Annotated in this window: 54 protein-coding genes and 1 pseudogene (2 of these 55 only partly in view); 33 read left to right on the forward strand and 22 right to left on the reverse strand. The window is 50.4% G+C overall.

Features of this window, described 5'->3' with window-relative positions:
- From htpX to B0D95_RS16995, 3 genes are all read right to left on the reverse strand, one after another.
- Positions 1 to 587, reverse strand: the 5' portion of a protein-coding gene (gene htpX / locus B0D95_RS16985) for a protease HtpX (RefSeq protein WP_078045013.1). Its footprint begins 289 nt before the window's first position; only the first 587 of its 876 coding nucleotides appear in the window; the start codon lies at positions 585 to 587; its stop codon lies off the left edge, out of view.
- A 398-nt stretch (positions 588 to 985) separates the two neighbouring features.
- Positions 986 to 1,780, reverse strand: a complete 795-nt coding sequence (locus B0D95_RS16990) for a Crp/Fnr family transcriptional regulator (RefSeq protein ID WP_078045014.1) — start codon at positions 1,778 to 1,780, stop codon at positions 986 to 988.
- Positions 1,781 to 1,889: 109 nt separating this feature from the next.
- Positions 1,890 to 2,177 carry a TfoX/Sxy family protein gene (locus B0D95_RS16995; RefSeq protein ID WP_078045015.1) on the reverse strand — a complete coding sequence of 96 codons (288 nt, stop codon included), beginning with the start codon at positions 2,175 to 2,177 and terminating at the stop codon, positions 1,890 to 1,892.
- 219 nt (positions 2,178 to 2,396) lie between these two features.
- On the opposite strand from B0D95_RS16995, the gene B0D95_RS17000 reads away from it, so the two are divergent.
- From B0D95_RS17000 to cysE, 4 genes are read left to right on the forward strand one after another with little or no spacing between them, the layout of a single operon-like run.
- Positions 2,397 to 3,104, forward strand: coding sequence for a M15 family metallopeptidase (locus tag B0D95_RS17000; protein WP_078045806.1), 708 nt, complete (start codon positions 2,397 to 2,399; stop codon positions 3,102 to 3,104).
- Positions 3,073 to 4,497, forward strand: a complete 1,425-nt coding sequence (locus B0D95_RS17005) for an MFS transporter (RefSeq protein WP_246841637.1) — start codon at positions 3,073 to 3,075, stop codon at positions 4,495 to 4,497. The genes B0D95_RS17000 and B0D95_RS17005 overlap by 32 nt, the downstream gene beginning before the upstream one ends.
- 46 nt (positions 4,498 to 4,543) lie before the next feature.
- The gene (locus B0D95_RS17010) at positions 4,544 to 5,248 is read left to right on the forward strand and encodes an HAD family phosphatase (RefSeq protein ID WP_078045016.1); all 705 of its coding nucleotides are present in this window, start codon (positions 4,544 to 4,546) and stop codon (positions 5,246 to 5,248) included.
- 2 nt (positions 5,249 to 5,250) lie between these two features.
- Positions 5,251 to 6,069 carry a serine O-acetyltransferase gene (gene cysE / locus B0D95_RS17015; RefSeq protein ID WP_078045017.1) on the forward strand — a complete coding sequence of 273 codons (819 nt, stop codon included), beginning with the start codon at positions 5,251 to 5,253 and terminating at the stop codon, positions 6,067 to 6,069.
- Positions 6,070 to 6,093: 24 nt separating this feature from the next.
- On the opposite strand, the gene B0D95_RS17020 is transcribed toward cysE, so the two are convergent.
- The gene (locus B0D95_RS17020; RefSeq protein WP_078045018.1) at positions 6,094 to 6,363 is read right to left on the reverse strand and encodes a hypothetical protein; all 270 of its coding nucleotides are present in this window, start codon (positions 6,361 to 6,363) and stop codon (positions 6,094 to 6,096) included.
- A gap of 37 nt (positions 6,364 to 6,400) precedes the next feature.
- On the opposite strand from B0D95_RS17020, the gene B0D95_RS17025 reads away from it, so the two are divergent.
- Both B0D95_RS17025 and B0D95_RS17030 read left to right on the forward strand, forming a co-directional pair.
- Complete coding sequence (locus B0D95_RS17025; protein WP_246841638.1) at positions 6,401 to 7,345, forward strand: hypothetical protein; 945 nt, start codon at positions 6,401 to 6,403, stop codon at positions 7,343 to 7,345.
- Between the two features lie 124 nt (positions 7,346 to 7,469).
- Positions 7,470 to 9,575, forward strand: a complete 2,106-nt coding sequence (locus B0D95_RS17030; RefSeq protein ID WP_078045019.1) for an AsmA family protein — start codon at positions 7,470 to 7,472, stop codon at positions 9,573 to 9,575.
- A gap of 77 nt (positions 9,576 to 9,652) precedes the next feature.
- Here the strand turns inward: B0D95_RS17030 and ntrB are convergent, their stop codons facing one another.
- Both ntrB and B0D95_RS17040 read right to left on the reverse strand, forming a co-directional pair.
- Entirely contained in the window at positions 9,653 to 10,501 is an 849-nt protein-coding gene (ntrB, locus tag B0D95_RS17035) for a nitrate ABC transporter permease (RefSeq protein WP_078045020.1), read from the reverse strand.
- A 15-nt stretch (positions 10,502 to 10,516) separates the two neighbouring features.
- Positions 10,517 to 11,845 carry a CmpA/NrtA family ABC transporter substrate-binding protein gene (locus B0D95_RS17040; protein WP_078045021.1) on the reverse strand — a complete coding sequence of 443 codons (1,329 nt, stop codon included), beginning with the start codon at positions 11,843 to 11,845 and terminating at the stop codon, positions 10,517 to 10,519.
- Between the two features lie 354 nt (positions 11,846 to 12,199).
- Between B0D95_RS17040 and mutY the strand changes: the two genes are divergently transcribed.
- The 4 genes from mutY to B0D95_RS17060 all read left to right on the forward strand — a co-directional run bounded on the left by mutY (position 12,200) and on the right by B0D95_RS17060 (position 14,462).
- The gene (gene mutY, locus B0D95_RS17045) at positions 12,200 to 13,324 is read left to right on the forward strand and encodes an A/G-specific adenine glycosylase (protein WP_078045809.1); all 1,125 of its coding nucleotides are present in this window, start codon (positions 12,200 to 12,202) and stop codon (positions 13,322 to 13,324) included.
- Positions 13,325 to 13,332: 8 nt separating this feature from the next.
- Positions 13,333 to 13,611 (forward strand): oxidative damage protection protein, encoded by a 279-nt coding sequence (locus B0D95_RS17050; RefSeq protein ID WP_078045022.1) that lies wholly within the window; start codon positions 13,333 to 13,335, stop codon positions 13,609 to 13,611.
- Between the two features lie 89 nt (positions 13,612 to 13,700).
- Positions 13,701 to 14,000: a hypothetical protein gene (locus B0D95_RS17055; RefSeq protein WP_078045023.1), complete on the forward strand. Its 300-nt coding sequence runs from the start codon at positions 13,701 to 13,703 to the stop codon at positions 13,998 to 14,000.
- 24 nt (positions 14,001 to 14,024) lie between these two features.
- On the forward strand, positions 14,025 to 14,462 hold the full coding sequence (locus B0D95_RS17060) for a hypothetical protein (protein ID WP_078045024.1): 438 nt from the start codon (positions 14,025 to 14,027) through the stop codon (positions 14,460 to 14,462).
- Between the two features lie 76 nt (positions 14,463 to 14,538).
- On the opposite strand, the gene B0D95_RS17065 is transcribed toward B0D95_RS17060, so the two are convergent.
- Positions 14,539 to 17,004 (reverse strand): cellulose-binding domain-containing protein, encoded by a 2,466-nt coding sequence (locus B0D95_RS17065; RefSeq protein WP_246841639.1) that lies wholly within the window; start codon positions 17,002 to 17,004, stop codon positions 14,539 to 14,541.
- Positions 17,005 to 17,350: 346 nt separating this feature from the next.
- On the opposite strand from B0D95_RS17065, the gene B0D95_RS17070 reads away from it, so the two are divergent.
- Together B0D95_RS17070 and B0D95_RS17075 are read left to right on the forward strand one after the other, a co-directional pair.
- A complete protein-coding gene (locus tag B0D95_RS17070; protein ID WP_078045026.1) occupies positions 17,351 to 18,196 on the forward strand; it encodes a penicillin-binding transpeptidase domain-containing protein in 846 nt (281 codons plus the stop codon).
- A 76-nt stretch (positions 18,197 to 18,272) separates the two neighbouring features.
- Positions 18,273 to 18,908 (forward strand): glutathione S-transferase family protein, encoded by a 636-nt coding sequence (locus B0D95_RS17075; protein WP_078045027.1) that lies wholly within the window; start codon positions 18,273 to 18,275, stop codon positions 18,906 to 18,908.
- Positions 18,909 to 18,939: 31 nt separating this feature from the next.
- On the opposite strand, the gene B0D95_RS17080 is transcribed toward B0D95_RS17075, so the two are convergent.
- From B0D95_RS17080 to B0D95_RS17100, 5 genes are all read right to left on the reverse strand, one after another.
- On the reverse strand, positions 18,940 to 19,359 hold the full coding sequence (locus B0D95_RS17080; protein ID WP_078045028.1) for a group II truncated hemoglobin: 420 nt from the start codon (positions 19,357 to 19,359) through the stop codon (positions 18,940 to 18,942).
- A 118-nt stretch (positions 19,360 to 19,477) separates the two neighbouring features.
- Positions 19,478 to 20,146, reverse strand: coding sequence for a cupin domain-containing protein (locus B0D95_RS17085; protein ID WP_078045029.1), 669 nt, complete (start codon positions 20,144 to 20,146; stop codon positions 19,478 to 19,480).
- A 51-nt stretch (positions 20,147 to 20,197) separates the two neighbouring features.
- A complete protein-coding gene (locus tag B0D95_RS17090; RefSeq protein ID WP_078045030.1) occupies positions 20,198 to 20,515 on the reverse strand; it encodes a CcdB family protein in 318 nt (105 codons plus the stop codon).
- Positions 20,515 to 20,760, reverse strand: a complete 246-nt coding sequence (locus tag B0D95_RS17095) for a type II toxin-antitoxin system CcdA family antitoxin (protein WP_078045031.1) — start codon at positions 20,758 to 20,760, stop codon at positions 20,515 to 20,517. The genes B0D95_RS17090 and B0D95_RS17095 overlap by 1 nt, the downstream gene beginning before the upstream one ends.
- A gap of 68 nt (positions 20,761 to 20,828) precedes the next feature.
- A complete protein-coding gene (locus tag B0D95_RS17100) occupies positions 20,829 to 21,482 on the reverse strand; it encodes a DsbA family protein (RefSeq protein ID WP_078045032.1) in 654 nt (217 codons plus the stop codon).
- 441 nt (positions 21,483 to 21,923) lie between these two features.
- Between B0D95_RS17100 and B0D95_RS17105 the strand changes: the two genes are divergently transcribed.
- Positions 21,924 to 22,634, forward strand: coding sequence for a hypothetical protein (locus B0D95_RS17105; protein ID WP_078045033.1), 711 nt, complete (start codon positions 21,924 to 21,926; stop codon positions 22,632 to 22,634).
- Between the two features lie 134 nt (positions 22,635 to 22,768).
- Positions 22,769 to 23,668: a hypothetical protein gene (locus B0D95_RS17110; RefSeq protein ID WP_078045034.1), complete on the forward strand. Its 900-nt coding sequence runs from the start codon at positions 22,769 to 22,771 to the stop codon at positions 23,666 to 23,668.
- A gap of 256 nt (positions 23,669 to 23,924) precedes the next feature.
- On the opposite strand, the gene B0D95_RS17115 is transcribed toward B0D95_RS17110, so the two are convergent.
- The 6 genes and pseudogenes from B0D95_RS17115 to B0D95_RS17140 all read right to left on the reverse strand — a co-directional run bounded on the left by B0D95_RS17115 (position 23,925) and on the right by B0D95_RS17140 (position 30,951).
- Positions 23,925 to 25,298, reverse strand: a complete 1,374-nt coding sequence (locus tag B0D95_RS17115; protein ID WP_246841640.1) for an 8-oxoguanine deaminase — start codon at positions 25,296 to 25,298, stop codon at positions 23,925 to 23,927.
- A 9-nt stretch (positions 25,299 to 25,307) separates the two neighbouring features.
- Positions 25,308 to 26,096: a TetR/AcrR family transcriptional regulator gene (locus B0D95_RS17120; protein ID WP_246841641.1), complete on the reverse strand. Its 789-nt coding sequence runs from the start codon at positions 26,094 to 26,096 to the stop codon at positions 25,308 to 25,310.
- A 95-nt stretch (positions 26,097 to 26,191) separates the two neighbouring features.
- Complete coding sequence (locus B0D95_RS17125; RefSeq protein ID WP_078045036.1) at positions 26,192 to 27,277, reverse strand: BMP family ABC transporter substrate-binding protein; 1,086 nt, start codon at positions 27,275 to 27,277, stop codon at positions 26,192 to 26,194.
- 66 nt (positions 27,278 to 27,343) lie between these two features.
- A complete protein-coding gene (locus tag B0D95_RS17130; RefSeq protein ID WP_078045037.1) occupies positions 27,344 to 28,270 on the reverse strand; it encodes an ABC transporter permease in 927 nt (308 codons plus the stop codon).
- A 47-nt stretch (positions 28,271 to 28,317) separates the two neighbouring features.
- Positions 28,318 to 29,402: pseudogene (locus tag B0D95_RS21160) on the reverse strand (ABC transporter permease).
- A complete protein-coding gene (locus B0D95_RS17140) occupies positions 29,392 to 30,951 on the reverse strand; it encodes an ABC transporter ATP-binding protein (protein WP_078045038.1) in 1,560 nt (519 codons plus the stop codon). Before B0D95_RS17140 ends, B0D95_RS21160 begins: the two are co-directional and overlap by 11 nt.
- Positions 30,952 to 31,169: 218 nt before the next feature.
- Between B0D95_RS17140 and xdhA the strand changes: the two genes are divergently transcribed.
- From xdhA to B0D95_RS17185, 9 genes are all read left to right on the forward strand, one after another.
- A complete protein-coding gene (gene xdhA, locus B0D95_RS17145; protein WP_078045039.1) occupies positions 31,170 to 32,672 on the forward strand; it encodes a xanthine dehydrogenase small subunit in 1,503 nt (500 codons plus the stop codon).
- Positions 32,665 to 35,049 (forward strand): xanthine dehydrogenase molybdopterin binding subunit, encoded by a 2,385-nt coding sequence (xdhB, locus tag B0D95_RS17150; RefSeq protein WP_078045040.1) that lies wholly within the window; start codon positions 32,665 to 32,667, stop codon positions 35,047 to 35,049. Before xdhA ends, xdhB begins: the two co-directional genes overlap by 8 nt.
- Complete coding sequence (xdhC, locus tag B0D95_RS17155; protein WP_078045041.1) at positions 35,036 to 35,896, forward strand: xanthine dehydrogenase accessory protein XdhC; 861 nt, start codon at positions 35,036 to 35,038, stop codon at positions 35,894 to 35,896. The genes xdhB and xdhC overlap by 14 nt, the downstream gene beginning before the upstream one ends.
- A 30-nt stretch (positions 35,897 to 35,926) precedes the next feature.
- Positions 35,927 to 36,430 carry a 2-oxo-4-hydroxy-4-carboxy-5-ureidoimidazoline decarboxylase gene (uraD, locus tag B0D95_RS17160; protein ID WP_078045042.1) on the forward strand — a complete coding sequence of 168 codons (504 nt, stop codon included), beginning with the start codon at positions 35,927 to 35,929 and terminating at the stop codon, positions 36,428 to 36,430.
- Between the two features lie 82 nt (positions 36,431 to 36,512).
- Positions 36,513 to 36,851 (forward strand): hydroxyisourate hydrolase, encoded by a 339-nt coding sequence (uraH, locus tag B0D95_RS17165; protein WP_078045043.1) that lies wholly within the window; start codon positions 36,513 to 36,515, stop codon positions 36,849 to 36,851.
- A 64-nt stretch (positions 36,852 to 36,915) separates the two neighbouring features.
- Positions 36,916 to 38,271, forward strand: a complete 1,356-nt coding sequence (gene guaD / locus B0D95_RS17170) for a guanine deaminase (RefSeq protein ID WP_078045044.1) — start codon at positions 36,916 to 36,918, stop codon at positions 38,269 to 38,271.
- Positions 38,259 to 39,509: a urate hydroxylase PuuD gene (locus tag B0D95_RS17175; RefSeq protein ID WP_246841643.1), complete on the forward strand. Its 1,251-nt coding sequence runs from the start codon at positions 38,259 to 38,261 to the stop codon at positions 39,507 to 39,509. Before guaD ends, B0D95_RS17175 begins: the two co-directional genes overlap by 13 nt.
- 21 nt (positions 39,510 to 39,530) lie before the next feature.
- Positions 39,531 to 39,833, forward strand: coding sequence for a DUF1330 domain-containing protein (locus B0D95_RS17180; protein WP_078045045.1), 303 nt, complete (start codon positions 39,531 to 39,533; stop codon positions 39,831 to 39,833).
- A gap of 44 nt (positions 39,834 to 39,877) precedes the next feature.
- The gene (locus B0D95_RS17185) at positions 39,878 to 40,801 is read left to right on the forward strand and encodes a S9 family peptidase (protein ID WP_078045046.1); all 924 of its coding nucleotides are present in this window, start codon (positions 39,878 to 39,880) and stop codon (positions 40,799 to 40,801) included.
- Positions 40,802 to 41,160: 359 nt separating this feature from the next.
- Here B0D95_RS17185 and B0D95_RS17195 read toward each other — a convergent pair whose 3' ends face one another.
- From B0D95_RS17195 to puuE, 4 genes are all read right to left on the reverse strand, one after another.
- Positions 41,161 to 43,053 (reverse strand): methyl-accepting chemotaxis protein, encoded by a 1,893-nt coding sequence (locus B0D95_RS17195; RefSeq protein ID WP_078045048.1) that lies wholly within the window; start codon positions 43,051 to 43,053, stop codon positions 41,161 to 41,163.
- A 180-nt stretch (positions 43,054 to 43,233) separates the two neighbouring features.
- Positions 43,234 to 43,902 (reverse strand): cupin domain-containing protein, encoded by a 669-nt coding sequence (locus B0D95_RS17200; protein WP_246841644.1) that lies wholly within the window; start codon positions 43,900 to 43,902, stop codon positions 43,234 to 43,236.
- Between the two features lie 26 nt (positions 43,903 to 43,928).
- Positions 43,929 to 44,705, reverse strand: a complete 777-nt coding sequence (locus B0D95_RS17205; protein ID WP_168172474.1) for a ribonuclease — start codon at positions 44,703 to 44,705, stop codon at positions 43,929 to 43,931.
- Between the two features lies 1 nt (position 44,706).
- Positions 44,707 to 45,651 (reverse strand): allantoinase PuuE, encoded by a 945-nt coding sequence (gene puuE / locus B0D95_RS17210; protein WP_078045050.1) that lies wholly within the window; start codon positions 45,649 to 45,651, stop codon positions 44,707 to 44,709.
- Between the two features lie 349 nt (positions 45,652 to 46,000).
- On the opposite strand from puuE, the gene B0D95_RS17215 reads away from it, so the two are divergent.
- The 10 genes from B0D95_RS17215 to B0D95_RS17260 all read left to right on the forward strand — a co-directional run.
- Positions 46,001 to 47,500: an adenosine deaminase gene (locus tag B0D95_RS17215; RefSeq protein ID WP_246841645.1), complete on the forward strand. Its 1,500-nt coding sequence runs from the start codon at positions 46,001 to 46,003 to the stop codon at positions 47,498 to 47,500.
- Positions 47,501 to 47,779: 279 nt separating this feature from the next.
- A complete protein-coding gene (locus tag B0D95_RS17220) occupies positions 47,780 to 50,218 on the forward strand; it encodes a TonB-dependent siderophore receptor (RefSeq protein WP_078045052.1) in 2,439 nt (812 codons plus the stop codon).
- 51 nt (positions 50,219 to 50,269) lie between these two features.
- The gene (locus B0D95_RS17225) at positions 50,270 to 51,025 is read left to right on the forward strand and encodes a DUF3450 domain-containing protein (protein ID WP_078045053.1); all 756 of its coding nucleotides are present in this window, start codon (positions 50,270 to 50,272) and stop codon (positions 51,023 to 51,025) included.
- Between the two features lie 12 nt (positions 51,026 to 51,037).
- Positions 51,038 to 52,447 (forward strand): MotA/TolQ/ExbB proton channel family protein, encoded by a 1,410-nt coding sequence (locus B0D95_RS17230; protein WP_078045054.1) that lies wholly within the window; start codon positions 51,038 to 51,040, stop codon positions 52,445 to 52,447.
- Positions 52,448 to 52,464: 17 nt separating this feature from the next.
- Positions 52,465 to 52,980 (forward strand): MotA/TolQ/ExbB proton channel family protein, encoded by a 516-nt coding sequence (locus B0D95_RS17235; RefSeq protein ID WP_078045055.1) that lies wholly within the window; start codon positions 52,465 to 52,467, stop codon positions 52,978 to 52,980.
- Between the two features lie 28 nt (positions 52,981 to 53,008).
- Positions 53,009 to 53,416, forward strand: a complete 408-nt coding sequence (locus B0D95_RS17240) for a biopolymer transporter ExbD (RefSeq protein ID WP_007639985.1) — start codon at positions 53,009 to 53,011, stop codon at positions 53,414 to 53,416.
- On the forward strand, positions 53,416 to 54,048 hold the full coding sequence (locus tag B0D95_RS17245) for an energy transducer TonB (protein ID WP_078045056.1): 633 nt from the start codon (positions 53,416 to 53,418) through the stop codon (positions 54,046 to 54,048). The genes B0D95_RS17240 and B0D95_RS17245 overlap by 1 nt, the downstream gene beginning before the upstream one ends.
- Positions 54,049 to 54,115: 67 nt before the next feature.
- On the forward strand, positions 54,116 to 55,384 hold the full coding sequence (locus B0D95_RS17250) for a hypothetical protein (protein ID WP_244904893.1): 1,269 nt from the start codon (positions 54,116 to 54,118) through the stop codon (positions 55,382 to 55,384).
- Positions 55,385 to 55,429: 45 nt separating this feature from the next.
- Positions 55,430 to 56,545 carry a purine nucleoside permease gene (locus tag B0D95_RS17255; RefSeq protein WP_078045057.1) on the forward strand — a complete coding sequence of 372 codons (1,116 nt, stop codon included), beginning with the start codon at positions 55,430 to 55,432 and terminating at the stop codon, positions 56,543 to 56,545.
- Between the two features lie 209 nt (positions 56,546 to 56,754).
- Positions 56,755 to 57,671, forward strand: the 5' portion of a protein-coding gene (locus tag B0D95_RS17260; protein WP_078045058.1) for an amidase. The gene runs 265 nt beyond the window's last position; 917 of the gene's 1,182 nt are visible here — the first part of the coding sequence; its start codon is at positions 56,755 to 56,757; its stop codon lies beyond the right edge, outside the window.

Raw genomic sequence — 57,671 nt, forward strand, 5'->3', positions numbered from 1 at the left:
ATAAAACCGAAACCACGGCCATTTTCATTCTTGAGCAATACGCGGTCGACAAAGTCACCGATGATGCGCGCAAAGAACATCACAAAAGTGTTCACCACGCCTTGGATCAGGCTCAGGGTGATCATGTCGCCATTGGCCACATGGCCGATTTCGTGCGCCAGTACCGCTTTCACTTCATCGCGCTCAAAACGTTGCAGCAGGCCAAGGCTTACCGCTACCAACGCCGCATTGCGGTTCCAGCCGGTGGCAAAGGCATTGGATTCCTGCGCGGGGAACACACCGATTTCAGGGGTTTTTATGCCAGCTTTTTGCGACAGTTCCACCACTGTATCCACCAGCCACTGTTCATCGGCATTGCGAGGTTGATCGATCAGCTGTACGCCCATGGTTCGCTTGGCCATCCACTTGGAAATAAACAGTGAAATGAACGAGCCAACAAAGCCAAAGACCGCACAGAATACCAGCAGGTTCTGTAAATCCAGTCCGCCAGCTGTACGATAGCTACCCACACCCAATAGGCTGAGAACTATGCCAGCAACGACCAGAACCGCGAGGTTGGTTAACAGAAACAGGCCAATACGTAACACGATAGGATCTCCCATAAGTAATGAATGCGCTGGTTTATACGCAGCGTCACGGGAGTATATGTGTACAGAGGGGGATTATTTCAATCGTGTCAGGTTAAGAATCGCAAAAATACACGCGAGCAGGAGAAAAATGGCCGCCACCAGGGCGGCCCAAGCAACCGTGTTAGCCAAGAGACTTGCGCAGAAAGGTGCGCAGAGAAAGTCCCAAGGGGTGAGAGGCTTTAACAATCGACTTGCAGGGCGATTATCAATTCCGCTCAGCTGCTGAGGGGAGAAATCCGCAGCAACGAATTAACGATAATGGTTCTCATTTGATTGGTCAAGCTTTTTTGAGAAATATTCTCATTTTGTTGCGTCTGAAATCACATTCGGGCTTGCAGGTCGCTCTGATTGAAGGCTTAGGTGCCACCGGATTTGAGCTGGAGCAACTGTCCATTGAGCTGGTTGATTTTAGCGGCCATTTCCTCGATCAGCCCAAGGCAGATATGGGGTTGGTGTTCAATCAGGGCGATAAACTCCTCTTTGCGCACGGCCAGTAAGGTGCAGTCGCTCCTTGCTATCACTGACGCCATGCGCGGCTGGCGGGTAAAAACGGCCAGTGCGCCAAAAATCTCATTGGGGTGGATTTGTCCTACAGTCACACCGTCGCACACGGCATCGGCAGCACCTTCCAGCAGGGTATAGACCCGGTCTGCGGTATCGCCTTGTTGGATAATGGTTTCGCCCGCGCGAAAGTGCAGGAAACCGGCGGCGGGCTGGAATTCACCGCGCAGTTCCTGGGTGAGTGCCTGCTCAAAGTAGCTGATAGAGCAAACCAAAAAGTAAGTCCAGTTGCGTTGGTATTTCAAATCATGGCTGGCGTATTCGACCAGGCTATCGCGCTCGTAGGCGACCAGACTTGTCGGGCCGCTGCAGCTGAATTGCCCTTGTGGCAGGTTGAGTGAGCGCGGCAGGCCAAGCAGGTCGCCTGCTTCAAAGTGCATGACCAATTTGCCGTGCAGCGAATAATCAACTTGCCCTTCAACAATGCGCAGCAAGCGGGTCGGGGGAATATCGGCGAAAATATCGTCGCTGGCGGCGACCTGAAACGTCTCTTCGGCAGGTGCTACCGGCGCGCAGATAAGCTCGGTCAGGGCGCTAAGCTTGGCGGCCAGCTCGGACATTAATTCGGATTGTTTGGTTGAAAGATACATAAGTTCCCCGGCAACAAAAAACACTAACGACAGAAAGTTTTAGTGTAGCCTGTGACAGAGAAAAAACTGCGCGTAAAACCACATCTGCAAACAGATGTGGTTTTTATTGTCAGGCAGTGGCTGAAATCAAGTCGTCGGGTTGCTCGGCTTGTTGTACTAAACGGGCTTTTAAGTCGGGTGGGATATCGTTCCAGTGAATATCCATCAGTGCGCCTTCAAGGGCATAGAGCATGACTTTGGATACGTTGATGTTGCGAGCGCGAATGCGGCGGTAGGCTTCAACGGCGCCCAGACGTTTGAGATCGGCGTGGGTATTAATCCCTATTGCACGCAGGATATTTACTGAAGCCATTCCCAGATTTTTTAACTGTAATAACTCACTCTGACAGGCTGTCATACAGTGCGACTCTCCCTTATTGTTGTCGGGTGTTGTGTTCAAATTTTCCGTTTATAGCGCGACTTATCTTACAGGCTTGATTCGCGGGCGCAATAGCTTTTATCTGGCCTGCATCAAAAAAACGCGCGCAAGTTTTTGCGTGTTTTACGCGGTCAGTGGCGTGTTTTTATCGATAAAATAGCTGCAGTTGATGCGTTGGGTATTGTTGGGTTTCTATTTATGCCAAGTTCGATGACACAATTATTACTGGGGTTGGATGAGCGCAACTTGGTTGAGTTGCCAGCGCTGCAATGCCGTGTCGATCGCGCATTGGTAGCGCCGTTATCTGCGTTGCAGCAGCGAGCCGCAGCGGCTGGATTTGAGTTGCGTGTTGCCAGCAGCTATCGCAGTTTTGAGCGGCAGCGATTGATCTGGAATAACAAGGCGCTGGGGCTGCGCCCGGTGCTGGACAGTGACGGTGTACCGCTGGATCTGACACAGATGAGCGAACATGCCGTTGTCATGGCGATTCTGCGCTGGTCAGCCTTGCCCGGTGCATCGCGCCACCATTGGGGCACGGATATCGATGTGTACGATGCATCGCGCATGGCGCCGGATTATCAATTGCAATTGACCGTGGCAGAGACACAAGGTGATGGCCCCTTTGCGGAATTCCATCGCTGGTTAAATGATGAATTGCAGGCGCCGGGCTGCGAATTTTTTCGTCCCTATGCGGAGGATCGCGGTGGTATCGCTCCCGAGCCTTGGCATTTAAGCTATGCGCCGCGCGCCGATGAGCTGTCGCAGCACTATTCTGAAACGCTGTTGCGTGAGCAATTACAGGTGACAGATTTGCAATTAAAAAATACGGTGCTGGAAAACCTGGGCGATATCTATTCCCGGTTCGTGAGTATCGATGCGCACACCACCCGCCAACCCAACTGCTAACGGGACTATTCTGTTGACTGATTTACCTGCTAATTCACCAGTTTCCAAACGTGCCATTCGCTCCTGGATGTTATTTGACTGGGCGGCACAACCCTTTTTTACCGTTGTTATCACGTTTATTTTTGGCCCCTATTTTGTCTCACGTCTGGCAGATGATGCCGTGCAAGGGCAGGCCGCCTGGGGTTATACCGTGACCATCGCCGGCGTCATTATTGCGCTGTTTGCGCCCATCCTCGGCGCGGTGGCGGATGCAACCGGCGCGCGCAAACACTGGATCGCCTTTTTTGCCCTGATCAAAATTCTGGCCTTGGTATTGTTGTGGTTTGCCGCCCCCGGTTCTGCGTTGTGGTTGCCGATGCTGTGTGTGATTTGTGCGATGGTCGCCGCTGAATTTTCAATTTTATTTAACGATTCCATGATGCCGCGCCTGATTCCCACTGAGGAGATTGGTCGTGTGTCCAACCTCGCCTGGGGCCTGGGTTATGCCGGTGGGCTGGTGGTGTTGTTCAGTGTGCTGCTGTTGCTGGCGGGCAATCCCGACACGGGTAAAACCCTGCTCGGCATAGACCCCTTGTTCGGGTTGGATGCGCGCCAAGGCGAGGATGCACGCATCACCGGCCCCTATGCGGCGCTCTGGTATTTGCTGTTTATTGTGCCGATGTTTTTATTCACCCCGGATGGACAGCGCGGCGTTTCCTTGGTGCATGCCATTCGCGGCACGCTGGGTGAATTAACGTCCACAGTTAAGGAGGCCATGCAGCGTAAACCCCTGTTGCGGTTTTTGTTGGCGCGCATGGTGTATCAGGATGGCGTAAATGGCTTGTTAGCCCTAGGTGGCACCTTTGCCGCGAGCATGTTTGGCTGGCAGACCATTGAAATGGGTATTTACGGCATTTTGCTGTTGGTTGTGGCGATTGGGGGTTGTGCTTACGCCGGTCGCCTGGATGCGCAGCTCGGTTCAAAGAGTGTGGTGCTGATTAGCCTGCTGCTATTGGTGGTGGCAACCCTTGGCATAGTGTCTACCGGGCCGGGTTATTCGCTGTTTGGTTGGGTTTCATTATCCACCGCAGACAATGGTGGCTTATTTGCGACAGCCGCCGAAAAAGTTTATATCGGGTTTGGGCTGTTAATCGGTATTGCCTTTGGGCCGGTGCAAGCATCGTCGCGTGCCTATCTGGCGCGTAGCGTGGGAGCAGATGAAGCTGGGCGCTATTTTGGTCTCTATGCGCTGTCGGGGCGTGCGACGGCGTTTTTAGCGCCCATGGCGGTGGCGAGCCTGACGCTCTACGCCGATTCAGCGCGCATCGGCATGTCGGCGCTGTTGGTGTTTTTAGTCCTGGGTTTGGTGTTACTGTTAAAAACACCCTATCCGGCGATGCGTGCGTCGCAATAGTCATGCGGCGCTTTGATTTTTTTCAGACGGCATTTTAGAGGTATTCATGCTGGTTATTTTTGATTGTGATGGTGTGTTGGTAGACAGCGAAATTATTTCGGCACAAGTGTCGGTGGATTGTTTAAAAGCCGTGGGTGTCGAGCGCAGCCTTGACTATATTTTGGAAACCTATCGCGGCAAATCCGTGGCGGATTGTATTCGCATGATCACGGATGAATTGTCATCGGCAGCGGATTGGCAACAATTGTCCTCCGAGGAAAAAGCTGAACGCGGCGCGCAATTTTGGCGGCAGGTGCAATTGCAAACGCTGGTGGTGTGCGAGCAGCAACTCGAACCCGTAGCGGGTGTGATGGCGGTGCTGGATTATTTGCGCGAACAACAGATTCCATTCTGTGTGGCCTCCAACGGCAAGCATGAAAAAATGCGCATGACCCTCAACAAAACCGGCATCATGCCTTATGTGCAAGGGCGGGTATTCAGTTTTGAGGATGTCACGCGCGGCAAACCGGCACCGGATTTATTTTTACACGCGGCCAGTACACTGAAGGTGCCGGCTAGCGAAGCGATTGTGGTAGAGGATTCACTCACCGGTATTCAAGCGGCAGTGGCGGCGGGTATGCGCCCCTTGGGCTACTGCCCACCCAATCACGATGGCAGCGACAATTGTTTATTGGGCGAGATGCGCCGCTTGGGCGCCGAAGTATTTTTTTCCATGGATGAGTTAATTCCGTTAATTTCTAAACAGGCGTAAGCATGGTAATGCAATCGGCGGGTGCGATTTTTTCGCCCGATGTGGATGTGTGGCAGGAAATTCGCGCCGAGGCAAAACAGGCGAGTAAAGATGAGCCCGTGCTGGCGAGTTTTTATCACGCCACGATTTTAAATCACGGCTCCTTTGCAGCGGCGATCAGTTTTCATCTCGCCAATAAATTGGACAGTCAGGCGCTGCCCGCGATGATGTTGCGCGATGTGTTTGCCGAAGCGATGCGTATGGATGCAGGCATCGAACAGGCGATGCGCGCCGACATTCGCGCGCACCGCGAACGAGATCCGGCGTGCAATAAATTTTCCATGCCGTTTTTGTTTTTCAAAGGCTATCACGCCCTGCAATCCTGGCGCATTGCGCACTGGTTGTGGCAGCAGGGGCGCACCGCGCTGGCGCTGTATTTCCAGAATCAAATCTCGGAAGCCTTTGATGTGGATATCCACCCCGGTGCGCGCATTGGTCAGGGCATTATGGTTGACCACGCGACCGGTGTAGTGATTGGTGAAACCACCGTGATTGAAGACGATGTGTCCATGTTGCACAGCGTCACCCTCGGCGGCAGTGGCTGCGCCAAAACTGATCGCCACCCCAAAATCCGGCGCGGCGTACTGATCGGTGTAGGGGCAAAAATCCTGGGTAATATCGAGATTGGCGAAGGGGCAAAAATCGGTGCGGGCAGTGTGGTGCTGGAAGCGGTGGCGCCGCATACTACCGTCGCGGGTGTGCCTGCCAAGCTGATTGGTCGACCCAAAGGGGAGTCACCTGCGCTGGATATGGATCATCACCTGAGCGATGATCCCTCATAACCCCGAGCGCCTGTCGGGTAGGTGCTAGCCGGCGCTGCGTTGATCGGGCAGGCAACTGGTTTCGTCGTCGCACCCATCCATCAACCACTTCAACACCGACTCACGGCTTTTGAGCATGGATTGGTAGTGCTCAATCAGCATGGCATTAGGGCGCGGCTGGCTTTTCATGGCAGCGATGCGGTCGGTGAGAAAGGCAATATCTTGTTCGACCTTGATGCGCGCATTGCCGTGCGGACTGGTGCTATCACTGGTGATGCGGTTGTCCTGCAGTTTTTTATCAATAAAGGGCAGCATGGCGTTTTAACTCCCTGAGGTTGTTCAAGCGTTGAGTATGGTTCCACTCTGCGCAGGGCGCCAGTCGGGATTAAGACGAATTGGTTACATTCTGTGCACTGGTTATCGCACTTGTTATTTTTTTGGCGAGGGAGTGGCCGCTACTGCCGCTATGCCCGCAGCCAAAGGCAGGAGTGCTATTATCCCTTCATCTGGTTTTCTTATGATGAGTCATACAGCGATGAGCACGCCTGAATTCGATATCATTTTTCGCGGCGATATAGTGTTTGGCCACCAATTGGCAGAGGTCAAACTCCGGCTGCAACAATTGTTCAAAGTGGATGCGGCCAAGGTCGACGCCCTGTTTACCGGTCGCCCGGTACCGCTGAAGCGCAAGCTGGATGAGGCTACCGCCAATAAATACCGCGAGGTATTGCTCAAGGCCGGCGCTCAGGTTGAGATCTGCGCCAGTGATATCAGCCCTGCCAACAGTGCCCCCAGAGTCGCACCGGTGCGCGCCCCGGCAGCGGCTTCTGCACCCGTTGTACCGGCTGGTGCGGCCGCTTGGACACTAGCCCCGGCGGGCGCCGATTTACTGCCCGCCGACCAACGCCCGGCACCGGTTGCGCCCGTGGTGGTGGATGTCACCGGCCTGAGCTTGCGCGCCCAGGACGGCAATCTGCTGGACAGCAGCGAGAGGCCATCGGCGCCGGTGGCGGAAGTGGTTATCCCTAATCTGGATCTGGCCGAGGTAGGGGCAAGCCTGAGCGATGACGACCACTTGCCATTGCCGCTGTTGGAGATTGAGCTGGAGGATTGGGATATCGCCGAAGCGGGGGCCGATTTACTGCAGCCGGAAGAGCGCCCGGTTGTGGTGCCCGTAGTCGTGGGGCCCGTCGATTTTGGCTTGGCGCCCGCTGGCAGCGACCTGGGCCAGCTCAAGCCACAGGTAAAACCACTTACGCCCGATATCAGTGGCCTGCGCCTGACTGATCCCTCTTGATGCCGCTTGCTCCCGGTGCTGGCAGACCGATTGCGGGGAACCCTGCTGGCACCAACGGGTCAACTTTCTTGATACCCCCTATTTTATTCACGCAATTTTTTACGATGATCAACAAGGAGTCCCTATGAAGACGGTGGGAAAATTATTACTCGCCCTGATTGCCCTGCCACTCTTGGCCCTGCTTGCGCTGGTGCTGTTGGTGGATGTCAATCGGTTCAAGCCGCACATTGAAGATATCGCCAAGGAGCAAGGCATAGCCCTGTCCATCAAGGGGGATTTGGGCTGGAGCCTCTGGCCCGGCATAGGGGTGGATATCAATGATGTCAGCTTGGCGGCGCTGGCCACCCCCGAGCAGCCACTGGCAGAATTGACCCGCGCCAGTCTGCTGCTGAAACTCATGCCGCTGTTTTCCGGTGACTTTCAAGTGGATCACCTGCTGGTCGATGGTGCACGCATTCACCTCGCCGTGGATAAGGCCGGCAAAGGTAACTGGGAGGCGCTGACCCAATCCGATAAGGCGCCCGCACCCGCCGAAGCCGCATCCACCGATCCGGCCAGCGCTAACCTGACCCTGGATATACAGGACATCAGCCTCACCAATTCGCAGGTGAGTTATCGCGATGCCAAGAGTGGGCAAACGCTCGCGCTGCGCGATATCAACCTGCACCTGACCGAGGTAAACACCCGTGCAGAACCTTTCCCGCTGACCCTCGCGCTGGCGGTGGAAATGGAGCAAGCAGGCGCCGCGCCGCTGCTGTTGACCCTCGCGTTGAAAAATCGCCTCAGTGTGGACAGCTCGCTCAACCACATCACCCTCAATGAGGGCGACCTGCAAGTAGCGGTGGGCAAGTCCGCGCCCTTGGCCTTGACCTACGAACTGGCGCTCAGCGATGTGCAAAACAAACCCGCCTACAAAGGTCAGTTTGCGCTGAAAGAAACCAATGTGCGTCCATTGTTGGCGGCACTCGGCACCGAGTTGGATACCGCCAATAGCGATGCGCTGAAACGCGTCGCGCTGTCAGCCGCTGTTGAGGGCAATGACCAGCGGGTGCAATTATCGAATCTGGCCATCACCCTGGATAAAACCCGTTTCGATGGCAGCCTGGCTATCACCGATCTGGCAACAACCGCTATCACCCTGGATCTCAAGGGCGACAGTATTAATGTCGATGATTATTTGCCGCCGCCTAGCGACACCGAAGCAACAGCTACTGCCGCCGCACAGGAAGATACGCCCCTGCCACTGGATGCTATTCGCGGCTTGAACCTGAACGCCGCATTTGCCTTGCAGCGCATGACCCTCAAACAAATGGCCCTGGAAAATATCGCCTTGACGGTCAACGCCAAAAACGGAGTGGTTAACCAAAAACTCAACGCCAAGGCCTACCAAGGCACCATCGCCTTCAACAGTAAAACCGATGCGCGCAGTGACAAGGCCGCCCTCAGTTTTGATGGCGCGGTGCAGGGGTTTGAGTTGGCACCGCTGCTCAAAGACATGGAAATGGATGAAAAGCTGGCGCTGTCCGGCGCTATCCAGGCCAATACCCAAGGCACGGCACAAGGTGCCAGCGTGAATCAACTCATGGCGTCCATGAACAGCACTGCCACTTTCTCCGGCGCCCAAGTGCGTTTAGCGCCGCTCAATATTGAAGAACAATTTTGTAAACTGGTGAATCTGGTTACCCAAAATAGCACCGAGGTAAGTTGGGATGCCTACACCGAAATGCGGCAGTTGGACGGCAATATTGTCTGGCGCGATCAGGTGATCACACTCAACAGTTTCAATGCGGGCGTATCGCAATTACTGCTGGCAAGTACCGGGAAAATTAATTTGGCGAGCGACAGCTACGAATTTAAATTGCCGATCAAAATTGCCTCCGCCAGCGATGCCGCCACCCTCAAAGGGTGCAGTTTGGGCACCACCAATTACTGGGTGGATCGCGGTCTCTCCCTGTTGCGCTGCAAAGGGTCGTTTGGTGCCATAGACCCGCTCAAGGATTGCGGTTTTGACAAGAGCGCACTGGGCGATTTAACCAAGGATTTTGCCGAGTACAAACTGCGTGAAAAACACGGCGCTAAAATTGAAGCCGCTGAACAAAAAGTGGAAGAGAAAAAGCAGGAAGTGAAGCAGCAAGTCGAGGAGAAAAAACAGGAGTTAATTAACAAGCTGCAAAACAAATTATTTAAAACACCAAAATCGGCCGCTGAATCCAGCGCAGCAGCAGAGTAATCGATTCGTCGTGTCATAAAAGAATGCCGCGCTCACAGGAGTGCGGCATTTTTTATGCGATGCATTACAGCCGCTAGTTATTGCCCGGTACCGCGCGTCACAAAATAACCGGCCAGTGATACCAAGCGATCCAGGGCATAACCCACCAAGCCAACGTAAATCAGCGCGAGAATAATGTCGCTGATGCGCGATGAATTCCAGGCATCCCAAATAAAGAAACCAATCCCCACACCGCCCACCAACATTTCGGCAGCGATAATGGCCAACCACGACAAACCAATACCAATACGCAAGCCGGAGAAAATATAAGGCGCAGCAGCCGGCAGCATAATTTTGTAAAAATATTGCCAGCCATTTAAGCGCACCACGCGCGCCACATTGCGATAGTCCGCCGGAATATTGCGTACACCCACCGAGGTGTTAATGATGATGGGCCAAATCGACGTAATAAAAATCACAAACAGGGCAGAGGGTTGGCTGTCCTGAAAACCGGCGAGCGACAGCGGCAGCCAAGCCAGCGGCGGCACCGTACGCAGGACTTGAAACAGCGGGTCAAGTCCGCGCATCGCCCATACGGATTGCCCCACTAAAATACCCAGTGCTACGCCTGCAATCACCGCCAGGGTATAACCGATGGCCACACGCTTGAGGCTTGCCAATAATTGCCAGCCCATACCAACGTCAGTGCCGCCGTTGTCATAAAACGGGTTCTCAATTAAATAGCGCGTCTCTTCAAACACGGTGGTGGCGGAAGGCAAATTGGAATCGGGGCGCGAGCAGGTAATTTGCCAAATCGCGACCAGAATCCCAATCACCACCAGCGCGGGAACAACCCGCACTGTCAGGTAATTGCCCAGATTTTTGAGGCGCAGTGACAAGCTGCGCGAGTCTTCGGTAATACCGCTGGTGATGCTTGCTTCAGACATAATCGTCGCTCCGAGTTACGCCATTTTTTTAATGGCGAGGCTATCGAGATAGGCTTTGGGATTCGCGGGGTCAAATACTTTTCCGTCAAAGAATTTTTCAATGCCGCGCGACGTGCTGGTTGGGATCTCGGCAGCGGGCACGCTAATGGCGGCGGCCGCTGCGCGCCATAATTCTTCGCGGTTTACCTTATCCACCAGTGCGTTAATGTCAGTGCTGGCGGGCAAATAACCCCAGCGAATATCTTCGGTAATAAACCAGGCGTCGTGGCTCTTGAAAGGGTAGGAGGCAAAATCTTTCCAATAGCGCATTTGTTCCGGGCTGTTTTCCACCACACGGCCGGTACCGTAATCAAAATTGCCTTTCATGCGTTCAACCACATCTTTAAAGGGGGCGCCAATCCATTTGCGGTCTGAACAGATTTTTGCCACTTCTTCGCGATTTTCCGGCTTCTCGCAATACATCTGCGCTTCCATTACCGCCATCAACAAGGCTTGCGTCGCATTGGGATTTTTTTCAATCCAATCGCTGCGCATGGCAAAGGCTTTTTCCGGATGGTTGTGCCACAACTCGCCGGTAGTTAAAGCGGTGTAACCAATTTTTTGATTGATTAATTGTTCATTCCAGGGCTCGCATACGCAGAAGGTATCCATATTGCCCACTTTCATATTGGCCACCATTTGTGCCGGTGGCACCACGATGGTGGAAATATCTTTGTTGGGGTCAATGCCCGCGGCGGACAGCCAATAGCGCATCCATAAATCGTGTGTGCCGCCGGGAAATGTCACTGCCGCGTTGACGGTTTTGCCCGATGCTTTTTTGGCGGCCAGTGCTTCTTTAAAACCTTTGGCATTCACATCCAATTTTAAATCAGCATATTCTTTACCGACAGAAATGCACTGACCGCTTAAATTCAAACGTGCCAGAATGGACATGGGCACGGGTTGGTTGTTCGCGGTCATGGCGCCGGTGGAAATTAAATAAGGCATGGGCGATAAAATATGCGCGCCATCAATACCATTATTCTGCGAACCTAATACCAGGTTATCGCGCGTGGTGCCCCAGGACGATTGCTTTAATACTTCCACGCCAGTCATGCCGTACTTGGCAAAAAACCCTTTTTCTTGCGCGACAAACAGCGGCGCCGCATCAGTGAGAGCAATAAAACCCAATTTGGCTTTGGTGGTTTCCAGCGCGGCAGGCGCGGCATAAGCGATACTACTTAAGCTGGGCAATAAACCCATCGCGGCTGCGCCACCCACAGCGCCTAATCCGGTTTTTAATAAACGGCGACGATTTAATTGCAATGTTTGATCGGTAGAGTCGGGCGTATTGTTGTTGTCCATGAGCTAACCTCGCGCAATAAAAGAATCAGTGGGAATGGGATCAACGAATATTTACTGTGAACACAGACTGACCAAGGCATAATTAATGCCAATTTCCTGCGCGGATTTTTTTCAGCGGATATTCAGGTGTAAATGAAGCCGTACAGAGGTATTTTGAGAGTTGTTGGTGCGCCGTTTTCAGTGCGCGACTAAATCGTGAAATATTGTGGTTCGTTTTTGTTCTGTATTTTTCACGATAATGGTGCGTTTTTAGGATTTAATCCGGCGATATTTTTTGAGCCTCGCCCTAAACGCTTGTTACAATTGCCCTCTTTCTGCGCCAAAGCAGAACCTATCCAGAGTTATTGCACAATCATGAGTCAAGCGCTTTCTGTGAACACCGCGTTTTCCCGTCGCGTCCTCGCCTGGTTTGATAAGCACGGCCGTAAGCATTTGCCCTGGCAGCAGGACATCAACGCCTACCGCGTGTGGTTGTCTGAAATTATGTTGCAGCAAACCCAGGTCACCACGGTGATTCCCTATTTCGAGCGCTTTACCGCGCAATTCCCCACGGTTCAATCCCTCGCTGCCGCCCCGATTGATCAGGTGCTGCATTTATGGACGGGCTTGGGTTACTACGCCCGTGCGCGCAACCTGCACAAATGTGCACAGCGGGTAGTGAGTGAATACGGCGGGGAATTTCCCGCCAGCGTTGACGCGCTGGCCGAATTGCCCGGTATTGGCCGCTCCACCGCCGGTGCGATTGTGAGTATCGCCTTTCAAAAACGCGCCGCCATTCTGGATGGCAACGTCAAGCGCGTGCTGGCTCGCTACCACGCCGTGGAAGGCTGGCCGGGGCAGAGCGATGTGGTGAGCCAGTTATGGGACATTGCCGAAACCTACACGCCGAAAACGCGCGCCAATCACTACACCCAGGCGATGATGGACATGGGCGCCACCCTCTGCACACGCAGCAAACCCAAGTGCGACCAGTGCCCGCTGCGCGACGGCTGCATTGCCTACGCCCAAGGCAACCCGCAGGATTATCCCGGCAAAAAACCGAAAAAAGCCCTGCCGGAAAAAACCGTGCAACTATTAATGCTGCGCAACCCCGCCGGGGATTTGCTGCTGCAACAGCGCCCCGCCCAAGGTATTTGGGGCGGCCTGTGGAGCTTTCCGGAATTGGCATTAGAGGCCGATGCAAAGCAATACGCTGAGGATCACTACGGTAAAGTGATTGAGATAGAAACCTGGAACAGCTATCGCCACACCTTCAGCCACTACCACCTGGATATCACACCGGTGTTAATCCAGCTTGCCAAATCGCCGCGTGCTATCGGTGAAGCCGCCACGCACTGGTACAATCCCCATCAACCTGATGCCTTAGGCTTGGCGGCACCGGTAAAAAAACTGCTGGAAAAACTCGCCCAGTTGGACCCGCGCAACAACGCGGTTCTGCCAACCCCAAAACGCACGTCATCTGTCAAAAAAACACAGTGAGAAAATGTATGGCCAGAATGGTTTTTTGTCGCAAATACAAAACAGACATGGAAGGGCTGGACATGCCCCCCTACCCAGGCGCCAAAGGCATGGATTTGTTTAACAACATCTCCAAAAAAGCCTGGCAAGAATGGATGGCCCACCAAACCTTGCTCATCAACGAAAAACGTTTAAACGTAATGGACATGGGCACCAAAGTGTATTTAACCGAACAAATGGAAAAGTTTTTATCCGGCGATAAAGTGGATGAAGCAGAAGGCTATGTGCCACCGGCGAAAGCGGAGTAACTAACTGCCTAAGTCTACTGAGAATCAGGGGATAGATGAATGAGCCGCGCTATTACCCACAGTAGCGGCTGAAAACACAGGAGGGTTTTGTGACGAATAAAGAGCTTAAGTTTGTGGCTTCGCTCAAAAGAAGCCTGAAAATAAACGTATATGTATATGCTGTAGTCGCAATAACGGCACTCTGTAATTCTTACTTTCAGTTTATGCCCGAACTCAATACTGTATATTCACTTGCGCTGGGTATTGTCTTTTGTTTTGTTAGTCTCAGTAATTATCTGGGTGATACTCAGCTTCACAAATGCAGTGAAATTATTGATGGGCTAATAAACAAAGATCCGGAACTTATAAAGCGCTTAAATGAAATCAAAGAAGGAAAGGTAAAAATTTAAACTGCAAACGAAATGGAGGTCTTCATGAATATAAAAGTTAAAAGCGTTCTCGCTGGCGCGGTGTTAGGCGCAATTGTTTTTTATGTTGCAGCCTATTTTATCCTCGGTTATACAGCGGCAATTGTATTGCCGGGTTCTATTGCCGATTGGGCAAAAGAAAACTCAATGCGTTTCCCTGTGTTGTTTTTATGGGATTTGCTCGTCGTTCAATTGCTTGGCATTGGGGTCCTGTCGGCTATTGCTGTCTATCTGTTGTTAAGAATGACCTCATTGCACTGGCTGTATGTGGCAATTGGGTTTGTTGTTGCTGACATGATCCCTTTGTATACCTACCTGCTGTCACCTCCTGTATTGGAGAATCTTTCTGCTGCCAACTTCATTTGGTTTGCACCGCATTTTATTGTGATTTTTCTCTGTGTTTTTATTGCAGCAAGGCTAGCCGTTAAACATCGAAATATTTAACGGTATTGCAAAAAAAACGGCGCAAGCGTTCACTTGCGCCATTTTTTTATCAACAACAAAATAATAAATTTATCGATTACTGATAATGCTTGTCGTACAGCGGTGCTGTGCCGGTGACGCCTTCGAGTAATTGCAAACGGTAATCGTGTTTACGGGTGCGTGTTTCTTCGCCGTTGTAGAGATGGTCCACATTACTCACCACGGCGACGACGACACCATTTTTCGGTGCTTTGGTGAGATCCAAACAGGCTTCGCCGTTAGTGACGGGTTTACTGTAAACCGCCGTGCCGTCTGCTGCGCGATAGGCCAGTTGTACACGCATATTTTGGCCGATAGGTTGGAAGTTCACGCGCACTTTATTGCCTGTCACTTTGAGTGGGATCTGGTTCGCGCCAGACCAACCCGGTAAGGTCGTCGTGCTTGGAATCAGCGTTGTACCTTCTTGTGTTGTGGCTGAGTAGAAGGTCAAACGATGCGCACCCGGATCTTGCAAAATACCGCCCGCAATTCGCTCGGCATTAATGGTTCTGCCCCAGTTATTGTTGATGGGTACTTTAAAGGCATTAGACCAAGGGCCGAAATCCACCATCGCTTGGCGGGCGCGGAATTCCATAATCATGCGCTGGACTTGCTCTTCGCCAACACCCGCAGAGAGTGAGCGCAAAATATGATTATGTGGCCCCTTGGCCCAAATCCATGCGTTTGCACCTTTGGAAACATGCACACCGAGGAAGTGCGGAAACGCTGCGTTGTATTGATTGCCGCCCAGGTATTCACGCCAGGTGGAAATTTGTTGGCCATTCACACGGCGATCCACACCTTCTGCATTGGGGCCCCCAAAGGAGCCATCTTGCAGCCAGCCGCTGTAATTTTCGATCGGCATGTGCGGTGCGAGAAATGATGTCGCATCCAAAAAGCCCACACCGTAATTACCCGTGCGCGAGGCTTCCAGATTCATCTGCAACCAGGTGTTGCCACCCTCGTTAAACCAGGCCGCTTTGTTGCCGCGTGTTGCCATAATGGTGTGAATAAATTCGTGGGTAATACCGCCGCGTTCGCTTGGTGTGATCACCGGGTAGTAAGACAACAACACCATCGGATAGCCATTAATACCGCTTTGCCAACCACCGCGTTCGGTGTTAGCGGCGCTGTCGGTGCACAGGCCTGAACCATAAAGGTAGATGTTGCTGAAATAACCTTCGGCTTGCAGTTTATCCACCGGCCAACCCATCACATTGTGGATGTAATCCGCATCTTCATTCAGGTTGGTGAGTACCCGGTCAATGTCAGCGTCAGTAATGGCGGGATTGCGGTTGTGTCCCCAAATAAATGCAAAGCGCCCTTTGGTTTTTACCCCAGCGATGGTGTTTGCAGGGCAGCCGTTATAAACCTTGAATTTACTGGTATCCACTTGGCCAAAGTCGGTGCGGAAATCGTAATTTAAATCCGGTTCGTATTTCGGCCATTCGTATGCACTGCACTGCGCAACACTGGGCGTGCTACTGCTGGAACTACTGCTCACGGCAGGGACGCTGCTGCCTATGGATGAGCTAGCCAAGCTGCTACTGCGCACGGCGCTTGAACTGCTGCGCGGAATGGAGCTTGTTGCCAATGAGCTTGCACTGGATGTTGCACTGTTGGTGGATGATGCAATCGCTCCCGCAGGGCTGCCCAAAACGCGCCATTCCAAAATACCGGTAGATTGCGTGGTATTGAGCATGGACACGCGCACGCGATTCGTCACCAGATTATTTAATGCCAATGTATTAAATGCATTTTTTGTGAGTGGAACATTGCCCGCATTGACCCAGGCGTTGCCGTTCCAATATTCGAGGTAAGCGCGTGTGGGTGTTAACACGCCGCCGTTATCATCAAACCAATAAATTTGTGTTGAACTTAAGGTGTAATCTTGTGGCCAATCGTACTGCACCCATTGAATCGAATTGGGGTTATTCCAGTTGCCATAAGCACCGGCGGATTTATCATTCGAGTTGGCGGGGTTGCTGTTGTCGTTGACGGCGCGCAGTGTTTCCCAAGGCGAAACATAAGATGTAGTTGCCGTCGCCAATCCAGCGATATTCACGCTGTTGGTCACCGCAGCAACGGATGAACTTACCACACTCGCCGCCCTGCTGGATGCAATACTGGAACTGACAGGCGATGTTGCATCACATGCGGCACCAGTTACGCGCGGTGTTTCAATTGCCCCGCCATTGGTGACACCCTGAATGCCAAACTCGGCCGATTGGCCCGGGCGTAAACTGCCATTCCAGCCCATATTGGTCGCGGTGTAATTGCCGCTGAGTTGTGCATTCCACACATTGCGCACTGTGTTTTTGCTGTAGGCCCAATTCACTTGCCAACCATTAATGGTTGCGTTGCTGTCATTAGTGACACGGATTGTCGCGGTAAAGCCACTGCCCCAGGAATTGGAGACAGTGTAATTGCAGCCCGCGGTAGCAATAGTGCTCAGGGTAGCGGTCATTAACCCCAGCCCGAGCATTGTCGCCCAGCGGTAAGCTTTAATGGGATGGTGCAGCATAAGCAGTTCCTCCATGCAGAATAAATGCAGTGTGTTGCGAGAGTGATAGCACCTGTGATCAATAAGGCTATCGATAAGTATCAAGGAGGGTAATTGACCGCATAACATTGCTTGTCGATTGGCACTGTCGGGCAAGTAGTTTTTATGTGTTGAATACCCGACGGGGTGAATATTAGTGTTGGCCTAAAGTTTCACACAAGTGACTGACGCGACAGTGGTTGAGAAAATTAATTAAATAAGCGTTAATGCCGCGCAAGGGGTGATCTACTTGTCACTTTGTGTTTGTGGTATCGCAATAATGGCGAGCTGTTATTGAATGGCAACAGAATGAAAGGAGAAATAACGAGTGAAACATAAATGTATAGTGGCGTTGCTGTTATTAGTACCGGCGATTTGTTTTGCAGGCAGTTGTAAAACCAGTGAGTCTATTAATCTTGAACCTTATGCGGCTGACATAGGTGCCAGCCAGATAACATTTCTGGTATGGAGTGCTAGCAATAACCATTGTCATTTTATCAATAAGCCGGGCTTAACCCAGCGCCATGCGCCTTATTCCAGCTTTAAAATTCCGCACTCCTTAATCGCACTGGAAACGGGCGCAGTGAAATCCATGGATGAGCGGATCGAATGGGATGCTGTGAAATATCCGGCAAAAAGTTTCTGGCCAGAGACTTGGAAACAATCACACACCTTGGTGAGTGCATTCAAGCATTCTGCTGTGTGGTATTACAAAGCATTGGTGCCGGGTATAAAACCCGCAGAATATAAAAAATGGCTATCTGCATTCCATTATGGTAACCAGACTTTTACGCCTGGTAGTGATGAATTTTGGCTAAACAATGAATTGCAAATTTCCCCGCAAGAGCAAGTCGAGTTTATCGCGTGCCTGCTAAAAAATCGCTGCGGCATAACAGCCCGCCACTTGGCTGCCTTCGAATCGGCGGCATTACAAGAAACCAAACATGGCCTTTCACTCTACGCCAAAACCGGTGCTGGCCCCATCGATCCCAATAATTTTGATGGCGCATTTGAAGGTTGGTATGTGGGTTATATTAAAAGCGACGGTGGAAAATCGATCGCAGCATTTGCGCTGTATATGGAAGCTAAAAATTTTTCCGCGCTGAAAGATGCCCGTAAGGCGTTGTCATTAAGATTGCTAGAAGATGTGGGGTTGTGGGATAACAAACAATAAAGGAATAGTTGTCATTGAAGGGTTACTTGATCTCACCTATGACCATTGTTAAAGCATGAAACCAAAGGAGTGAGCTGTGTATAAACTATTTTATTATCCGAGAAATGCAAGTTGGGCGCCGCATCTGGTATTGGCTGAAATGGGTGTTGAGTTTGAGCTGATATTAGTGGATAGAAAGACCAACCAGCAAAAGTCCGCAGAATATCTTGCATTAAATCCTACCGGTCGTATTCCTACCTTGGCACATCACGATCTGGTTATTTTTGAAAGTGCTGCTATCTGTTTGTACCTTTGTGATAAACATCCTGAATCTGGCTTGATTCCGGGCGCAACGAGCCCGTTGCGCGCAACATTTTATCAATGGTTATTTTATTTAAACTCCACAATTCAGCCCGAACTGATGGTGTATTTTTACCCGCAGAAGCACACTGCGGGAGAAAGCACTAAAGAAATCTCTCTGGCACAAGAATTACGCGTGACGGAAATGTTTTCCTTAGTTGACAAAGCATTGGAAGGTAAGGATTTTTTAGTGGGCGATAGTATTACGGTGTGCGACTATTTTTTATTTATGTTGTGCCATTGGGCAAGTGATTTTTCTCATCCTCCTTTGGATTTTAAAAACTTGGGGGCGTATTTACGCAAGTTGGCCATGCGTGATGTGGTTAAGTCAGTGTGTAAGCGTGAGGGAACTGACTTGGCGATTTATACGTAGTAGATATGTTCTTAATCGCAAATATGTGTGGCTACACAGACGGCTTTCTACTGGTCGCAAATATCCGCTCAGCGGGAATGCGCAGTTGGGCTAAGAGATAGGTTGAAAACTCTGGTGAATAATTTTGTTTGGCAATTGCGCGCTCCATACATAACAACCACGCATCGCGCTCCGCTTCACCAATTGGTAAGTGTGCGTGATCGCGGGGAATATTAATGCTTCCGTATTTCTCATGATAAAGCCCCGGCCCGCCCATCCAGCCGCACAAAAATAACGTTAGTTTATCGCGCGATTCGGTGAGATCGGTTTTGTGCATTTTGCGGATAACCACCGCTTCCGGCAGCGTATCCATTTCCTGATAAAAATTGTCAACCAGCTTGCGGATACCATCGACGCTGCCAGCGGCTTGGAAGGAAGTGTCGGAGAAACCGTAGAGGGGGGTAGTGGTCACTTTGTTAGCCTATGTGGGTGATGGTTGTAGTGCATCGATATACGCGAAACTCGCAGAGCCATAACTTTTTTATCCAACAATTGTAAGTTTTTTTGGTTCTTTTCATCTAAAAGATATCTTATAAAAGCAAATGCCCCGTCTTTACATAAATCAATGCGCCATCCTCTTTGGTGAAGGGTTGGTGCTGGCTTAGGTGAGGGCTGCGAATCCATGAGCCTTTGGGGTATTGGCCGTATTCGTCGTGAAATGTACCTTCTAATACGAAAATTTCTTCTCCGCCCCAATGGCGGTGGCTGCTGAACTGTGTATTCGGTGCCCATTTTACCAAGGCGACGTGTTCACCTTCGAAATCATGCAGGGGCATTACGCTTAAGCCATCTACTAACCCTTGGCGCCATGCGGTGGCTTGTGTGTCGACGACAGTTTGTGTTGTATCGGCTGCGTTGAATTGTTGCAGTTTGACAAAAATAATCGCGCCTTCTTTGCCAATCTTGGGTGTGTGCGATGTCCCTATAGGGTTTCTGACATAACTGCCTTCTGGGTAGCTGCCATTCTCATCAGAAAAAACACCATCGAGCACAAAAAATTCTTCTCCGCCTGAATGCGTGTGCACCGAGAATTCACTAAAAGGCGCATAGCGAACAATCGATGTCGCACGCGCAACTTCATCGCCGATCCGGTCGAGCATCATGCGCTCAACACCAGCCATGGGCGAGTCAACCCAGCGATAATCTTCAGGTCGAATTACGATGCGCTGTGAAAAATCGGCATTGAGTCTATGGGTCATTGTTTATTTAGTCTCTTGCTACATCGAACACTATGTCTATGCAGAGCTTGGTTAAATACCTGTAATAAGAAAATCCACTGCATTGAGTATGTCAGTTCTTGCGTACTCAACATCAGCAATGGCTTTGCCTAGCTCTTTGCGTTGAATGCCTGCCAGTTGAGGTGTCAGTATTAAATAATCAGTGCCTTCGATATTTATGGTGGGCGTTAAGTGAGTTAACGCCTTGTCTTTATTGCTGCCCAGTTTTTTGAGAGGGGCTACAACTGTTGTTTGTAGCGAATCGAGCAGATTTGTTTGAATATCCAGGAGCAGAGGAAATGCTTTATTGCTCTGCGGGTTTTTGTTTTGGTAAACCGTAAATTGCGCCATCAAAAACTCCGCAGTCCATCGCTGAATACGCCATTGTCATCAACAGATTTATTGTAGGCTGCGATAGCCGTTTTATTCTGCTCCAGCCATTGCTGCGCTTGCTTTGCCTTTAGCTGGTCTGTCAGTGCCTGTTCTAACGCAGCGGAAAGGTTAATGTCCAAATCCCTGGCTTTTTTTAGTAAGTCACTGTTTACACTAAGGTTTGTGGCTTTCTTTGGGGCGTTTTGATCGTATAGCGTAAGCATAATTGCCTCCTTTAAGTGATGCGCATATGGTATGCGCATCATTCCTGTGGGTCAAATGCGCTCACTGTTTAATTAGCTTCCTCTGCAAGCTGCTGCAAAATCTGTTTGTAATTCTCAGTGCCTTGCGCACCGGTCACTAAATGGCGTTGGTTAAATATGACTGCCGGTACACCACGAATGCCTGCATCGATCCAAAATTTTTCGGCAGCGCGCACGTCATTTGCAAAACGTTGATCTTTCAATACAGCTACAGCCTCGTCTCGCGCCAAGCCAATTTCGGCGGCTACATCGGTCAGCACTTTGTCGTCCGACAAATTTCGTCCATGGGTAAAATGCGCTGCAAAAAACGCTTGTTTCAAATCCTGCTTGCGCCCCTGTTGATCGGCCCAATGCAGTAGTTGATGTACATTAAATGTATTATGCATGCGCATATCATCGGTAAAGTGAAACTCAAAACCCAGCTCGGCGCCTATCGCCGTTATATGGTTTCGGTTAGCGTCCGATTGCTCTTTAGTTGAGCCATATTTCTCTGCCAAATGTTCACGCAAATTTTGGCCTTCTGCGGGCATATCCGGGTTCAGCTCGAAGGGATGCCAGTGAAGCTCATAGGGCGTTGCGGTTTCCGCTAGAGCTTGTTCCAGCTGTCGGTAGCCGATAATGCACCAGGGGCAGACAACATCGGACACTATGTCTATGCGAAGTTTGTTTGGGGTGGTGGTCATGGGGGGAGGCCTGTGTGTGGTGAGAGTTGTTATTGTTACAGGGTTTTTATGTTGAATACAGCAGAAATATAGAGTGCTCTTTTTATTCAGTTGGCTATTATTAAACACTGTGATTGCTCAATTGATCTGTTTCTGTAGTTGACGGGTGAAGTGCTGTAATTACACGTAATTGTAGGTCATAGATTTATTTGATATTTGTGTTGGTAGGTTGTTGGTGAGTTTACGAACCGCAACAGCTTGTAATGAAGATGAAGCGCCCGAAGTGGCTGCTGAGGTAATATAAAGATAAATTTGGCAGAGCTAGGCATCGCTTATTGATAGGCAATAAAAAGTAGTTTGAAAAATACTTAACTTTTATGGAACTGATGTTTTGCATTGATAATTTCAATGGTCACGGCTTTGTGCAATGAATGCTTTATTAGGTGAGAAAGGTGTTTCTAAATGAAATTGAATAATAAAAAATTGTATGAATTCTTGAAAGGAAAAAAAGTATTAAAGCTCTTTCATGCAAACACTGTTGCTACTTCAATGACTTATATTGAGGAGGGCGGATTACTATCAAGAAAAGCTGTTGAGGATAGAGAGTTGTATCAGACGCCGCAGACTTCAGATGAAATTGATAAACTATTTGATGTTTTTGGTGATGTATTCTTAGATACAAAAGATTTGCATAGTTATTTTTCAAGGCAAAATCATTATGGTCCAGTTTTGTTTCAATTTGGCCTTGAGTTGGTGCGTGATGAACGGTTCGAGGTTTGGGTAACAAAAGACAACCCTATTTATTGGAAAAGTAATTCAATTCCCTCTGATAATTATTTTAGAAGCGTGGAGGAGCTGGCTGAAAATTGGGATAGATATGATGTCCAGAAAAAAATGTTTACCATCAGAAAGCCTAGTCAAGCAATACTTTTTGACTATCTGGAAAGTATAACGCTTGATAATCCTAAGGTACGAATAGATGATGTTAGTTTGCGCAAAGAATCGAGAAAGGCTTTAGAGGAGGCGACAAAGGGAGATTTTGATATCAGAAAAAAACTGATTTGGAGAGAATGTGGGTATTGTTTTTGTAGTAAAAATTATCTAAATCAAGTACCCGTACCAGAGCTTACTCAAAAATTTTTGCCTGTTTACCACGCGGAATTTGAAGAGTAATCACCTAACAAGTTATCAAGCGAATGGCTTTTAAATAGTCCTTTTTCCATTTGCTTCGTGAATTATGTGGCAAAAGAACTTCTTAAATACCACCGCTTAACCGGCGTTAAGTCGCTAAGCTAACGAGGAAAAATATGCCAGAAAACGGAGTGCGAAGCACATACTCTCAGAGCCCTGTTCAAATATTGATGTATGACAATCATGGGCTTATCTCTACAGGGACTGCATTTTTCTATTCATTAAATGGTGAATGGTTCCTTATTACTAATTGGCACAATATTTCTGGTAAACACTTTCTCACTAAGAACCCAATTTCAGGCTCACGATTTCCTACGTATATAAAAGCAAAAATATCAGCTTACATTTCTGGGGAAAATGAGTTTGTTCCTCTTGCTCAAAGGGTGGATATATATGAAGACTATCAACCAATTTGGTATCAACACCCTCGCTTGGGTTCAGAATGTGATGTTATTGCGATTCCGATGAATAGACCTACTAGTTGCCCAGAATTTATGCATAACGCGGTAAATTTGATTAGCTCAATGAGAATTCCAGTAAAGCCTGGAAACTCTACGTTCATCATTGGTTTTCCTAAATCTCTAAGTATCGGTTTTGGCCTTCCTTTGTGGAAGTCTGGATATATAGCCTCTGAACCACATTATCCAGTAAAAATTGGGGGCGAAGTTTCTGAAATCGGAGGGTTGAAAAATGGAAAAGAATTGCCGGCTTTTTATATTGATTCCCTAACAAGAGAGGGAATGTCAGGTTCGCCGGTTTTTGCATCTTATACAGGTAATTGGGATTTGACTGATCCATATAAATCGATTGATCCTGATGATCCTAATTTCTTTAACCGTGATGATATTGCGTTAGGTGAAAATCGAATGGAGTTTGTCGGTTGTTATAGTGGGCGTATTGGGTCAGTGGAGGATGGAGCGGCTCTTGGGCTTTGTTGGACGGTGGGCACTATTAACGAGATATGCACCTCCAAAATTATTGGCGATCATCCTCATGTATCGTCAGCACAACCTTAACAAACAAGCGGTTGTGATAAAAACCAAATTATCAAGTCTGTTAGTTGTCTTCTAGATCATCAACTTCCGCTAATTCAATTTGAGTGCTTCGCCAGTTTGCTTTTCGAGTCGCGAGCTTCAATTAAAAATCCCGCTCACGTTGTTGTGAGTGGGATTTTTTTTAGATTTTCTGTAAAAAATTAGGGTGGTTAATTGGAAAATTTTCTAGGGCGGAAACATGGCCATGTTGGGGTTCGTTCCTCACCGCCAACCTACGTTAGATCATGCTTTGTAAACGCTTCGCCGCAATCCCATGCCTTGCCATAACATCATTAATATCTACATCCACCATCTCACCGTTTTTCACTTTCCATTCGCCTGCAACCATCACGTAATCTGCTTTGTGTGCACCGCATAGAATTAATGCGGCGAGTGGGGCGCCGTGGCCGGAGAAGCGGGGTTCGTTTAGGGAAAATAATGCGAGGTCGGCTTTTTTGCCGACGGCGAGTTCGCCGAGTTCGGGGCGGTGTAATAATTTTGCGCTGCCAGAAGTCGCGATTTTTAGTGCATCGATATGTGTGAAGTTTGCGGAGCCGTAGCGCAGTTTTTGTAGCAGCATAGCTTGGCGGACTTCCTGGATCATATTGGAGCCGTCGTTGGATGCGGAGCCATCTACACCTAAACCGACAGGTGCGCCGGCGCGTTGTAAATCGCGGGTGTGGCACATGCCGGAGGCGAGTAGCATATTGGAGCTGGGGCAGTGGCAGACGCCGACGCAGGCGTGGCCTAGGCGTGCAATTTCTTCATCGTTAAAGTGAATGCCGTGGGCGAGCCAGACGCGGTTGTTTAACCAACCCACATCGTCCAGATAATCCACCGGGCGCATACCAAATTGTTTCAGGCAGAAATTATTTTCATCTTCGGTTTCACCGAGATGGGTGTGCAGCAATACATTTTTTTGTTGCGCGAGCACGGCGGTAGCGCGCATTAAATCCGGCGTGACGGAAAAAGGTGAGCAGGGGGCGAGGGCGATTTGGCAAAAGGAATCTTCGCTGGTGTCGTGATAACTATTAATTAACCGCTCGCTTTCGCTCAGGATTTTTTCATCGCTTTCCACTACGGAATCTGGCGGTAATCCCCCTTTGGATTGACCGAGGCTCATGGAGCCGCGTGTGAGTGTGACGCGATTGCCAATGGTTTTTGCAGCGGCGACCTGTGCGTCTATCGCGTGCGGCATAATGCTGCTGAAAACGTAATGGTGATCCGCGGCGGTGGTGCAACCCGAGAGCAATAATTCGCTCAGTGCTAATTGCGTGGAGGCAAAAATGGCCTCGTCATTTAAACTCGCCCACACGGGGTAGAGCGCTTGTAGCCAGGGAAATAATTCTTTGTTGAGTGCACCCGGCAGTGCGCGGGTGAGGGTTTGGTAAAAGTGGTGATGGCAATTAATCAGGCCGGGCAGAATGACATGGTCGGAGGCATCAAAACTGTAATCGTAGGTGCTGGCCGGTGTAGCACCTGCGGCGACCAATTCGATAATGGTGTTGCCTTGAATCACCAGCCCATTGCTGGCGTCTTGTGTATTGCCTGTCCAGCAGGCGCGCGGGTTTTTAAGCCAAATAGTGTTGCTGTTTGATGGAGTCATTGTCATGGGTGTTGATTACTTAACCGGTGGTTTCAGGCCGCAGCCTTTTAAAATCATCTGGCTTAAAAAATCGGAAATGTCGTTGATCATGTCCGGTTCGTATTCTGCGCGATTCATGACGGTAAGGATTTTTACATCAAAATCCGCGTAGTGTTGGGTGGAGGCCCAAATTAAAAAGATCAAATGCATAGGGTCAACTTTGTCCATGCGACCCTGCTCGATCCATTGCTCGATAATCTGCGCTTTGCGCCGGACAAATTGGCGCATTTCGGTGCGGATGTAGCCTTTTAAGTGCGGCGCGCCCTGAATCATTTCCATGGCATACAATTTTGATGCCCGTGGATTGGTATAGGAAAGCTCCACTTTTTTGCGGATAAAACGATCCAACACTTCAGCGGGATCGTCGTCCACGGTGATTTCACCGAGCAGGTCGTTCCACAAATTAATAATGTTATCCAGTACCGCCACGTATAAATTGGTTTTACTTTTGAAGTAATAGTGCACGTTGGCTTTGGGTATGCCTGCGCGGTCGGCGATGTTTTGAATACTCGCGCCGCGAAAACCGTTTTGCACAAATTCTTCTTCGGCGGCGTTAATAATATTGTTCAGGTTGCGGTCGCGAATTTTGCCCGGTTTGTATTTGCCGGTGGGAGTTTCCGTTGGGTTGAACTCCTGCGTGTCGTCCTTTTTTTTGGCGACGGTGGCTTTTGCGACAACACCGGTTACGCCACTGCTTGCCGGGCTAGTTGCCGAGGTGTTTTTCGGCGCGATGGTTTTTTTTACCGCGGTGGTCTTGGTGGCCATTGTTATTGTTTCTCGCTTGTCGTCAGCGACGGCATTGATCCGTTAATGACGGATTCAATCAGTGATTCCTTCGGCATGCCGTCGCTGTGTGATTGTTATTGAGGAATTTTTCCTTCTATCCCTTTTACGTACCAGTTTTGTTGGTGCAATTCTTCATCGCTCAGGGTTTTGCCTTCGGCAACTTTCAGTGCACCGGCCTGATCGTAAATGGGCCCTTGGTAAACAGCGCGTGTACCCGCGACGATTTCCATTTTATACGCCTCCATTTTCTCCACAACCTCTTTTGGCACTGCCGGGTTCATGGGCGATAAGGCAACAACACCTTCGCGCAGGCCGTGCCAAATGGCTTCCGGTTTCCAGGTGCCATCCAATACCGCCTGGATTTTCGCGCGGTAGATCGATTCCCAGTGTTGCGTGGACGAGGTCAAATGGGTTTTGGGGCCGTAGGCGCTCATGTCGGAATTAAAACCGACTGAGTACACGCCTTTGGCTTCCGCCGCTTGAATGGTGGCGGCGGAGTCGGTGTGCATGGTGATGACATCGGCACCTTGCAGAATCAAACTCTCGGCGGCTTCACGTTCTTTGGCCGGGTCGTGCCAGGTATTGACCCACACCACTTTCATTTTGATGTCCGGGTTCATCACCTGGGCGCCGAGCATAAAGGAGTTGATGCCGCGAATCACCTCGGGAATGGGGAATGCGCCCACATAACCGATCACATTTTTTTTGCTCATGGCACCGGCAATCATGCCCGCGAGGAAGCGACCTTCGTAATCGCGCGCTTGATAATTGCCCACATTGGCAGCGGTTTTATAACCGGTGGCGTGTTCAAATTTTACCTTGGGAAACATCTTGCCCACTTTGATGGTGGGGTTCATGTAACCGAAGGAGGTGGTGAAAATTAAATCGTAACCGCGTGACGCCATGTTACGAATCACGCGCTCGGCATCGGCACCTTCGGCCACACTTTCGACAAAGGTGGTTTCGATTTTATCGCCAAATTCTTGCTGCACAATTTTGCGCGCTTCATCGTGTTGATAAGTCCAGCCAGCATCGCCAATGGGGCTTACATACACAAAGCCGACTTTCAGCGGCGCGGCGAATACATTGGCGCTGAGTGTGAGCAGTGCCGCCGTGGCGCCCAGCACACGGAGAAATGTTTTGCGGGTTAACAGCGTCATGGTGGTTCCTCTTATCGCGTTAATGGAATGTGAGTTTTTGCCTAAAAATTTTGGTGGTGTGCGTGTTTATTTCGGTGCGTGCCAGGGTTGCCCCAGCGAGCGCGGTGCAAAGAGCCCCTGGTTTTGTTGGCGATACATCATGAGTACCAGCACCACAATGGTGACCACATAGGGCAGCATGGCGAGCAGGTTGGGTGAGATTTCGTAGCCATAACCTTGCAGCAGCAAATGCAAAATACTGGCGAAGCCAAACAACCAGGCACCAAGCAAAATGCGTTCGGTGCGCCAACTGGCAAATACCACCAGCGCGAGGGCGATCCAACCGCGTCCGGCGGCGATACCTTCCGACCACATGGGTGTGTAGGCGAGGGATAAATAAGCGCCGGCCAAACCGGCCATGGCGCCGCCAAACATCACCGCGCCGTAGCGCACACGCATCACTTTGTAACCCAGGGCGTGGGCGACATCGGGGTTTTCGCCCACGGCGCGAATAATCAATCCCAGCCGCGTATAACGCATCACCACAAACACGGCGGCAAAAAGCGCAAAGGCGAGGTAAACCAGCAAGTCCTGATCGAACAGGGCTTTGCCAATGAGCGGGATATCGCCCAGCAGCGGAAGCTTGACCGTGTTAAACCCGGTGATGGTTTGGCCCACATAGGCCGCACCCAGAAACGCACTCAGGCCGGTGCCAAAAATAGTGAGTGCAAGGCCGGTGGCGACCTGATTGGAAATGAGTGTGAGCGCGATAAACGCAAACAGCAGCGATACCACTACCCCGGCGATGACTGCCGCCAGTACGCCCATGCCGAGGCTGTTGCTGGCGTAGGCGGCGATAAACCCGCAGGCCGCGCCCACCAAAATCATGCCTTCCTGCCCCAGGTTTAATACCCCGGCGCGCTCCGACATCATCGCCCCCAAGGCCACCAGCAGCAGCGGCGTACCGGTGCGCACCATGGCGAAGAGAATGTTTTCAATCATGCTGATATCCATAAATCTGTACCTTGTGTTCTTGATCCGTATTCTTGACCTTGGGCTCGCTAGCGCGCGGCTGGCGTGGCGGAATGGGGATGCGTGCGGCTGGGCACCAGGCGATAGCTGATCAGCAGGTCGCAGGCCAGCAAATAAAACAGCAGCATGCCCTGGAATAATCCGGTGATGGATTTAGGCAGGCCCTGATCGATTTGCGCCATCTCGCCTCCCAGGTAAGTAAGCCCTAACAGACAACTGGCAAGTAGGATGCCGAGCGGGTGCATGCGTCCCATAAACACCACAATAATGGCGGCGTAACCGTAGCCGAGTGACAGGGTGGGAATGAGTTGACCCACGGGGCCATTGGTTTCGGAAATGGCGGCGATACCGGCCATTGCGCCGCTGAGTAACAGCAGCAGCCAGATGAGCTTTTTGCCGTTAAACCCGGCGAAGCGCGCGGCGTTGTGGTTCTCGCCCATCACCCGCAGCTGGAAGCCGAGCAGGGTGCGGGTGAGCACCACCCAGATCACCACCAACATAAACAGGGCGATAAAAATCGCGATGCTTACGCGGTAATCCTCAAACAACACCGGCAGCAGGGTGTGGCTGGCAAAGAGTGCGGATTCGGGAAGTTGAGCCCTTCCGGGTCTTTGAGTGGGCCGTGTACGCCCCAGAGCAAGAGGTTCACGGCGATATAGTTGAGCATGATGGTGGTGAGGATTTCATTGGCGTTAAAGCGCGTGAGCAAGAGCGCGGCAATGCCCGCCCAGACCAAGCCCGCCAGGGCGCCGCTGGCGATAATCACTGGCAGCACCCAAATGCCCTGGCTATCGGCCAGCTGCAAGCTCACTGCACCGCCAATCAGCGCGCCAAACACAAACTGGCCCTCGGCGCCGATATTCCAGATTTTGGCTTTGAAGCACAGGGTTAAGCCAATCGCGCAGAGCAGCAGTGGAGTGACTTTAACAGCGAGTTCCGACAGGCCGTACAGATCGCTAATCGGGGCGATAAAAAAGGTGTAAAGGCTGCCCAGCGGCGGGCGCCCGAGCAGCGCAAACAACAGCGCACCGGAGACGAGCGTGAGCAGCAGGGCGAGCAGGGGCGACAGGTACATCATCGCGCGGGAGTCTTGTAGGCGTTTCTCAATGCGCATGGGCAACCTCCACGGCGGTGTTGTCAGCGAGGTGGCTGCCAAAGTTGCCGGTCATCCACTGCCCGAGTTGCCCCAGCGGCACCTCCGCTTTAGTTGCCAACGGTGACAGGCGCCCACCGCACAGGGCGCCGAGGCGATCGGCCAATAGATACAGCTCGTCCAAATCTTCGCTGATCACCAAAATCGCCGCGCCCTTGTCGCGCAGGGCAATGAGCGCCTGATGAATCAAATTCGCCGCGCCCACATCCACGCCCCAGGTGGGGTGAAAGCACACCAGCACTTTCGGGTTTTGCAGAATTTCACGGCCAATAATAAATTTTTGCAGGTTACCGCCAGAGAGGCTCTTGGCGCTGGCCTCCGGCCCGGTGGCTTTCACTTTGAAGCGTTCAATAATGGTGGCCGCTCGCGCTTTAATGCTGGGCCAGTGCAGCCAGCCGAGGCGACCGGTTTGGGTGATGTAACTGGTCAGCAGATTATTTTCCGTGAGGCTCATATTGCCCAAGGCGCCGCGTCCGATCCGGTCGGCAGGCACCACGGCCAGCCCCAATTCGCGGCGCTGTTGAACGGCGGTACGACCAATATCCTTGCCGCTGAACAGCAGGCTGCCGCTGTCGCTGCGCAATTCGCCGTTAATCAAATCCACCAACTCATCCTGCCCGTTGCCCGCCACCCCGGCCAGGCCGAGTATCTCGCCAGCGTGCAAGCGCAAGTGAATGTCTTGCAAGTGAATGGCAAAGGCATCGCGCGGTTTGACGGCGATCTTGTCCAGTGCGAGCAGGCAATCGCCCGCGTGACCGGAGGGCATGGAATCCTGCAATTCCAATTCATCGCCCAGCATCAAGCGCGCCATTTGGCTCGGGCTGGTATCGCGGGGAATACAGGTGCCGGTGACCTTGCCGCCGCGCAAAATAGTGGCTTTGTCACACAGTGCATTCACTTCGTGCAATTTGTGCGAGATAAACAAAATGCTGCACCCTTTGCGCGCAAGTTTTTTCAGTACCTCAATCAGTTGTGCCACTTCCGGCGGCGTGAGTACGGCAGTGGGTTCGTCGAGGATGAGGAGTTGGATGTCCTGCAGCAGGCAGCGAATAATTTCCACCCGCTGCTGTTCACCCACCGACAAGCTGTGCACCAGTCGGTCGGGGTTAATCGCCAGACCATATTCATCGCCCACGGCGATAATGCGTGCGCGCAGCTGCTCCAGGTTGCAGTATTCGGCGGGCGTTAAATAGAGCGCGATGTTCTCGGTCACGGTCAGGGTTTCAAACAGCGAAAAGTGTTGGAACACCATGCCCATACCCAGTTGGCGCGCGTGGGCGGGGCCGCTGATGCTGACTTCTTTATCGTTCCACAGCATTTGTCCGGCATCGGGTTTTACCACGCCGTAAATCATTTTCATCAAGGTGCTTTTACCGGCGCCGTTTTCGCCCAGCAGTGCGTGGATCTCGCCGGGCTCCACCTGCAGGCTGACGCTGTCGTTGGCGATACAACCGGGGTAAGCCTTGGTGAGCGCTAACAGCTCAAGGCGCATGGCCTTTTTTTCAGACATAAATCAACTCGCTCATAAACCTGACTATCTGGACAAAAAGATAAGTCGGGTTCAGCAAATTGCATGCCATTCACTGCCATAAATCGCGCTTTGTAAAAAACCTGTGAAAAATTGTCTGTTTGGCCAGACTTTTGCTTTGGCGATATCAGGTTCGATTTTTTTAGCCGTGCCATCGGGGCAAAAATACCCGGTCAGGGCACGTGAGTGGAGGATGTATTGTGCGGTTTGCGGTAAACAATAAGCCGATTGACGAGCGGGATGCAGCAGCGGATATGACCCTGCTGCGCTACCTGCGCAACGGTCAACAATTGATGGGCACTAAAGAGGGCTGTGCCTCGGGTGACTGTGGTGCCTGCACCGTGATGGTCGGGCGCCCAAGCGCGCAGGGCCTGGTGTACAGCACGATAAATGCCTGCATTTGCCCGCTCGGCAGCCTGCAGGATTGCCATGTGATCACCGTGGAAGCGCTGGCCGCCAGCGCCGATTCCCTGCACCCGGTGCAGGCCGCGATGGTGGAATGTCACGGCTCCCAGTGCGGCTTTTGCACCCCCGGTTTTGTGATGTCGCTGGCCAACCTACAGCTCAACCAAGGCGCCGTTCTGGCACAGGCCGATGAAGCCGTACAGCGCGCCGCTGTGATTGATGCTATCTCGGGAAATTTATGTCGCTGCACTGGTTATCGCCCGATTGTGGCGGCGGGAATGGCTTCCCTTAAAAAACCTGCCCAAGTGGCCAGTTTTGTGCAAAAGTGGGTGCCGGATGCACCGTTAGCGAGCATAACGCCTGAGTCAGCAGCGCCTATTCCTGCGCCGTTGTTGCAAGGCGAAGGGAGTGGTTATTGGCAGCCGCACACTGAAGCGGAATTGCAGCAGTTGTTGGATGCCCATCCCCAGGCGCGTTTGTTAGCCGGCGGGACTGACCTTATGTTGGAGGTCACCCAGCAATACAAAATCCTGCCGCAGGTGATTGATTTGAATCGCGTGGCAAGTTTGCAGCAGGTTGACGTGAATGAGCAGGAGGTGATTCTGGGCGCGGCGGTGTGTTACAGCCAGTTGGAAAAATCCCTGCGCGATCTCTCGCCGGAATTCGTTGCCTTGCTCGGGCGTTTGGGCTCGCGGCAAATTCGCAATCGCGGCACCCTGGGCGGCAATATTGGCAATGCCTCGCCCATCGCTGATAGCCCGCCTTATTTATTAGTGTTGGATGCCGAAGTAGAAATTATTAATGGCCGTGGCGATTCCCGCCGCGAAAAGTTGACACACTTTTATCGCGACTACAAAAAAACCAGTTTGATGACCGGCGAGTACATTGCGCGTATTTATATTGCACGCGCGACACTGGCGGCGCCGTTAAAACTCTTCAAACTCAGCAAGCGTTATGAAGATGATATTTCTGCGGTGATGGGGGCTTTTTATTGGAACCCGGCGGCGGGCGATTATCGCATTGCGTTTGGCGGTATGGCGGCAATTCCAAAACGCGCCAGTGCCACGGAACAATTTTTATCGACTGTGAATTGGTGCGTGAATGGCGTAGTAGATGAACAGATTCTTGAGCAAGCCTGCGATCTGTTGCGCAGTGAATTTTCGCCCTTGAGCGATGTGCGCGCCAGCGCGGCTTATCGCTTGGCCATGGCCTGCAACCTGCTCAAAAAAGCCTGTTACGAATTAGCTGCTGATGCCGCAGGCCTCGCGATTGAAACGAGGTTGTTTGCCCATGCGTAGATTAATCACCAACGCGGAATTATCACCGGCAACTCTGGAGCCGCAATCCAACGGCGGTGTTGGTCATTCCACCAACCATGAATCCGCACACAAACACGTGCGCGGCGCCGCGGAATATGTCGATGACTTGCCACTGCTGCCCGGCACCTTATTTGTCGCCACTGGCCAGTCCACCAAACCCCACGCGCGTATTGTCGCACTGGATTTAACGGCGGTAAAAAATGCGCCGGGTGTAGTTGATGTCATTGTACAAAGTGATATTCCCGGTAAGGTCGATGTCGCGCCGGTCTATTCGGGCGATCCATTATTGGCGGGCGACCTGGTGGAATTTATCGGTCAACCTATTTTTGCAGTAGCGGCCACCAGTTTTGAAGCGGCGCAGCGCGCGGTATTGTTAGCGCGCATTGAGTACGACGAATTACCTGCACAATTAACAGTGGAAGATTCCCTCGCAGCGCACAGTTTTGTACTGCCCGAGCACCAATTATTACTCGGCGATCCGGACACGAGTATCAGCACGGCGCCGCATCAATTGAGCAGCGAAATTTATGTGCGTGGGCAAGAACATTTTTATCTGGAAGGACAAATCAGTGAAGCGCGGCTAACGGAAGATGGCGGTATTCATGTCATCAGTTCCTCACAACATCCCACTGAATTGCAAAAATTAGTGGCAGAAGTGCTCGCCATTCCCTTTCATCTCGTCGTGGCGGAAGTGCGGCGCATGGGCGGTGGTTTTGGTGGCAAAGAAAGCCAGGCGGCACCGCTTGCCTGCATTGCGGCTCTATTTGCACAGCGCACTCGTCGCCCGGTACGCTACCGCATGCCGCGCCGCGATGACATGGTGCAAACCGGCAAGCGCCACGACTTTTTAAATCGCTGGCGCGTTGGGTTTGATGATGAAGGAAAATTACTCGGTGTGGATATGTTGCTCGCCGGTAAGTGCGGTTTTTCGGCCGATTTATCCGAAGGTATTGTCGACCGCGCCATGTTCCATGCGGACAACGCCTATTTTTTAAATAACGCGCGCATTCTGGGTGTGCGCTGCAAAACCCATACGGTGTCCAATACCGCCTTTCGCGGTTTCGGTGGCCCTAAAGGCATGATGGCGATTGAAACCATTGTGGAAGATATTGCGCGCTATTTAGGTAAAGACCCGCTGGATATTCGCAAAGCCAATCTCTACCAGCCCGGTGCAGATGAAACGCCCTACGGGCAAAAAATTGAGCAGCATGTACTGCCCGCGTTAATCGAACGTTTGGAGCAAGGTTCGAACTATCGTGCACGCCGCGTTGCTATCACCGAGTTTAATAAAAGCCATCGCACCCTGAAAAAAGGGCTGGCATTAACACCGGTAAAATTCGGGATTTCATTTACCGCCAAGCACCTCAACCAAGCCGGTGCACTCTTGCAAATTTATACCGATGGCAGCCTGCTGATTAATCACGGCGGTACGGAAATGGGGCAGGGGCTTTACACCAAAATCCAACAAATTGTCGCCAGCGCTTTTGGTGTCAGTGTGCAGCGGGTGATGGTGTCATCCACCCGCACCGACAAGGTGCCCAATACTTCACCCACCGCAGCATCATCCGGCACCGATTTAAATGGTATGGCCGCTAAAGATGCTTGCGACAAAATCAAAGCGGATTTAATTGCCTTCGCCGTTGAGCATTTTAAATTGGACGCAGCACAAATTAGTTTTGTACAGGATCAAGTCGTACTGGGTGAGCAGGCCATGAGTTTTGCCGAATTTATTAAATTGGCCTATCTCAATCGTGTTGCGCTCTCGGCCACCGGCCATTACCGCACCCCGAAAATTTTCTACGATCGTGCCAAGGCCAAAGGCCAGCCATTTTTGTATTTTTCCAATGGTGCGGCGGTGGCGGAAGTCACGCTGGATTGTTTAACCGGCGAATACAAAGTTGAGCAAATTGATGTGTTGCACGATGTGGGTAAATCGCTTAACCCAGCCATTGATATTGGCCAAATTGAAGGTGGATTTATCCAAGGCATGGGCTGGCTCACCACAGAAGAATTATTGTGGGATCAACAAGGTCGCCTTATATCCAATAGCCCAGCCAATTACAAAATCCCTACCGCGTTTGATGTGCCGGAAAAATTCACCGTGGAATTATTTGATGAGCCAAATTTGGAAAATACCATTCACTTATCCAAGGCCGTGGGTGAGCCGCCGTTAATGCTGGCGATTTGTGTGTGGTCAGCACTGCGCGATGCCTGTAGCAGCATAACCGGTTATCAATTCAGCCCACGCCTGGATACACCAGCAACCCCCGAGCGAATTTATTGGGCGCTGCAAGAATGCGCGGCCTTTATTGATCGAGAGACTAAGAGCGAGGTGAAGGTGAATGGCAACACTTAATTGGTCAGCCGCGATTCAACACTGCCAGCAAAGTGGTAGCGCCTATGTGATCGCCACCATTATTAATACCCAAGGCTCAACACCACGCGATGGCGGCAGCAAGATGGTCATCACCGCCGATGTCACTTACGACACCATTGGCGGTGGTCAGTTGGAGTTTTTACTGGTGCAACAAGCCCGTGAATTGCTCGCGCAAAATAAAAATTGCCAAGTATTAAAAGCAATTCCATTAGCGGCGGAGGCGGCACAATGTTGCGGTGGCAATGTCACGGTGATGTTGGAATGTTTTGCGGCCTGCACTTGGCAAATTGCGCTGTTTGGTGCGGGCCATGTATGTCAATCCTTAGTCACCATTCTCGCCGGGCTGCCGTGTCAGGTACGCGTGATTGATAATCGCCCGGAATTAATGACAACACCGCTGCCCGCCAATTGCCGCTACGAATTTTATGCCGATCCCACCGCTGAGATTGCGCAGCTGCCTGACAACAGTTGGGTAATTATTTTTACCCACGATCACGCATTGGATTTTGCACTGTGCAAAACCCTCTTGTCTGATCAACGCTGGGCCTACGCTGGCATGATTGGCTCGCAAACCAAAGCATTGCGGTTTCGCAAACGTTTAGGTGATGCGGGTTTTGCGGAAGCAGCAATAGAAAAAATTCACAGCCCGATTGGTTTGCCGGAAGTGAAAGGCAAATTGCCCATGGAAGTAGCGGTATCTATCGCCGCCCAGTTACAAGCTTTGTACTACCACAATCAAGCGCCGCAAACAGGCAGTTCCAGTTCCTGGCGCGATATTAAAACCCTGTTACAAGAGCAAAAGACCACGGAGATTCTATGCGAATAATCCACAGCACTTTGCGCAGGGAGAGGCATCATGACGCTGGATGAGTTCAATCAGTTGCCCGCTGTGGATGCAGTGAGTGCGCTCTATGGCTGCTGCCATTGTCAGCAGTGGGCGGAAACGGTATCGGCGCATCGACCTTTTTTGCAATGTGAAGATTTACTCATGGCCGCGCAGCAAGTGTGGGCGCGCGCCAATGAAGCTGAAATTCTGGAAGCCTTTGCAGGGCACGCGCGCATTGGTGATATCGAATTGCTGCGCTCTCGCTACGCGGGGCGCGCCACGCAAGAGCAGGGACAAGTGCTGGCGGCGAGTGATGCAGTTATTCAGGAACTCTATACCTTGAATCAGGTATATGAACAACAAAACGGTTTTATTTTTATTGTCTGCGCCAGCGGCAAATCGGCAGAGGAAATGTTGGCTCTGTTAAAAGCGCGCATCCACAATTCGCGTCGCGATGAATTGATTAACGGAGCGCTGGAACAGGGAAAAATTTTACAACTGCGGCTCTGCACCATGATCGATGCAGAACACTAGTGTGTGATAAGTGGACTAGTGTGTGATAAATGGAATGGAACATCTGTGCCGCCACCGGTGGCGTTAACCAAGAGAAGCTATTATGCAAAAAGCCCCAATTACAACCCATATCCTTAACCTGGATAACGGCAAGCCCGCTGCCGGCGTACGCGTTACCTTGCACCGGTTGGATACGCAGGAACCCATCGCCAGTGCCACTACCGATAACGACGGGCGCATTATGCAGTGGGAAATGCAATTTGATATTCACGCCGGGAATTATTTACTGCATTTCGCGGTGGCACCTTGGTACGAGCGTCAGGCGCTGAGTAATTTTTACCCTGAAATACAACTGATTTTTCGCGTGGAAAATGCGCAGGAGCATTATCACGTGCCGTTATTATTAAATGCCTATGGCTATTCCACTTATCGCGGCAGTTAGCGACGGCAAAATGAATATTGTGTGTTGATGGTTTTTTTTGATTTATTGAATGTTAAGGCTGGTTATGAGTGATGCTGCGGGAAGTAGGGTAAGTGCGATAGAAGCGTTTCGCGCAAACATTTTACATTTCACCGACAACCCCGATCCAATGACGGGTGTCGGTATTGAATATTTTGAGGACGGTGTACTGCTGGTTGAGCAGGGGCGCGTAAAAGCCCTGGGTGATGCACAAACAATGGCCGCCGCAGGATTCGATTTGCAATCCTGCCAGCATTTTCCCGACCAGTTAATAATGCCGGGGTTTATTGACAGTCATATCCACTACCCGCAAACCAGTGTTATCGCCTCCTACGGCGAACAATTATTGGATTGGTTAAACAATTATACTTTTCCCTCGGAAGCGCGTTTTTCGGACGCTGAATTTGCAGCGCAAGCGGCGCGGGAATTTTTACAGCTCCTGCTACAAAACGGCACCACCACTGCCATGGTTTACACCACGGTATTTGCGCAATCAACAGACGCATTTTTTACTGCAGCGGCACAAATGAATCTGCGCATGATCGGCGGCAAAGTGATGATGGATCGCAATGCCCCGGATTATTTGCTCGATACCCCGGCGAGTAGTGAACAGGATTGTCGCGCGTTAATTGAGCGCTGGCACCAACAGGGGCGACAACTCTACGCGCTCACTCCGCGTTTCGCTCCTACCAGCACGCCAGAACAATTGGCGGTAGCGGGAAAACTCTATGCGCAATATCCCGGTTTGTATTTGCAAACCCACCTTTCCGAAAACCTGCAAGAAATTGCCTGGATCAAACAACTCTACCCGAACGCGCGCGATTATCTGGATGTGTACGATCAATATGGTTTGCTCGGCCCACGCAGTGTGTTTGGGCACGGTATCCATTTAAGTGATGAGGAGGTGGCGCGTTTGGCTCAGACCGGATCGGGCATTGCGTTTTGTCCCACATCCAATTTATTTCTGGGCAGCGGCTTGCTGGATATGGCGCGCTTGGAAGCCGCCGGTATACCTGTCAGCCTGGCAACCGATGTCGGTGGGGGCACCAGTTTTTCGCAATTGCGAACCCTCGCTGAAGCTTACAAAGTGCTGCAGTTGCAAGGGCAAAATTTGCATCCGTTAAAAGGGTTTTATATGGCCACACTGGGTAATGCACGCGCACTGCAATTGGACCATTGCTTGGGGAATTTTGCACCGGGTAAAGAGGCCGATTTTATTGTGATTAATCCGGGCGCAACACCATTACAACGGCTGCGCCAATCATCCACTTTGACTGTGGCAGAAAAATTATTTGCTTTAATGACCTTGGGCGATGAACACAATATTGCGTACACCTATGTGATGGGTAAGAAAATGTTTAGCCGTACCGCTGCAGAGGGAAGCTTGTCATGGGCGATTTAATGAATGGTTTACTGTTGGAATGGTTGAACCTGGCCTTTCGCTGGTTTCATGTGGTCGCTGCAATTGCCTGGATTGGTGCATCCTTTTATTTTATTTGGCTGGATTTAAGTTTGCGCGAGCCGCCGCAATGGAAAGCCGACAAGGGCGTGAAAGGTGATTTGTGGGCTATTCACGGCGGCGGCATTTATGAAGTGGCCAAATACCATTTGCGGCCGGAAGTTATGCCGAACAAATTGCACTGGTTCAAGTGGGAAGCTTACAGCACCTGGTTAAGTGGTACGGGCTTGTTAATTTTAATGTACTACCTGCAAGCACAAACGTATTTGGTGGGCTACAACACGCTGATTCAATCGCCGGGTTGGGCGGTGGTTGCCAGTATTAGTTTCATTCTCGGTGGCCAAGCGTTATACGAATTATTATTGCGTACACCTTTGATCAAGCGAGGGCTGTTATTTGCGGCAGTGTTATTGCTGGTGATCAGCACTGCAAGTTATTTGGCGCACCTGTTATTTTCACCGCGCGCTGCCTATTTGCATGTGGGCGCTATGATCGCAACCTGGATGGCGGGCAACGTGTTCTGGGGCATTATGCCTGCGCAACGCAAATTTATTGCCGCCGTCAGTAACAATGAGGCACCGGATACCTGCGCTATGGCCTTCGCCAAGTTGCGTTCTACCCATAATAATTATTTAACCTTGCCCGTAATTTTCTGCATGCTCAGTAATCACTACTCTTTTTTGTACAGCCACACTTATTCCTGGTTGGTATTGATCGCTATAGGTTTGTGTTTGGCATGGGGGCGGCACTTTTTTAATCTTAAACATTTGGGTGTGATAAAGCCTGTTATTTTGCTGAGCAGTTTTAGTGGGCTGGTATTGATTGCTATGCTTATGGCAATCACATCACCCGCAACTATTGCGGCTAAAGAGGCAGCAAAAAATTCGGCAGTCATCGTTGCAGAAAATATTGCTGCCAGCGTACAGCATCCTGTCAGTGTGGAAGAACGTGTTACGCAATTGGTACAAGTTCACTGCACCAATTGCCATGCCGCCGTGCCCACCCAGCCCGGGTTTGCCGCAGCACCGGCCGGTTTAATTATTGACTCGACAGCGCAGCTCGCCGCGCAAAAAGTGCGTGCACTACCGGCATTAACATCGGGTTATATGCCGCTGGGAAATTTTCATCAACTGACCGATCTGGAGCGTAAGACCCTGATCGATTGGCTCAGTAAGCAATAATTATCCGCGAGAGAAATCAATATGACTGCTTATGTGATTGTGGATATTGAGGTGCATAACGCGGAAAACTATCGCGAATATCTCGCCAAAATTACCCCAACAGTGTTTGCCTGCAATGGCCGATATTTAGTGCGCGGTGCCAATGCAGAGGTTATTAGCGGCCAGTGGAAGCCCAAGCGTTTGGTCGTGATGGAATTTCCCGACCTGGCCACTGCCAATCATTGGGCGACTTGTGCGGACTATGCGCCTATTCACGCGCTGCGCAATGCCAATGCAACAGCGAATATGATTATTGTGGAAGGCAGTGTGGACTATACCGGCTGAGTCAGCGGCTATTGGTAATAGTATTAATTACTTTGGTGAAATAAATGATGCGCTCAAACCCGATTACATTGTTCGTTATCTTGTGTACTTTTTTTGCTGTGAATGGCTGTGCTGTAAAACCGGATGTCACAAGGTCTGCTTATATTGAACAATCATTATCTATTGACAATGGCAGCTACAAAATTCCTGCGATTCTGGTAACGCCGAAACAGAAAAGTAATAAACCATTTCCTGTTGTAGTGATGCTGCATGGCACGGCATCGCAGAAAAATGAAGTGGGTGGTTTGTATCAACGTCTGGCTGTTTATTTAGCCGAGGTGGGCATTGCTTCAGTGCGTATTGATTTTGCCGGTACGGGCGATAGCCCCGTGGATTATCGCTTTTACAATCTCACCAGCGCCCAGCGCGATGTTATCAGCACGCTGGATTATGTAGTTACCCAACCAACTATAGATACACAGCGTATTGGCTTGGTGGGGTTCAGTCAGGGCGGCCTGATTGCACAGCTAGTCGCTGCAAAAGATTCACGGATTAAATCACTGGTCGCTTGGTCCAGTGTGGGTGGCAATGGCACAGGCGTTTTCCAATTCTTTTTTGACGAATACTACGCAGAGGCAAAAGCCAATGGTTTTGCCGTTGTAAAATTTCCCTGGCGTAGCGCGCCATTAAATTTTGGTTTGCAATGGTTTGAAGAAATTAAAGCCAATAGCAGTTTGGACAATTTTAAAAATTATCACGGAAACTTACTGGCCATTGCCGGTACCGCCGACACGCTGGTGCCCTATGATTCCTCCATCAAACTCATTAATCACGTCGGTACTACCAACGCCGAACTGCACCTGATCAAAGGTGCCGATCATATGTTCAATGTGTTGGGGTCAGCTACCGCCAATGGCTTGGCGGAAGATCAGTCTACGGCGGAGTCGGTACTGTCAATAACCACTTACTGGCTTATGCGAAATTTATAAGTGTTTATTGTGAATCAATGGATTAATCGGCAAGTTGATTTTTGATGTATTTTCTCGTTTAATGAGAAAGTTTTTCAACTTGTTGTGAGGGAAGTTATGTTTTCTGTATTAGGGTCAGCGGTAATGCTAGGTATGTTGGCAGTGTATGCGTTAATCATTTGTTTGTTTATTGTTATGGTTATATCGATAAAACGAATTTCAGTGTCGCAACAAGAAATTGTAAAGAGTAATAATGAGATCGCAAAACAACTGGCTAATATTGCAATAGAAATAAGAAACAGAGAGAAATAATTTCTTGTTAAGCGATAAAAAAACCAGCAATCAAGCTGGTTTTTTATTTTACGGAAGCTGTACTGTTTTTACAGTTTAAAGCGCCCAACTTCCTGTTGCAGTGACGCGGCAAGGCGAGCGAGTTCCTGTGCTTGGGCCTTTGCCGTCTGAGCTTCCGATGAAAGGTTTTCTGATACGGTGCGAATGGATTCGGTGTTACGATTAATTTCGCTGGTGACTGAGGTTTGCTCTTCGGCAGCGGTGGCGATTTGAATCGCCATATCAGAAATATCGTGAATGGCCCGGCTGATTTTGACTAAACTCTCACTGGCCGAATGGGCGTCGCTCACACTGGTATCAGCCATTTGATGGCTCTGCGTCATAGACTTCACCGCCTTGGCAGCAGTTTGTTGCAGGGTTTCAATCATCGCTTGAATTTCTTGGGTTGAAGAGTGGGTGCGCTGTGACAGTACACGCACTTCATCGGCCACCACTGCAAACCCTCTTCCTTGTTCACCGGCGCGCGCTGCTTCAATTGCCGCATTTAAGGCCAATAAATTCGTCTGCTCTGCAATGCCGCTAATGGTTGATAAAATACTGTTGATTTTTTGCGAGTGGGCATTGAGTTCACTAATAATGGCGCTGGCGGTTTCCACTTCGTGAGCCAAGGCGCGAATAGAGGACTGGCTTTTCGTTACCTGTTGTTGGCCGTGATCTGACAGGCTTACTGCATCTTTTGCGGTTTGCGCCGTGTGATCTGCATTGCTGGCAATTTCTTCTGTGGCGGTGGCCATTTCGGTGACCGCGGTTGCGACCATGGTCACTTCATCTTGTTGTACCTCAATGCGTTGGCTGGTTTGTATGGCGGCGTGACTGCTATTTTTTGCCTGGCTTTCCAATTGACCAGCTATATCATGCATCCGGGAAATCATGCCGTGCAACCGCGCCACAAACCGGTTGAAGCCGGAAGCAAGCATGCCAATTTCATCGTGTTGATTGGCTGTTTTAATGCTGACTGTCAGGTCGCCTTCGCCCTCTGCAATATTATTGAGCGCCTCTGCCACTCGCTCCAAATCGCGGAACTGTATTTTGAAAATAGCGATAAGCAGAATGCCAAACAATACAATCAGTGCACCACCAGTAGCGGACATAATCCAGGCAAGCTCGGTGGATTGCGCCATGATGGCCTGTTTATCCATCACAAAAATCAATACCCAATCTGTGTTTGGAACAGTGGTGGTGTATACGAGTTTTACCGCGCCCTCAAGTGTGTGCTCACTCAGTGCACTACTGCCGGATGTTTGTGACAGCCAGTTTGGTGTGAAATCAGGTGTGATGACGGTGGTTTGTTTTTCATTCAATGCTTTATCCGGGTGGCTGATAATTAATCCGTTTTTATGCACCATAATGCCGTAGCCATTACCGGGTACTTTTAGTTGTAATACTGCATCGGTTAATTGTTCAATCGTTAAATTGGCAGCAACCACACCGTAAAGTTGACCATCAACCATCACCGGCTCAGCAATAGTCACCACTTGTTTTTTCAGCGATGAACTAATGTAAGGCGCCGTAATCGCAAGCGTGCCTGAGGCTTTTGCATCCAGATACCAGGGGCGGGTGCGCGGATCCATAGTGGCGTTATCCAGTGCGGTGTCCTGATACATCATCACACCAGCTTCGCTGCCAAAAAAAGTGGAGCCAAATTGCACCGAGTGTTGAGCCTGCAATAAATGCGCACGGATGTTGGTTTCGGGATCTGCTTCAATGATTAATTTGAGGCTGGAAATAGTTGTTTTTCTGTCTTGTATCCACTGCCCTATACCGCCGGCAAACGTGGTGGCTAATTGATCTATTTCTCCTTGCGTTTCTGTCAGGGAGTGGTTGCGAATAGAATAAGCCGTCAGGCCAACTAATGTGATCACGGTAATTAATACCGCAACAAGGCTGCTAAAAAGCAGGCGTGTTTTAAGCGTAGAGTGCATGGTGATTTCCTTGTGCGTGGTGCGGGGCTGCATTGAGGTCAATAAGGGGTGCGGAAAGTATAGATCAATTCAGCAAATGCCAAGTGCTATTCCGTGGCATGGTGTAATAATTTGTAACTGAAGCTATATCAATGGCTTAACATAAAAAACCAGCCGTTAAGCTGGTTTTTTATAGGCTCTCTATCGCGTTGTGGGGTGTTTAATCGCTTGCTCTTGAATTAATGGTTCCATGATATGCCAATGTTGTGGGAATTTCTCTTTCAATAAGGCATTGGTTCCTAAAATCATATCCGCATAATCAAAACCGGGGGCGACGGCTTCGCTGATTAAGCCGTAACCATAGTCGCCGGGTAATAATTCTGATGATTTCCAAATCCCGCCCTTTACCGTGAGTTGCAATAGTTCGCCTTTGCTAACGTCGCTACCCATAATCACTTGTTCCAATTTTCCATCGGGATAAATCAGTGTGTAACGAATGGGGTCGCCTATATGGTAGTAGTGCACTATGTCAGATTTGTTAAGGTGAAAATGGCCAATAGGGGATTCACGGGTGAGCATGTAAAAAATGGACGTGAGAATAAAGCGTTCACCTTTTTCAGTAGAGAGTGTTTCATAGTCGTCGGCTTGGTAGGTGCGGCGATAAAATCCGCCCTCAAGATGGCCGGACAAGTTTAATGCTTTGGCAACCATTTCTGCGCTGGGTTTGGCGGGTTGGTTTTTCGTATCTTCTTGTAGCAATTGAGTACTGCACGCTGATAATAACAGCGCGCTACCCAGCACAATAGATGCGCTGCGCAATAGGCGGGTGAGTGGGTGCGGTGAGTTGGTATGTGAATAACACGAAAACATTAGGTTGAGTCCTTGATGAGAAATAATTAGTTGGCGATGCGCGGGCAGTCTATTAATTCAAAGGCGGTGTTGTAGCAGATATACATTTCACTGCCGCGATACAGCAGGCGTTTGTTAACGAGCTGTGGGTTGTTCTTTTTCATCCAACGATCCAGTTTTTGATGGCTCATGGTGGCTGGCGGGTAGCGCAGGGCGGTAAACAATTGGCGGGATTTTTCAAAATAATCCGTAGCGGAGGTGAAGTCACAGGCGCCGTGTTTTTCCCATTCTGCTTGTAGCAGTGCGGCGCTGGGAGACATGCATAAATAAGGTTCTATCTCGCTATAGGGAAGTTGGGGTAAATCGCCGCCGCAAAAGCGCGGGTGTTTGCGAATATCTTTTAGATCAGTGCAGCGTCCAAGCCCTTTGCCATCGCAAGAGGAAGCCCATAAACCGTGCAATACCCAGCCAAATTGTTGGTCGGAAAAACATTGGAAGGCATTGTCCTTGTGCAATTTTTCCAGTGTGGTCGGGTCTGTTTCCGAGGCGAGTGTAATGCTGAGGCGAGTGCAGTAATCCTCAGACCAATTCACGGCCATTTTGTAATAGTCGGTGGTGGCATTGGGGTTGGGGCCAAAATTATCCTTTGCCATGGCAAAGTCATAATCAGTGGCGGCGCTATCGGGTAATTTACAACTCTGCGCTTGTAAGGTTTGGCTAATGCTGAGCAGGGCGATAAAGGTTAATAACACGCTAATCAATAACAACAGGCGAGAAAAATAGTGGTTGCTATTTTTGTGGGTGAGCGGATTTCGCTGCGCCATATTATTTGGCTCCTGTGGGATAGTGGTGCTGGTGCCAATGCCGGGCAATGGCATCGCGTCGACAAATCCACACATCTTGATGCTGCAGGATATAGCGAATAAATTTTTCCAGCGATTGAATGCGACCAGGGCGGCCAATGATGCGGCAGTGCAAACCAATATTTAACATCTTGGGCGCAATGTCTCCCTCGGCATAGAGCGCATCAAAACTGTCTTTGAGATAGGTAAAAAACTGATCGCCACAATTGAACCCTTGAGCGGCGGCAAAGCGCATGTCGTTGCTGTCCAGGGTGTAGGGAATAATTAAATGGGGTTTGCCATTGTTGAGTTCGGCATGATCCTGCGTCCAATAGGGAAGGTCATCGGCGTAGGAATCCGAGTCATATAAAAAACCACCTTGTTCTATAACCAATTTGCGAGTGTTTGGGCTATCGCGGCCCGTATACCAACCGAGTGGGCGTGAGCCAGTCACGCGGGTATGAATTTCAATCGCGGTGCGAATGTGTTCGCGCTCTATTTCTTCCGGCATAAATTGATGATCGATCCAGCGGTAGCCGTGACTGGCAATTTCCCAGTTGGATTCCAGCATTGCCTCGACCGCATCCGGGTTGCGCTCCAGCGCCATGGCCACGCCGTAAACGGTGACGGGTAATTGGTATTTATTGAACAGGCGGTGCAGGCGCCAAAAGCCAGCGCGGCTACCGTATTCGTAGAGCGATTCCATACTCATGTGGCGCGCTTCAAAGGCGCGTGCGCCAATAATTTCCGATAAAAATGTCTCTGACGCGGCATCGCCGTGCAACACACAATTCTCGGCTCCCTCTTCGTAATTAATCACAAATTGCACGGCAATCCGCGCACCGCCAGGCCAGTTGGCATGGGGCGGGTTGCTGCCATAACCGATTAAATCGCGTGGGTAATGGGCGGGTTTATCTCTCTCGGGCATAACAGAATTCCAATCGCTGATGGCTTGACTCCGGCGATATTTCACAATCGCTACAGACTCTCTGTGTATCAAACTCTGTGCCAGAGTCTACAAATTCTGTGTTATCGACCAGCCTTGGGGTTTGGCGGGTTATTTGGGCGAAAGCCGCAATATTACTGGGCAAAAAGCAAAAACATGCACCAGATAAAAGCATAACCTGTCCGATTGGACAGGTTATTTTCAGGGGGAGTGACGGTGCGCTCTTGCTCTGGCGCCGAATGCTACTGGCTGGTATCACAATTGCATTGGGCTGGGGGATGGTTCCTTTCTTTATATCAATCAACCTCCCAGACAGTTAGAGAATTCGCTTATGCAATTGCCAAGTATGACCAGCCTTTGTGGTGCAGGGCGCGACCTTGCTTTAGCCGCCGTTATTGCACTGGGCGGGCTGACCGCCATGAGTGCCAGTGCGCTCAGTGGTAGTCCCGCCAGTGATCGGGTAATTACCAAAGACCATTGGTTTGAACAATTCAAAGCCACCGCGACCGATAAGGAGTTGTATCGCTTTTTGTATGCCATGCCCAAAGGGGGCGATTTGCACAACCACATCAGCGGTGCGGTATTGGCGGATTGGTGGTACGACCTGGCACTGGCACAAAAGGAGCACGGCTACCGTTTTTATACCAAAGTGCGCATCAATAATTGCCGCGATTTTGGCAACAATGAATTTGCCCGTCGTCCCTATTTAATGTTGTTCAACAATTTAACGGAGTCTACCTACAATCAATTGCCGGACTGTGAAAAAGCCGAATACAAACGCTTGGAAGAGTTGACCGAGAAGGAAAAAGCCGGTTGGGTACAAAGTGTCATGCTCGATCATGACCATGAAGGACGCGATGAATTTTTTCAAACCCATTGGCAGCGTTTGGATCAGTTATTACACAGCCCTTATTTAATTGCCGAAGTGCTGTACAAAAATATGAAAGCCTTTGGCGATGAAGGCTTGATCTATTTGGAAGTGATGGTAGAGGCGGGCGGCTATTTTAAACCCGATGGCAGTGCCATTAGCGAAGATGAGGCAGTAGCAATTTTTCGCAAGCGTTTAGCGCAAGCCGATGCAAAAGCCACTGGTGTGACGGTGCGCTTCCAGGATTCCATCCTGCGCTTCGCGCCCAATGCAGAAGAGCAATTAAAAGCTTCTTACGACATAGTGTCGCGCCATCGCGATTTGTATGTGGCGGTGAATATGGTAGGTCGTGAAGACAACGACAAAGGCTACCCGCTGCGCTTTACCAAAACCCTGCGCGAGCTGCGCCAGAAGTACAACAATGTGCGCTTGTCGGTGCATGCCGGTGAAGTGGATGAGCCCAACTATCACATTCGCGACACCATTATGCTCGGTGCCGATCGTATCGGTCACGGCATTAATTTAATTACCGACAATGATCTGCTGCGACAAATGCGTCACGGCCCCTACCTGATAGAAATCAATTTGATTTCCAATTTATTGCTCGAATACGTGAGCGATTATTCACAGCATCCTTTCCCTGAATATTTGCGCCTGGGCATCCCTGTGGCTCTTTCTACTGATGATCGCGGCATGTGGGATTCCAATATCACCGATGAATTTTTTGTTGCGGTGAAGGAATTTAATTTGTCCTGGGAAGAGTTGTTGCTGCTCAGCCGCAACTCGCTGCAATACAGTTTTGTGGAAGACGATATCAAGCAGCAATTGCTCGATACCTACAACCAACGTGCGGCCCAGTTTGAAAAGCAATTTCGCAGTAAAGGTGTAGCGGGTTTAAAAGCCAGTGCGCCTGTGTCTTACGGCTTCACCTGTAAACGCTACGCGGTGTGTGATTTGCGTTAATACCCTGCTGTGCACCAAGTTGGCTTTTTATCCTGGTGCATGGCGTCTGTTTTTGCTTCATCAGTGATCGTTATTTTTCCTGCGGTTCTTTGTCTGTATTCCATTTTTTTGATTAATGAGCAAGTGAACCGGTTTTTGTTGTTTGTAACTAATTGATTATTAAGGATATAAATCATTTTTATCAAAAATGTAACCAATCGGACAGGAAATGGCACAGCGCTTGCTAAATCTGGTTTGTTGTTTCAGGTAATCATTATTAGACCTTTGGAGTGTTCCCTCATGATCATGCACAAACGATTCAAACCGAAAGAACTCGCGTTATTGATCAGCCTTGGTTGCGTTATGGCTGCTCCCGCTGTTCTTGCACAAGAAGCCAAAAAAGATGACGTAGTAGAGTTGGAAACCTACACCGCTGAAGGTCAGGTAGAAGACACTATGGGTGTTATGTCCACCGAGCCGGTGAAATCTGTATTTGGTTTTGGTAAAACTATTTTGGAAACCCCGCGCGGCGTGACTACCGTCAGTGCCGATATGATGGAAAATTTTAGCATCAACGATATTGATGATTTGGTGTTGATTTCTCCCGGCGCGTTTACCCAGTCCTTCTTTGGTGTTGCCGGTTCTCTGGATGTGCGCGGTACCCCCGGTGAAGTGTATTTCCGTGGTGTGCGCCGTGTGAATAACCCCGGTAACTACCCAACGCCCATTGGTGCGACCGACCGTATCGATATTGTGCGCGGCCCGGCATCACCCATTTATGGTCCTTCCAAAATTGGTGGTTACCTCAACTTCGAGCCCAAGTCTGCACGTGCGGAAACCGGTCAGTACTTGGAAAAACCTGCCGGTGAAATTTCCATGACTCGCGGCAGTTGGGACAAAAACGTATTGAGTGCAGAAGTAGGTGGCCCTGCTTCTATCGGCGAAAAAAGTTTGGGTTACTATATTTACGCGGAAACCGAAAACTCTGGTAGTTATTACGAAAACTCCGGTACCGACCAGAATATTTTGCAAGCCTCCTTCAATATGGATTTGAGTGATAAAACCCGCCTGGAGTTTGGCGGTATGTATCACGAATATGATGGCAACCAAGTGGCCGGTTGGAACCGCTTAACCCAGGATTTAATTGATAACGGCACTTACATTACCGGTTCGCCCACTTCAGTGGATACTGATGGCGATGGTTACAACTCGATTGCAGAATACAGCGCATGGAAGGATACCTTTGACAAGAGTAACTTCTTTGTTCCTGCCTCTGGCGCTACTAACAGCAGCATGGACCCAGCCTGGGCATTGCAAAATCCAGGCACCACCAAACTGAAGGGCAGCCAAACATTGGTGGCTCCGGAAGACCAATTGGTGACCACCGTACAAACCCTGTATTTCGATGCGATTCACGCAGTGAACGACAGCTTCACCATCACCAACAAAATGTTTTATGAGTCACTGGAAAACATCAATGAAAACGCGTATGGATTTTCGCAATTTGTAGATACTTATGCGTTTGAAGATCAATTGATTTTTGCATTCAACACTGAGCATGGCTCAGCAATTAAAGCCAACTATCAGATATCGCCAAGCATTCGTTACACCGATTTTAAACAAGGTGACGATTTTAATTACGAATATTTTGACCGTCGTGATTTGAGCAAGCCTTCTACCGCAATAGATAGAAAGTTACTGGCAACGGTAACTGATTCCGATTATTCCAATTATCTGGTAGGTGATTTTACTGACTATGGTCTGGCATTTTTAGCGGACTACACCATTGCTGAAAAGTTGGGTGTGTTGCTTGGCGCTCGCTATGACCTGCTTGATATGACATCAAAATCGGTAGGTGAAAAAATCGAGGGGAATCCTGCTGACTTTACTGCCGAAGATAAAGATGAAGGTGGTTCATGGACTGCAAGCTTGTCTTACACCACTGATTTTGGTTTCACTCCTTATGTGACCAAATCAACGCAAACCACCATCGTGATGGGGCAGGGCTCAGAAATTGCACCCGGCTTGATTATGAATGCAGATGGCACCGCTGCCGGTAACGCCTTGGCGGATTCGGAATTGGAAGAAGTGGGCGTTAAGGGTAGTTTCTTTGATGACCGTTTGTATGTAGCCACAGCGTATTTTGAACAAACTCGCAGTAACTACAGTGCACAGGATCAGGTCAGTAATAGCACTACCCAATCAGAAGGTTATGAATTGGAAGCCCGCTTCCTGGTGACCAGTAACTTCACCTTAACTGCCGCCATGACGCATTTGGAAATTACCAACCTTACAGCTCTGGAAAATGGAACCCAATTTGGTTTTGTCGGCGCTGGCGATTTAACGGGCGTGACAGATCCATCGTTGTTCTACGGCTATGTGATGCAAGGCCTCACGTTGGTGGGTGACGATAAGGCTGCGCTTAAATCCGGTATTCCGGAGAATATGTATAGCCTGACGGGTGCTTATGATTTTGGAAATGGCGTTCGTGTAACAGCGAGTACCGTTCATGCTGATGCTACTTACTCCGGTTTCTCAAGAGGCGTGAAATTGCCGTCATACACCTTGTTGAATGCGGGCATCAGCTACGAAGTGGATGCGTGGAAATTCAGTTTGCAGGGTAAAAACCTGACTGACGAGCGCTACTTCCGCGCGAACTTCCCTGACCTGTTTGGTAGCACCATTGTATTACCTGAATTGCCACGCAATTTTGTGGCTTCTGCATCCTTCAAGTTTTAATCCATGTTACACGGGGCTCCTGTGAGCCCCGCAATTTGATTGAGGTTGATTATGGTTTTGCGTAAACCCTTGGGAGCTGCATTGATCGCGGTTACCCTGCTCGCGCACCCGGCTTTCGCCGTAGAAGATAGCCTGCAAAAGCAGGAAACGATTGATAAAAATGCGGCTGCCAGCCAACAGCGCATTGATAAGCTCGCCGATCAAACGGTAGATGCGTTGCAAACTTATCGCACCGCCTCCCAGCGGTTGGAAAGTTTAACCATTTACAACCAGCAAATGGAAAAACTGATCGCCTCGCAAAAAAATGAAATTACCAGCATCAAGCGCCAGACGTCTGAAATCGACATTATTGAAACCGGCGCGCTGCCCTTAATGTTGAAAATGACAAAAACGCTCACCGAATTAGTTGATGCGGATGTCCCCTTTTTGAAAGACGAGCGCAAAGAGCGCGTCGCTAATCTGCAAACCTTAATTGACCGCGCCGATGTAACGGCGGGTGAAAAATATCGCCGCATCATGGAAGCCTATTTGGTGGAAGTGGAATATGGCCGTACCATTGAAGCTTATCGCGGTGAATTAGTGGTGAGCAATGAAGCGCGCACGGTAGATTTTTTGCGTGTCGGTCGTGTGGGCTTGTATTACCAAACACTGGATGGCAACGAAAGTGGTTACTGGAATACCAAACGCGGTGGGTGGGAAACACTGGATGCGGGTTATCGCACTGCTGTTCGCGATGGTTTGCGTATTGCGCGCAAACAAACACCGCCTGAGTTGTTGACTCTCCCTGTCAATGTGCCTGCCCAGTAAGGAATCCTGTTTATGAAACCTACGTTGAAATTCGCTCGTCATATTTTGAGTAACGCAGCAGCTGGCCTGGTGCTGACTGCCAGTGCCGTTGCGCTTACCGCAGCGGTGAGTGCGCAAGCCCAAACTGGCGATGCCTTAAAAAGCCTGTACCAACAAATTAACAAAGAAGTCACAGCGGAAGCGACCCATAACACAGAGCGTGAACAACGTTTCCGTGCAGCGGCCGGTGAGCAGCAAGCCATGTTGGCGGATGTGCAAAACAAATTGGCGGCGCAAGAAAAATTGCGCGCCGAAATGCAATCCGTATTTGATGCCAATGAAAATGAATTGGCTGAATTATCCACCCAATTGGATAAACGCACCGGGAATTTGGGCGAGCTGTTTGGTGTATTTCGTCAAATGGCGGGCGACACCCAACAAATGCTGTTTGATTCGGTTATCTCGGTAGAGCACCCGGAACGCATTGCTTTGTTGCAATCCCTGGCGGAAACCAAAGAAGTTCCCACCATCACCCAAATGCAACAGCTGTGGAGTTTGATGCTGCAAGAAGTGTCGCTGTCAGGCACGGTCAGTCGCTTTGAAACCACAGTAGTAAAACCCAGCGGTGAAAGCTACAAGGCGCCAGTGACTCGTATCGGTACATTCAATATTGTCTCGGGCGATAAATATTTAAATTATGTGTCAGACAGCCAACAACTGGTTGAATTGGCGCGTCAGCCTAGCGGTTCCATTCGCTCTACGGCGGCTGATCTCAGCAAAAGTTCAGGCGATACCTCTGTCGGTTTTGCATTGGATCCTTCGCGCGGCGCGCTGCTTGGATTGTTAGTGCAGTCACCGAGTTTTATGGAGCGTGTAGACCAAGGCCAACAGGTGGGTTATGCGATTATTGCACTGGGCATTATCGGTTTGTTGGTGGTGCTTGAGCGCATGATTAAATTGGGCCGTATATCGTCGCTGATGAAGAAACAATTGAAAGACATGGAGCACCCTGCTAACGACAATCCATTGGGCCGCATGATGCTCGCCTACTACGAAAACAAACACCTGAAAGATTTGGATGTGCTCAGTAAAAAACTCGACGAAGTTATTTTTAAAGACCTCGCCGAACTGCGCAAAGGTTTGTCCACCATCAAAGTGCTCGCCGCCATTGCACCGCTCATGGGATTGCTCGGTACAGTGACCGGTATGATCGGCACCTTCCAGGCCATCACCCTCTTTGGTGCAGGTGATCCAAAACTCATGGCGGGCGGAATTTCGCAAGCGCTGGTAACCACAGTGCAAGGTTTGGTGGTCGCAATTCCGCTGTTGTTGTCGAGCAATATGCTCAGCAGCCGCGCGCAACAACTCAGCAAAGTCATTGGTGAGCAAGCGTCGGGCATGATCGCTGAAAAAGCGGTTGATATTGCCCAGTCCAAAGCCTAACGCGGAGATACGCCGTCATGGAATTATTTACATCTCTCGGTGATTTTCTCAACACCGGCGGCAATGTGCTCTGGGCCATTATGTTCATCAGTTTCTGGTTGTTTTTCCTGATCATTGAGCGCTACTGGTTTTATCTGCGCGAATACCCGGCCTTCCGCGCGCGCAATCGCGCTGCATGGCAGGCGCGCAGCGATAAATCTTCATGGTTTGCCGAGCAGCAGCGCAAACAGTTGTTGTCGGAGTTGGATTGTTTAATGTTGCGTAATCTGAAATTAATTCCTGCACTGATTGCACTGCTGCCCATGATGGGGTTACTCGGTACCGTGACCGGCATGATTCAGGTTTTTGAAGTGATGGCTTACCTGGGGTCAGGCAACCCGCGCGCAATGGCAAACGGGGTGAGTGCGGCCACCATTCCCACCATGGCCGGTATGGTGTTGTCCCTGGTGGGCATTCCCTTTATGACGGAATTAAATCGTCGCTACCAGCGCGAACTGCGCGAGAACGCGGCGGCAATGCCTCTGTTTCATTAACGGTCGCCTTTAGACAAGTGAGAATTTTATGAGTGACAATCGTTTTTTAATGAATGAAGAAGACGAAGCGCAAATCGATTTAACACCCATGCTCGATGTGGTGTTCATCATGCTGATTTTCTTTATCGTTACCTCTACGTTTGTAAAAGAATCGGGTGTGGATGTCACACGGCCGCAGGCGGAAACCTCGGTGGTTACTGAATCCAATGCAATTCAAATTGGCATTACGGCCGCGAATCAAATTTTTATGGATAAGCGTCAAATTGATAAGCGTGCGATTCGCGCCAACGTGGAAAAATCCCTCGCTGAAAACCCCGGTGCGTCCGTCATTATTGTGGCCGATCAGGATTCCAATACTCACACCTTGATTGATGTTATGGATCAGGCGCGCCTCGCCGGTGCGACATCGGTTTCGGTTGCGTCGGAGAATGACTAATGCTTGCGAAATACAGCTTCAGCCTGGTGGCAGCCGTAGTGCTTGGGCTGCTGGTGTTTGTCGCCATGCAGGCATTGATTGCGACGGATGGCATGTTTCAGGAACCGGATAAAAGCCACACCTATTTAAATTTTGTGCGGGTGGATACCAGCAACGACGATGTGAATACCAAGGATCGTCGTTTGCCGGAGCCACCGCCGCCGCCGGAAACGCCACCGGATGTGCCCGACCTGAGCAATCAGATGATGGCAACCAACACCAATTTAAATATGGATATGCCCAAAATCGGTACGCAAGTCAGCGGAGGTTCTGGGCCTTTTCTCGGCACTTTATCTGCTGGTGATGGCATGTCCGGTTTTGATACCGATGTGATTCCGGTAGTGCGTGTTCCTCCGGCTTATCCGCAGCGCGCCAAGCAAGCAAAACTGGAAGGTAAGGTGACCATGGCGGTAACGATTCGCCCCGATGGTACGGTGGCTGATGTGCAAGTCATTGAATCCAATCCGCCACGGTTATTTGACCAGGCCGCAATTCAAGCCATGCAGCGCTGGAAATTCCGCCCGAAAATTGTGAACGGTAAACCCGAAGCGCAACGTGCGCGTCAGACCATTGATTTCAAATTGAGTCAATAGCTTTTACCGCGATGATGAATACACAGGTGTTGAAATGGCAATAAGCAATTCATTAACGAAACCCGCAATGAATCCTTTAGCAAGGCAATTGTGGCGCGCCACTAAAATCAGCGCATTTATTGCGGGGCTGGTGTTATCTGCCAATAGCTGGTCTGCCTCCAAATCGGTGAGTGCGACAACCTTCAAGCAGCTCACCAGCATTCAGGAGCAAATCTCGGCCAACAAAACTACCGAGGCTTTTAATGCATTAAAAAGTTTGCACGGTGAGGTTGAGGCCGGTTCCATCGATGAGGCTCTGGTGTTGCAAATGCTGGGCTACACCGAAATGGGGCGCAACAATTATGCGCAGGCTATTGATTATTTAAAACGCAGCCTAGCGTTGGATATGTTGCCGGAAAATGTGAAATACAACGTGGGCTATATGGTCGCGCAGTTGTACGCCTCACTGGAAAAATACGATGAAGCGCTGGTGTTTGCCGAAGAGTGGTTTAAAACCATTGCGTCGCCTACACCGGAACAAGCGATTTTCATGGCCAATATTTTTGCCCAAACCGGCAAATACCAGCAGGCCATTCCCTATGTGAAACAAGCGATTGCTGCCGGTGTGAGCAGCGGCAAAGAGCCGCGCGAAAGTTGGTACCAATTGTATATTGCCTGTAGTTTTGAATTGAAAGATTACGTGCAAGCCGCCGATGCGCTGCAAACGGCGATTAAAACCTGGCCGCAAAAATCCGAGTACTGGGAGCAGTTGGCCAGCGTGTACGTGATGCAGGGCAAAGAGTTAAAAGGCCTTGCCAGTTTGCAATTGGCGTGGAAGCTGGGGGTATTGCAAAAAGAAGCGTCTATCCGCTCTATGGTGCAGTTGTCGGTAACCCAGGGCGTACCGGAAGTGGGCGCCCGTTTACTGGAAGCTGCGCTGCAAAAAAATGATGTGCCACGCAATGAAACTTATCTGGATCTGTTAGCCAATGCCTGGATTGCCGCACGCGAAAGCAAGCAGGCAATTGACGCGTTTGAAGAGCTCGCCAAGGTCACAAACAACGGCGAAGCCCATGTGCGTATTGCCAATATTTATATGGAGCAAGCCAAGTGGAAACCGGCAGAGCAGGCGCTGCGCAAAGCGCTTTCTGGCAGTTTAAAAGAACCGGGCAAAGCCTGGTTAATTCTCGGTATTGTCATGACCGAGCAAACCCAATTTGATCAAGGGTTAGATGCCTTCAAAAAAGCGCGCGCCTATGCCTATACCGAAAAACAAGCGGGTTCCTGGTTGAAGTACGCGGAGGATTTGCGTCGCCAACACAATTGGATTACGCGCAACCAAGAGAGCGAGAGTTAACTGCTGCATCAATGAGGATTTTTTATGAATAGAGATAAATTAGCGATGAAAATGCGAGCAGGGTTATTGTTATCCGCCATATGTTTTTCAGTTGTTACACTTACCGCGTGCAACAAACCCGCCACTGACACGGCGGCAACTAGTGTCAGTGCGAGTGTGCAAGCACCGGCGCCGATTCCGGTGAAGTTTGTCGTGGTCACTATGTTTGAAATTGGTGAAGACAGCGGCGATAAAGCCGGTGAATTCCAGTTGTGGAAAGAGCGCCAAAAACTGGATACCAAATTTGAATTTCCCAATTCCTTTCACGATATTTACATGAATATGGAAACCGGTGTGATGGGCATAGTGACCGGTATTGGCACTGCGCGCTCCACCGCGGCAACCATGGCGCTGGGTATGGATCCGCGTTTTGATTTCAGCCAAGCCTATTGGTTGGTGGCCGGTATTGCCGGAATTGACCCGGAAGATGCCTCTATCGGTTCCGCCGCCTGGGCAGAATATTTGGTGGATGGCGACCTCGCCCACGAAATTGATGCGCGCGAAATTCCGGCCGATTGGGAGACAGGTTATTTTGCGCGTTACACCACCAAACCTTACGACCCGAACAAGCCCGAGCCAACGGGTGAAATGTTTCGCTTGAATCCCGAGTTAACCGAGTGGGCATTCCAATTAACCAAAGATATTGAGTTACCGGATATCGAAAGCCTGGAAGCTACACGTTCACTCTATGTGAATCACCCGAATGCGCAGCGCAAACCATTTGTATTGAAAGGCGATCAGCTCGCGGCCATGACGTTTTGGCACGGCGAAATCATGAATACCTGGGCCAACAAGTGGACAAAATACTGGACCGAGGGCAAGGGTGAGTTTGTGACCTCGGCCATGGAAGACACAGGTACTTATTTGTCGCTGAGCTATTTGCATAACATCGGCAAGGCCGATAAAAATCGCCTCATGGTATTGCGTACCGGCAGTAACTACACCATGCCGCCACCGGGTGTCACGGCGGCAGAAAGTTTGCTTGCGGAAAATGAAGGTTATGCGGGATTGGATGCTTCGCTCGAATCCGCCTATATTGTGGGAACTGCCGTGATGGACAAGATTTTGGGCAACTGGGATGTTTACAAAGACAAAGTACCTGCACCGGCGGATTTGAAATAATCGCCGTCTACAAAAACGGGAATAGCTTGTTGTCGCGCCGGCGGAGTTCCGGTGTTATTTCTGAGACACGCCGTGAATACATCCATGTAGGCTCAGCGTCGACATCCATGTCTCCGATGGTCTCAGAAACAACACCGGAACCCCTTGGTGAAAGTTAGTTGCGAGATTCTGTTGGTTTTATAATCCTCGCTTTCAAAGGCTTCACATTCATGTCGCTCGATCAACGCGTCTTTGCATGGCGCGGTCACTATGAACATCCCCACGCAAATTCCGGCAGCCTTGCCGGGCTGCGTTTGGGCGTGAAAGATTTATTCCACATTGCCGGTTTGCCCACGGCGGCGGGAAATCCTGACTGGCTGGCCAGTCACCCTGTACCGGAACAGACATCACCGGTGGTGACGCAGCTGCTGAACGCGGGCGCTGAGCTGGTTGGCAAAACCCAAACCGATGAACTTGCTTACAGTCTTAACGGTTTGAATATTCATTACGGCGCTCCCCTAAACCCCGTTTGCCCCGAGCGCCTGCCCGGCGGTTCTTCCAGCGGCTCTGCCGTGGCGGTTGCAGCGGGCGATATCGATATAGGTCTGGGCACCGATACCGGTGGCTCGATTCGTGTTCCTGCGAGCTATAACGGCTTGTTTGGCATTCGCTCCAGCCATGGCCTGATCAGCACTGAACACATGGTGCCACTGGCGCCCCCCTTCGACACCGTAGGCTGGCTCACGCGCGATGCGCAAACCCTGGCACAGGTCGGCGAGGTATTGCTGCCTGCCGAGCTTGCCACCGGTTTCCCCCATAAATCCCTGCGTGCGGCGCTGTTACTGCCGCTGCAACAAGGGGTGCTCTGGAGCCCAGAGCATCAGGCCTGGTTGAAGCAGCAAGCGCTGCTGCCCTCGGTAAAACCCATACTGCTCAATGGCGATTGGTTGAGTCGCGCCAGCCAGTGCTTCCGCACCTTGCAAGGGCGAGCGATTTGGCAAACCCACGGCGAGTGGATCACTGAACACCAGCCCACCTTTGCGCCGGATATTCATGCGCGTTTTCAGTGGTGTGCAACCCTCACTGACGCCGACCAAGCAGCAGCGGAAGCAGAGCGCGCCAGCTTGCAGGCGGATATCGACGGCTG

Source organism: Cellvibrio sp. PSBB023 (genome assembly GCF_002007605.1).
Taxonomy (GTDB): Bacteria; Pseudomonadota; Gammaproteobacteria; order Pseudomonadales; family Cellvibrionaceae; genus Cellvibrio.

Coding starts and splice junctions, on each gene's coding strand:
- B0D95_RS16990 (WP_078045014.1), bottom strand. CDS start 1,780: ATGTATCTTTCAACCAAACAATCCGAATTAATGTCCGAGCTGGCCGCC.
- B0D95_RS16995 (WP_078045015.1), bottom strand. CDS start 2,177: ATGACAGCCTGTCAGAGTGAGTTATTACAGTTAAAAAATCTGGGAATG.
- B0D95_RS17000 (WP_078045806.1), top strand. CDS start 2,397: ATGCCAAGTTCGATGACACAATTATTACTGGGGTTGGATGAGCGCAAC.
- B0D95_RS17005 (WP_246841637.1), top strand. CDS start 3,073: ATGCGCACACCACCCGCCAACCCAACTGCTAACGGGACTATTCTGTTG.
- B0D95_RS17010 (WP_078045016.1), top strand. CDS start 4,544: ATGCTGGTTATTTTTGATTGTGATGGTGTGTTGGTAGACAGCGAAATT.
- cysE (WP_078045017.1), top strand. CDS start 5,251: ATGGTAATGCAATCGGCGGGTGCGATTTTTTCGCCCGATGTGGATGTG.
- B0D95_RS17020 (WP_078045018.1), bottom strand. CDS start 6,363: ATGCTGCCCTTTATTGATAAAAAACTGCAGGACAACCGCATCACCAGT.
- B0D95_RS17025 (WP_246841638.1), top strand. CDS start 6,401: ATGGTTCCACTCTGCGCAGGGCGCCAGTCGGGATTAAGACGAATTGGT.
- B0D95_RS17030 (WP_078045019.1), top strand. CDS start 7,470: ATGAAGACGGTGGGAAAATTATTACTCGCCCTGATTGCCCTGCCACTC.
- ntrB (WP_078045020.1), bottom strand. CDS start 10,501: ATGTCTGAAGCAAGCATCACCAGCGGTATTACCGAAGACTCGCGCAGC.
- B0D95_RS17040 (WP_078045021.1), bottom strand. CDS start 11,845: ATGGACAACAACAATACGCCCGACTCTACCGATCAAACATTGCAATTA.
- mutY (WP_078045809.1), top strand. CDS start 12,200: ATGAGTCAAGCGCTTTCTGTGAACACCGCGTTTTCCCGTCGCGTCCTC.
- B0D95_RS17050 (WP_078045022.1), top strand. CDS start 13,333: ATGGCCAGAATGGTTTTTTGTCGCAAATACAAAACAGACATGGAAGGG.
- B0D95_RS17060 (WP_078045024.1), top strand. CDS start 14,025: ATGAATATAAAAGTTAAAAGCGTTCTCGCTGGCGCGGTGTTAGGCGCA.
- B0D95_RS17065 (WP_246841639.1), bottom strand. CDS start 17,004: ATGCTGCACCATCCCATTAAAGCTTACCGCTGGGCGACAATGCTCGGG.
- B0D95_RS17085 (WP_078045029.1), bottom strand. CDS start 20,146: ATGACCCATAGACTCAATGCCGATTTTTCACAGCGCATCGTAATTCGA.
- B0D95_RS17090 (WP_078045030.1), bottom strand. CDS start 20,515: ATGGCGCAATTTACGGTTTACCAAAACAAAAACCCGCAGAGCAATAAA.
- B0D95_RS17095 (WP_078045031.1), bottom strand. CDS start 20,760: ATGCTTACGCTATACGATCAAAACGCCCCAAAGAAAGCCACAAACCTT.
- B0D95_RS17100 (WP_078045032.1), bottom strand. CDS start 21,482: ATGACCACCACCCCAAACAAACTTCGCATAGACATAGTGTCCGATGTT.
- B0D95_RS17105 (WP_078045033.1), top strand. CDS start 21,924: ATGAAATTGAATAATAAAAAATTGTATGAATTCTTGAAAGGAAAAAAA.
- B0D95_RS17110 (WP_078045034.1), top strand. CDS start 22,769: ATGCCAGAAAACGGAGTGCGAAGCACATACTCTCAGAGCCCTGTTCAA.
- B0D95_RS17115 (WP_246841640.1), bottom strand. CDS start 25,298: ATGACAATGACTCCATCAAACAGCAACACTATTTGGCTTAAAAACCCG.
- B0D95_RS17120 (WP_246841641.1), bottom strand. CDS start 26,096: ATGGCCACCAAGACCACCGCGGTAAAAAAAACCATCGCGCCGAAAAAC.
- B0D95_RS17125 (WP_078045036.1), bottom strand. CDS start 27,277: ATGACGCTGTTAACCCGCAAAACATTTCTCCGTGTGCTGGGCGCCACG.
- B0D95_RS17130 (WP_078045037.1), bottom strand. CDS start 28,270: ATGGATATCAGCATGATTGAAAACATTCTCTTCGCCATGGTGCGCACC.
- B0D95_RS17140 (WP_078045038.1), bottom strand. CDS start 30,951: ATGTCTGAAAAAAAGGCCATGCGCCTTGAGCTGTTAGCGCTCACCAAG.
- xdhB (WP_078045040.1), top strand. CDS start 32,665: ATGCGTAGATTAATCACCAACGCGGAATTATCACCGGCAACTCTGGAG.
- xdhC (WP_078045041.1), top strand. CDS start 35,036: ATGGCAACACTTAATTGGTCAGCCGCGATTCAACACTGCCAGCAAAGT.
- uraD (WP_078045042.1), top strand. CDS start 35,927: ATGACGCTGGATGAGTTCAATCAGTTGCCCGCTGTGGATGCAGTGAGT.
- uraH (WP_078045043.1), top strand. CDS start 36,513: ATGCAAAAAGCCCCAATTACAACCCATATCCTTAACCTGGATAACGGC.
- guaD (WP_078045044.1), top strand. CDS start 36,916: ATGAGTGATGCTGCGGGAAGTAGGGTAAGTGCGATAGAAGCGTTTCGC.
- B0D95_RS17175 (WP_246841643.1), top strand. CDS start 38,259: ATGGGCGATTTAATGAATGGTTTACTGTTGGAATGGTTGAACCTGGCC.
- B0D95_RS17180 (WP_078045045.1), top strand. CDS start 39,531: ATGACTGCTTATGTGATTGTGGATATTGAGGTGCATAACGCGGAAAAC.
- B0D95_RS17185 (WP_078045046.1), top strand. CDS start 39,878: ATGATGCGCTCAAACCCGATTACATTGTTCGTTATCTTGTGTACTTTT.
- B0D95_RS17195 (WP_078045048.1), bottom strand. CDS start 43,053: ATGCACTCTACGCTTAAAACACGCCTGCTTTTTAGCAGCCTTGTTGCG.
- B0D95_RS17200 (WP_246841644.1), bottom strand. CDS start 43,902: ATGTTTTCGTGTTATTCACATACCAACTCACCGCACCCACTCACCCGC.
- B0D95_RS17205 (WP_168172474.1), bottom strand. CDS start 44,705: ATGGCGCAGCGAAATCCGCTCACCCACAAAAATAGCAACCACTATTTT.
- puuE (WP_078045050.1), bottom strand. CDS start 45,651: ATGCCCGAGAGAGATAAACCCGCCCATTACCCACGCGATTTAATCGGT.
- B0D95_RS17215 (WP_246841645.1), top strand. CDS start 46,001: ATGCAATTGCCAAGTATGACCAGCCTTTGTGGTGCAGGGCGCGACCTT.
- B0D95_RS17220 (WP_078045052.1), top strand. CDS start 47,780: ATGATCATGCACAAACGATTCAAACCGAAAGAACTCGCGTTATTGATC.
- B0D95_RS17225 (WP_078045053.1), top strand. CDS start 50,270: ATGGTTTTGCGTAAACCCTTGGGAGCTGCATTGATCGCGGTTACCCTG.
- B0D95_RS17230 (WP_078045054.1), top strand. CDS start 51,038: ATGAAACCTACGTTGAAATTCGCTCGTCATATTTTGAGTAACGCAGCA.
- B0D95_RS17235 (WP_078045055.1), top strand. CDS start 52,465: ATGGAATTATTTACATCTCTCGGTGATTTTCTCAACACCGGCGGCAAT.
- B0D95_RS17240 (WP_007639985.1), top strand. CDS start 53,009: ATGAGTGACAATCGTTTTTTAATGAATGAAGAAGACGAAGCGCAAATC.
- B0D95_RS17245 (WP_078045056.1), top strand. CDS start 53,416: ATGCTTGCGAAATACAGCTTCAGCCTGGTGGCAGCCGTAGTGCTTGGG.
- B0D95_RS17250 (WP_244904893.1), top strand. CDS start 54,116: ATGAATCCTTTAGCAAGGCAATTGTGGCGCGCCACTAAAATCAGCGCA.
- B0D95_RS17255 (WP_078045057.1), top strand. CDS start 55,430: ATGAAAATGCGAGCAGGGTTATTGTTATCCGCCATATGTTTTTCAGTT.